This window comes from Methanospirillum lacunae (assembly GCF_003173355.1).
GTDB lineage: Archaea > Halobacteriota > Methanomicrobia > Methanomicrobiales > Methanospirillaceae > Methanospirillum > Methanospirillum lacunae.
Genome location: NZ_QGMY01000008.1, coordinates 346,030 through 402,870 on the forward strand (window position 1 = coordinate 346,030; position 56,841 = coordinate 402,870).

At 43.6% G+C, this 56,841-nt stretch carries 61 protein-coding genes and 2 tRNA genes (2 of these 63 cut by a window edge); 35 read left to right on the forward strand and 28 right to left on the reverse strand.

Annotated elements, in window-relative coordinates:
* From DK846_RS11735 to DK846_RS11755, 5 genes are all read left to right on the forward strand, one after another.
* Positions 1-3: the 3' portion of a 30S ribosomal protein S28e gene (locus tag DK846_RS11735; RefSeq protein ID WP_109969143.1), read on the forward strand. 204 nt of this gene lie to the left of the window's left edge; only the last 3 of its 207 coding nucleotides appear in the window; the start codon falls outside the window, past its left edge; its stop codon occupies positions 1-3.
* Positions 4-11: 8 nt separating this feature from the next.
* Positions 12-200 (forward strand): 50S ribosomal protein L24e, encoded by a 189-nt coding sequence (locus DK846_RS11740; protein ID WP_394339597.1) that lies wholly within the window; start codon positions 12-14, stop codon positions 198-200.
* Between the two features lie 3 nt (positions 201-203).
* Positions 204-653: a nucleoside-diphosphate kinase gene (ndk, locus tag DK846_RS11745; protein ID WP_109969144.1), complete on the forward strand. Its 450-nt coding sequence runs from the start codon at positions 204-206 to the stop codon at positions 651-653.
* Between the two features lie 76 nt (positions 654-729).
* A complete protein-coding gene (locus DK846_RS11750; protein ID WP_109969145.1) occupies positions 730-1,491 on the forward strand; it encodes a tetratricopeptide repeat protein in 762 nt (253 codons plus the stop codon).
* A gap of 96 nt (positions 1,492-1,587) precedes the next feature.
* A complete protein-coding gene (locus tag DK846_RS11755; protein ID WP_109969146.1) occupies positions 1,588-2,313 on the forward strand; it encodes a tetratricopeptide repeat protein in 726 nt (241 codons plus the stop codon).
* 192 nt (positions 2,314-2,505) lie between these two features.
* Here the strand turns inward: DK846_RS11755 and DK846_RS11760 are convergent, their stop codons facing one another.
* The 4 genes from DK846_RS11760 to DK846_RS11770 all read right to left on the reverse strand — a co-directional run bounded on the left by DK846_RS11760 (position 2,506) and on the right by DK846_RS11770 (position 6,125).
* The gene (locus tag DK846_RS11760) at positions 2,506-3,291 is read right to left on the reverse strand and encodes an energy-coupling factor transporter transmembrane component T family protein (RefSeq protein WP_109969147.1); all 786 of its coding nucleotides are present in this window, start codon (positions 3,289-3,291) and stop codon (positions 2,506-2,508) included.
* Complete coding sequence (locus DK846_RS11765) at positions 3,288-4,721, reverse strand: ABC transporter ATP-binding protein (RefSeq protein ID WP_181391749.1); 1,434 nt, start codon at positions 4,719-4,721, stop codon at positions 3,288-3,290. Before DK846_RS11765 ends, DK846_RS11760 begins: the two co-directional genes overlap by 4 nt.
* Positions 4,718-5,263 (reverse strand): tryptophan transporter, encoded by a 546-nt coding sequence (locus DK846_RS17685; RefSeq protein WP_181391750.1) that lies wholly within the window; start codon positions 5,261-5,263, stop codon positions 4,718-4,720. The genes DK846_RS11765 and DK846_RS17685 overlap by 4 nt, the downstream gene beginning before the upstream one ends.
* 145 nt (positions 5,264-5,408) lie before the next feature.
* Entirely contained in the window at positions 5,409-6,125 is a 717-nt protein-coding gene (locus tag DK846_RS11770) for a YkgJ family cysteine cluster protein (RefSeq protein ID WP_109969148.1), read from the reverse strand.
* A gap of 104 nt (positions 6,126-6,229) precedes the next feature.
* On the opposite strand from DK846_RS11770, the gene pap reads away from it, so the two are divergent.
* Complete coding sequence (gene pap, locus DK846_RS11775; RefSeq protein WP_109969149.1) at positions 6,230-7,735, forward strand: polyphosphate:AMP phosphotransferase; 1,506 nt, start codon at positions 6,230-6,232, stop codon at positions 7,733-7,735.
* A gap of 14 nt (positions 7,736-7,749) precedes the next feature.
* Here pap and DK846_RS11780 read toward each other — a convergent pair whose 3' ends face one another.
* The 5 genes from DK846_RS11780 to DK846_RS11800 form a co-directional block, all read right to left on the reverse strand.
* Positions 7,750-8,379, reverse strand: a complete 630-nt coding sequence (locus DK846_RS11780; protein ID WP_109969150.1) for a response regulator — start codon at positions 8,377-8,379, stop codon at positions 7,750-7,752.
* Positions 8,380-8,446: 67 nt separating this feature from the next.
* Positions 8,447-9,538 (reverse strand): SPFH domain-containing protein, encoded by a 1,092-nt coding sequence (locus DK846_RS11785; RefSeq protein WP_109969151.1) that lies wholly within the window; start codon positions 9,536-9,538, stop codon positions 8,447-8,449.
* Positions 9,538-9,996 carry an NfeD family protein gene (locus tag DK846_RS11790; RefSeq protein WP_109969152.1) on the reverse strand — a complete coding sequence of 153 codons (459 nt, stop codon included), beginning with the start codon at positions 9,994-9,996 and terminating at the stop codon, positions 9,538-9,540. Before DK846_RS11790 ends, DK846_RS11785 begins: the two co-directional genes overlap by 1 nt.
* Positions 9,997-10,034: 38 nt before the next feature.
* Positions 10,035-10,892, reverse strand: a complete 858-nt coding sequence (locus DK846_RS11795; protein WP_109969153.1) for a damage-control phosphatase ARMT1 family protein — start codon at positions 10,890-10,892, stop codon at positions 10,035-10,037.
* A gap of 22 nt (positions 10,893-10,914) precedes the next feature.
* Positions 10,915-10,987 (reverse strand) — tRNA-Pro (locus DK846_RS11800).
* Positions 10,988-11,258: 271 nt separating this feature from the next.
* Between DK846_RS11800 and DK846_RS11805 the strand changes: the two genes are divergently transcribed.
* From DK846_RS11805 to speD, 5 genes are all read left to right on the forward strand, one after another.
* The gene (locus DK846_RS11805) at positions 11,259-11,618 is read left to right on the forward strand and encodes a roadblock/LC7 domain-containing protein (RefSeq protein WP_109969154.1); all 360 of its coding nucleotides are present in this window, start codon (positions 11,259-11,261) and stop codon (positions 11,616-11,618) included.
* Positions 11,618-12,247 carry a response regulator gene (locus DK846_RS11810; protein WP_109969155.1) on the forward strand — a complete coding sequence of 210 codons (630 nt, stop codon included), beginning with the start codon at positions 11,618-11,620 and terminating at the stop codon, positions 12,245-12,247. Before DK846_RS11805 ends, DK846_RS11810 begins: the two co-directional genes overlap by 1 nt.
* Before the next feature lie 93 nt (positions 12,248-12,340).
* Positions 12,341-13,549 (forward strand): threonine synthase, encoded by a 1,209-nt coding sequence (gene thrC / locus DK846_RS11815; RefSeq protein WP_109969156.1) that lies wholly within the window; start codon positions 12,341-12,343, stop codon positions 13,547-13,549.
* Positions 13,504-14,106: a DUF5803 family protein gene (locus tag DK846_RS11820; protein ID WP_109969157.1), complete on the forward strand. Its 603-nt coding sequence runs from the start codon at positions 13,504-13,506 to the stop codon at positions 14,104-14,106. Before thrC ends, DK846_RS11820 begins: the two co-directional genes overlap by 46 nt.
* Before the next feature lie 502 nt (positions 14,107-14,608).
* A complete protein-coding gene (gene speD / locus DK846_RS11825) occupies positions 14,609-15,049 on the forward strand; it encodes an S-adenosylmethionine decarboxylase (protein WP_109969158.1) in 441 nt (146 codons plus the stop codon).
* Positions 15,050-15,122: 73 nt separating this feature from the next.
* Here speD and DK846_RS11830 read toward each other — a convergent pair whose 3' ends face one another.
* The 5 genes from DK846_RS11830 to DK846_RS11850 all read right to left on the reverse strand — a co-directional run bounded on the left by DK846_RS11830 (position 15,123) and on the right by DK846_RS11850 (position 20,718).
* Positions 15,123-15,662, reverse strand: coding sequence for a DJ-1/PfpI family protein (locus tag DK846_RS11830; RefSeq protein ID WP_109969159.1), 540 nt, complete (start codon positions 15,660-15,662; stop codon positions 15,123-15,125).
* Between the two features lie 101 nt (positions 15,663-15,763).
* Positions 15,764-16,198: an ACT domain-containing protein gene (locus DK846_RS11835; protein WP_109969160.1), complete on the reverse strand. Its 435-nt coding sequence runs from the start codon at positions 16,196-16,198 to the stop codon at positions 15,764-15,766.
* The gene (locus DK846_RS11840; protein WP_109969161.1) at positions 16,199-17,500 is read right to left on the reverse strand and encodes a phenylacetate--CoA ligase family protein; all 1,302 of its coding nucleotides are present in this window, start codon (positions 17,498-17,500) and stop codon (positions 16,199-16,201) included. It abuts the gene before it with no gap.
* Complete coding sequence (locus DK846_RS11845; protein WP_109969346.1) at positions 17,500-18,789, reverse strand: phenylacetate--CoA ligase family protein; 1,290 nt, start codon at positions 18,787-18,789, stop codon at positions 17,500-17,502. The genes DK846_RS11840 and DK846_RS11845 overlap by 1 nt, the downstream gene beginning before the upstream one ends.
* A gap of 213 nt (positions 18,790-19,002) precedes the next feature.
* Positions 19,003-20,718, reverse strand: coding sequence for an AMP-binding protein (locus tag DK846_RS11850; RefSeq protein ID WP_109969162.1), 1,716 nt, complete (start codon positions 20,716-20,718; stop codon positions 19,003-19,005).
* 105 nt (positions 20,719-20,823) lie between these two features.
* Here DK846_RS11850 and DK846_RS17690 point away from each other — a divergent pair.
* The 8 genes from DK846_RS17690 (at position 20,824) to DK846_RS11885 (ending at position 27,998) form a co-directional block, all read left to right on the forward strand.
* A tRNA-Trp gene (locus tag DK846_RS17690) sits at positions 20,824-20,989 on the forward strand.
* A gap of 126 nt (positions 20,990-21,115) precedes the next feature.
* Positions 21,116-22,297 (forward strand): bifunctional 5,6,7,8-tetrahydromethanopterin hydro-lyase/3-hexulose-6-phosphate synthase, encoded by a 1,182-nt coding sequence (locus tag DK846_RS11855; RefSeq protein ID WP_109969163.1) that lies wholly within the window; start codon positions 21,116-21,118, stop codon positions 22,295-22,297.
* Between the two features lie 860 nt (positions 22,298-23,157).
* Complete coding sequence (locus DK846_RS11860) at positions 23,158-23,355, forward strand: hypothetical protein (RefSeq protein ID WP_109969164.1); 198 nt, start codon at positions 23,158-23,160, stop codon at positions 23,353-23,355.
* 68 nt (positions 23,356-23,423) lie between these two features.
* A complete protein-coding gene (locus DK846_RS11865) occupies positions 23,424-24,029 on the forward strand; it encodes a 3'-5' exonuclease (RefSeq protein ID WP_109969165.1) in 606 nt (201 codons plus the stop codon).
* Positions 24,030-24,705: 676 nt separating this feature from the next.
* Positions 24,706-25,083: a reverse transcriptase N-terminal domain-containing protein gene (locus DK846_RS11870; RefSeq protein WP_109969166.1), complete on the forward strand. Its 378-nt coding sequence runs from the start codon at positions 24,706-24,708 to the stop codon at positions 25,081-25,083.
* A 107-nt stretch (positions 25,084-25,190) separates the two neighbouring features.
* On the forward strand, positions 25,191-26,381 hold the full coding sequence (locus tag DK846_RS11875; RefSeq protein ID WP_109969167.1) for a M29 family metallopeptidase: 1,191 nt from the start codon (positions 25,191-25,193) through the stop codon (positions 26,379-26,381).
* The gene (locus DK846_RS11880; RefSeq protein ID WP_109969168.1) at positions 26,363-26,677 is read left to right on the forward strand and encodes a hypothetical protein; all 315 of its coding nucleotides are present in this window, start codon (positions 26,363-26,365) and stop codon (positions 26,675-26,677) included. Before DK846_RS11875 ends, DK846_RS11880 begins: the two co-directional genes overlap by 19 nt.
* 10 nt (positions 26,678-26,687) lie before the next feature.
* Positions 26,688-27,998: an NAD(P)-dependent malic enzyme gene (locus DK846_RS11885; protein ID WP_109969169.1), complete on the forward strand. Its 1,311-nt coding sequence runs from the start codon at positions 26,688-26,690 to the stop codon at positions 27,996-27,998.
* 38 nt (positions 27,999-28,036) lie between these two features.
* Here the strand turns inward: DK846_RS11885 and DK846_RS11890 are convergent, their stop codons facing one another.
* On the reverse strand, positions 28,037-28,423 hold the full coding sequence (locus DK846_RS11890; RefSeq protein ID WP_146201212.1) for a hypothetical protein: 387 nt from the start codon (positions 28,421-28,423) through the stop codon (positions 28,037-28,039).
* Between the two features lie 736 nt (positions 28,424-29,159).
* Between DK846_RS11890 and DK846_RS11895 the strand changes: the two genes are divergently transcribed.
* From DK846_RS11895 to DK846_RS11905, 3 genes are all read left to right on the forward strand, one after another.
* Positions 29,160-29,390 (forward strand): type II toxin-antitoxin system HicB family antitoxin, encoded by a 231-nt coding sequence (locus DK846_RS11895; protein WP_109969171.1) that lies wholly within the window; start codon positions 29,160-29,162, stop codon positions 29,388-29,390.
* A 100-nt stretch (positions 29,391-29,490) separates the two neighbouring features.
* The gene (locus DK846_RS18165) at positions 29,491-29,625 is read left to right on the forward strand and encodes a hypothetical protein (RefSeq protein WP_281269829.1); all 135 of its coding nucleotides are present in this window, start codon (positions 29,491-29,493) and stop codon (positions 29,623-29,625) included.
* Between the two features lie 12 nt (positions 29,626-29,637).
* On the forward strand, positions 29,638-30,009 hold the full coding sequence (locus DK846_RS11905) for a type II toxin-antitoxin system death-on-curing family toxin (RefSeq protein WP_109969172.1): 372 nt from the start codon (positions 29,638-29,640) through the stop codon (positions 30,007-30,009).
* Here DK846_RS11905 and DK846_RS17695 read toward each other — a convergent pair.
* The 3 genes from DK846_RS17695 to DK846_RS11915 all read right to left on the reverse strand — a co-directional run bounded on the left by DK846_RS17695 (position 30,003) and on the right by DK846_RS11915 (position 31,630).
* Positions 30,003-30,155, reverse strand: a complete 153-nt coding sequence (locus tag DK846_RS17695) for a hypothetical protein (protein ID WP_181391751.1) — start codon at positions 30,153-30,155, stop codon at positions 30,003-30,005. The two genes, DK846_RS11905 and DK846_RS17695, sit on opposite strands and share 7 nt — an antisense overlap.
* Before the next feature lie 200 nt (positions 30,156-30,355).
* A complete protein-coding gene (locus DK846_RS11910) occupies positions 30,356-31,012 on the reverse strand; it encodes a metal-dependent hydrolase (protein ID WP_109969173.1) in 657 nt (218 codons plus the stop codon).
* 6 nt (positions 31,013-31,018) lie between these two features.
* On the reverse strand, positions 31,019-31,630 hold the full coding sequence (locus DK846_RS11915) for a helix-turn-helix domain-containing protein (protein WP_109969174.1): 612 nt from the start codon (positions 31,628-31,630) through the stop codon (positions 31,019-31,021).
* Between the two features lie 263 nt (positions 31,631-31,893).
* Between DK846_RS11915 and glyS the strand changes: the two genes are divergently transcribed.
* Both glyS and DK846_RS11925 read left to right on the forward strand, forming a co-directional pair.
* Positions 31,894-33,663: a glycine--tRNA ligase gene (gene glyS / locus DK846_RS11920; RefSeq protein ID WP_245926538.1), complete on the forward strand. Its 1,770-nt coding sequence runs from the start codon at positions 31,894-31,896 to the stop codon at positions 33,661-33,663.
* Positions 33,663-35,912: a DEAD/DEAH box helicase gene (locus tag DK846_RS11925; protein WP_109969175.1), complete on the forward strand. Its 2,250-nt coding sequence runs from the start codon at positions 33,663-33,665 to the stop codon at positions 35,910-35,912. Before glyS ends, DK846_RS11925 begins: the two co-directional genes overlap by 1 nt.
* Here DK846_RS11925 and DK846_RS11930 read toward each other — a convergent pair.
* Positions 35,882-36,283, reverse strand: a complete 402-nt coding sequence (locus DK846_RS11930) for an Sjogren's syndrome/scleroderma autoantigen 1 family protein (protein WP_109969176.1) — start codon at positions 36,281-36,283, stop codon at positions 35,882-35,884. The genes DK846_RS11925 and DK846_RS11930 overlap by 31 nt on opposite strands.
* A gap of 66 nt (positions 36,284-36,349) precedes the next feature.
* Here DK846_RS11930 and DK846_RS11935 point away from each other — a divergent pair, with 66 nt between their 5' ends.
* Positions 36,350-36,613 carry a UPF0147 family protein gene (locus tag DK846_RS11935; RefSeq protein ID WP_109969177.1) on the forward strand — a complete coding sequence of 88 codons (264 nt, stop codon included), beginning with the start codon at positions 36,350-36,352 and terminating at the stop codon, positions 36,611-36,613.
* A 220-nt stretch (positions 36,614-36,833) separates the two neighbouring features.
* On the opposite strand, the gene thiC is transcribed toward DK846_RS11935, so the two are convergent.
* The gene (thiC, locus tag DK846_RS11940) at positions 36,834-38,114 is read right to left on the reverse strand and encodes a phosphomethylpyrimidine synthase ThiC (protein WP_109969178.1); all 1,281 of its coding nucleotides are present in this window, start codon (positions 38,112-38,114) and stop codon (positions 36,834-36,836) included.
* Between the two features lie 148 nt (positions 38,115-38,262).
* On the opposite strand from thiC, the gene DK846_RS11945 reads away from it, so the two are divergent.
* From DK846_RS11945 to DK846_RS11980, 8 genes are all read left to right on the forward strand, one after another.
* A complete protein-coding gene (locus DK846_RS11945) occupies positions 38,263-39,039 on the forward strand; it encodes an anaerobic ribonucleoside-triphosphate reductase activating protein (RefSeq protein ID WP_109969348.1) in 777 nt (258 codons plus the stop codon).
* On the forward strand, positions 38,993-39,541 hold the full coding sequence (locus DK846_RS11950; RefSeq protein WP_109969179.1) for a dephospho-CoA kinase: 549 nt from the start codon (positions 38,993-38,995) through the stop codon (positions 39,539-39,541). The genes DK846_RS11945 and DK846_RS11950 overlap by 47 nt, the downstream gene beginning before the upstream one ends.
* The gene (locus DK846_RS11955; RefSeq protein ID WP_109969180.1) at positions 39,538-40,311 is read left to right on the forward strand and encodes a sugar phosphate isomerase/epimerase family protein; all 774 of its coding nucleotides are present in this window, start codon (positions 39,538-39,540) and stop codon (positions 40,309-40,311) included. Before DK846_RS11950 ends, DK846_RS11955 begins: the two co-directional genes overlap by 4 nt.
* The gene (gene rnz / locus DK846_RS11960; RefSeq protein ID WP_109969181.1) at positions 40,299-41,273 is read left to right on the forward strand and encodes a ribonuclease Z; all 975 of its coding nucleotides are present in this window, start codon (positions 40,299-40,301) and stop codon (positions 41,271-41,273) included. The genes DK846_RS11955 and rnz overlap by 13 nt, the downstream gene beginning before the upstream one ends.
* A 197-nt stretch (positions 41,274-41,470) precedes the next feature.
* On the forward strand, positions 41,471-43,312 hold the full coding sequence (locus DK846_RS11965; RefSeq protein WP_109969182.1) for a DHH family phosphoesterase: 1,842 nt from the start codon (positions 41,471-41,473) through the stop codon (positions 43,310-43,312).
* 102 nt (positions 43,313-43,414) lie between these two features.
* Positions 43,415-43,666 carry a DUF7123 family protein gene (locus DK846_RS18045; RefSeq protein ID WP_109969183.1) on the forward strand — a complete coding sequence of 84 codons (252 nt, stop codon included), beginning with the start codon at positions 43,415-43,417 and terminating at the stop codon, positions 43,664-43,666.
* A 28-nt stretch (positions 43,667-43,694) separates the two neighbouring features.
* On the forward strand, positions 43,695-43,883 hold the full coding sequence (locus DK846_RS11975; RefSeq protein WP_109969184.1) for a hypothetical protein: 189 nt from the start codon (positions 43,695-43,697) through the stop codon (positions 43,881-43,883).
* 59 nt (positions 43,884-43,942) lie between these two features.
* Entirely contained in the window at positions 43,943-45,604 is a 1,662-nt protein-coding gene (locus DK846_RS11980) for a hypothetical protein (protein WP_109969185.1), read from the forward strand.
* Here DK846_RS11980 and DK846_RS11985 read toward each other — a convergent pair.
* Together DK846_RS11985 and DK846_RS11990 are read right to left on the reverse strand one after the other, a co-directional pair.
* Entirely contained in the window at positions 45,591-46,016 is a 426-nt protein-coding gene (locus tag DK846_RS11985; RefSeq protein WP_109969186.1) for a phosphate-starvation-inducible PsiE family protein, read from the reverse strand. The two genes, DK846_RS11980 and DK846_RS11985, sit on opposite strands and share 14 nt — an antisense overlap.
* Positions 46,017-46,145: 129 nt before the next feature.
* Entirely contained in the window at positions 46,146-47,342 is a 1,197-nt protein-coding gene (locus DK846_RS11990) for an ammonium transporter (RefSeq protein ID WP_109969187.1), read from the reverse strand.
* Positions 47,343-47,634: 292 nt separating this feature from the next.
* On the opposite strand from DK846_RS11990, the gene DK846_RS11995 reads away from it, so the two are divergent.
* Positions 47,635-48,204, forward strand: coding sequence for a hypothetical protein (locus DK846_RS11995; RefSeq protein ID WP_146201213.1), 570 nt, complete (start codon positions 47,635-47,637; stop codon positions 48,202-48,204).
* 775 nt (positions 48,205-48,979) lie between these two features.
* Here DK846_RS11995 and DK846_RS12005 read toward each other — a convergent pair.
* From DK846_RS12005 to thiD, 3 genes are all read right to left on the reverse strand, one after another.
* Positions 48,980-50,914 carry a hypothetical protein gene (locus DK846_RS12005; RefSeq protein WP_109969190.1) on the reverse strand — a complete coding sequence of 645 codons (1,935 nt, stop codon included), beginning with the start codon at positions 50,912-50,914 and terminating at the stop codon, positions 48,980-48,982.
* Positions 50,915-51,206: 292 nt separating this feature from the next.
* Entirely contained in the window at positions 51,207-51,593 is a 387-nt protein-coding gene (locus DK846_RS12010) for a type IV pilin N-terminal domain-containing protein (RefSeq protein WP_109969191.1), read from the reverse strand.
* Between the two features lie 665 nt (positions 51,594-52,258).
* Positions 52,259-53,044 carry a bifunctional hydroxymethylpyrimidine kinase/phosphomethylpyrimidine kinase gene (thiD, locus tag DK846_RS12015; protein ID WP_109969192.1) on the reverse strand — a complete coding sequence of 262 codons (786 nt, stop codon included), beginning with the start codon at positions 53,042-53,044 and terminating at the stop codon, positions 52,259-52,261.
* 113 nt (positions 53,045-53,157) lie between these two features.
* On the opposite strand from thiD, the gene DK846_RS12020 reads away from it, so the two are divergent.
* Positions 53,158-54,222 carry a PEGA domain-containing protein gene (locus DK846_RS12020; RefSeq protein ID WP_109969193.1) on the forward strand — a complete coding sequence of 355 codons (1,065 nt, stop codon included), beginning with the start codon at positions 53,158-53,160 and terminating at the stop codon, positions 54,220-54,222.
* Positions 54,223-54,272: 50 nt separating this feature from the next.
* On the opposite strand, the gene proS is transcribed toward DK846_RS12020, so the two are convergent.
* The 3 genes in view from proS to DK846_RS12035 are tightly spaced (at most 10 nt apart) and all read right to left on the reverse strand, a layout consistent with a single transcriptional unit that may run on beyond the window.
* The gene (gene proS / locus DK846_RS12025; RefSeq protein WP_109969194.1) at positions 54,273-55,709 is read right to left on the reverse strand and encodes a proline--tRNA ligase; all 1,437 of its coding nucleotides are present in this window, start codon (positions 55,707-55,709) and stop codon (positions 54,273-54,275) included.
* Positions 55,710-55,719: 10 nt separating this feature from the next.
* On the reverse strand, positions 55,720-56,364 hold the full coding sequence (locus tag DK846_RS12030) for a stage II sporulation protein M (RefSeq protein WP_109969195.1): 645 nt from the start codon (positions 56,362-56,364) through the stop codon (positions 55,720-55,722).
* Positions 56,357-56,841, reverse strand: the 3' portion of a protein-coding gene (locus DK846_RS12035) for a DUF63 family protein (protein ID WP_109969196.1). It continues 361 nt past the right edge of the window; 485 of the gene's 846 nt are visible here — the last part of the coding sequence; the start codon falls outside the window, past its right edge; it ends in the stop codon at positions 56,357-56,359. The genes DK846_RS12030 and DK846_RS12035 overlap by 8 nt, the downstream gene beginning before the upstream one ends.

The following is a 56,841-nucleotide window of genomic DNA, read 5'->3' on the forward strand; positions in this document are numbered from 1 at the left end:
TGAAAGCGGTGATGCAATCACACGTTTGTTCGTTTTGTGGTGAGGGTATGGAGCCAGGAACCGGAAAGATGTTTGTCCGTAAGGATGGATCTATCTTCTACTTCTGCAGCACAAAGTGCCAGAAGAATTACAAACTCGGACGTATTCCACGTCGGGTTACCTGGACTGCAGCCGGCCGCAAGGCATTGGGTAAGGAGTAATCAATGGAACAGACCTTCCTGATGGTCAAACCAGACGGGGTACAACGTGGCCTCGTCGGTGAGATCATCTCCCGTTTTGAACGTCGCGGATTTAAACTCGTGGCAGCAAAGTTCGAACGGCTTCCTGATGCCCGTGTAATGGAGCACTATGCAGAGCATGTGCAGAAACCATTCTTCCCAGGTCTGAAAGCTTACATCACGAGCGGACCATGTTTCCTGATGGTGTTTGCAGGGAAGAATATTGTAAAGATCAGCAGAGACATGATCGGTGCCACGAACCCGGCCGGGGCTGCTCCCGGTACAATTCGTGGAGATCTGGCTCTTGAGATTGGGATGAATGTCATCCATGGATCAGACTCAGTAGAGACTGCAGCCCGTGAGATTGGAATTCATTTTAAACCTGAAGAACTTGCATCCTACACTCGTATAGACGAGCAGTATCTTTACGAATAACTACCTTTTTTGTCAGGCTTTCTGAGTCATGCTCATATGCGCCGCAGATCTAAATGAGTGAGAGTACCTGGTATCTATGATCCCTTCCTGTTTATCACTTCGAATCTTCCATGCTGCTGCTTTGGTCTGGCTGATCCTGCTTTTGCTGGTTCTGCTTACCGGATGTATGAGTACTGGTGAGTGGAAAGAGAAAGGACAGAAGGATTTTCAGAATGGCAAATACCCTGATGCAATATCTGCATATGATCGGGCAATAGCAATCACTCCCAATGACAGTGAACTCTACTATCTCAAAGGACTGTCGCTATATGAGATGGTGCGGTATAAAGATGCCATCGACGCTTTTACTGATGCCATACGGCAGAATGGAAACTATTCACTGGCCTGGTTCTGGAAAGGTCGAACCAGTTATATGATGGGTGATTATGATGAAGCAGTTCGATCATTCTTTAAAGCAATTGAGATAGAACCTGCAAACACTGAATACTGGTATTATCGCGGGATGGCTCTCTCCAGTCGCGGTCAGTATGACATGGCGATTCAACACTTTGACAAGGCTTTGCTTATCGACAAGAATAATGAGAAGGTCTGGAGTGCCCGTGGATTTGCATATAACATGAAGAAGCAATTTGAACCTGCGCTGTATTCCTATGAACAGGCGATCGTTGTCAATCCACAGAATGCCGAAAATTGGATCAATAAAGCGTCTGTTCTTAAGGCCATGGGAAAAGAAGCAGAGGCTAATGTGGCGATTGATAAAGCAAACCTTCTCTATAAAGAACAGGAGAAGGATATCAGTAAGAAGATCCCAAAAACTCCTCTTCAATTTTCATCCTGAAAATCTTTTTTTGGGTAATGTAGAGGAAGACATTTCCCCGTTCTTATCAAATCTGTTCTTCACTCGTGCCCTCTGGCATGTCACAGGTGATATCAGGTGTCTTCTCAGGAAATATTTCGGACTTTCATCCCTCTGGGTATTCTTATCCTTTGTATCTCTGTGTTCATTTCGGGTTGTGTTGGAACACAATGGACTGCTGCTGACTGGCTTGAAAAAGGGAATCAGTATGCAAATGAAGGTATGTACAAAAGTGCCGTTGATGCATATAACCAGTCATTGCAACTTGATTCCAGAAACTCTAAAGTCTATACCTATCGTGGGGTTGCTCTGGAACACATGGGCAGTTACGATGCTGCGATGAATGATTTTGAACAGGCACTCAGTATCAATCCAAATGAGAGTGGGGCATGGCAGGGTAAGGCAGCAACCTATATTGACACCAACGAATATCGTCAGGCAGTGAAAGCTGCCGATCGTGCTATTGAATTAGCCAAAAACCCCGCTGATAAAGCTGAAAATGCCTACCTTCTTCGTGGGTTTGCATTAAATCGGCTTGAGGATTATGATACTGCCCTTCAGGCGTTTGACAAAGCTATTGAGATTGATCCAAAGCGGTTGGATCTCTGGCAGAATAAGGCATACTCGCTGACAAAACTGGGACGGTTTGTTGAAGTACTCAAATGTTATGAAGTAATGACTGGTATCGAGCCTAATAATGCTGAAATCTGGAGTAAGAAAGGAGAGATCCATCTGGCTCTCGGACAAATTAACGAAGCAAATGAGGCTTTTTCGATAGCGAAAAATCTCATAAAATCGAATTAATGATTGGTGACCTGTTCGGATTCATCAGGATTTTCTCTTTTTACAGACTCTGATGGGGTAACAATCATTCATAAGCTTCAATACATTGACAAAAAAATTCAAGATATTATTCACGTTCCCATTGGTTCTCATGTTTCATAGTATGGGTGATGGCCCTGTGAAAAAAAGGGTTATGTTTGCCAAGGTTTCGGTCTATCCGAAGTGATAAATAAAGTAAACGATGACTACGACACCTATGAAAATCAATGAGAAACTGTCAATCCTGTGGAATTCAAGTTCATGAAATGGAAGGGTCTTTTTGCTTCGGTATCCTCTCAAATCAAGGGTCAGTCCAAGGACCTGTGTTTTGGCAAGTGAATTTGCGACAAGTGGAATAATAATCGGCCTAAGACTCTTTACTTTCCCTATCGCACCTGTTCCCGGATTATATCCACGGGAAAGTTGCGCTTCATGAATTCTGGTCGCTTCGAGCTGAAGACTTGGGATAAACCTGAGTGCTATGAGAAACATCAGGATGTAATCCACAGGCATATGGAATGCGAGAAGTGCTGTAACCAGTTCACTTGGTTTTGTTGTGACGATGAAGAGATGGAATGAGAGGATCATCACGATAAATCGGAATGTGAAGAGGAGACCAAGTCCGAACCCACCTTCTGTAATGGGTAACATCCCTCCTATCAATGGAACTGATGCAGGAATTAGAGTAAAGTATGTCACTCCTTGTTGAACGGTAAGGGTGGTTACAAGCAGAAGAAATACTCCTAGCATAATAAGAAAGGGGATCTGTTTGCTGATCTCGCGGTACATCCCTGACACAGATGCACCAATGGCGATGACCAGAATCAACCCCGCAAGAAAGATTGCACTTGGAGTAAGCACACTCATGCCTACGATTAACACGACGATGATCAGTTTTGTTACTGGATTGAGTCTGTGGAGTATCCCCTTTCCTGGAATGTATTGGAGGATCTCTGTCATGCCTTTACCCTCTGGTTTGAGTAATCACCACTAACAGCCCCGTTCTTCATCACAATAATCCGTTCTGCATTCTCTTCTGCAATCCTCATATTGTGGGTGACCATAATGATAGTGTGCCCCTGATTCTGGAGTGACTTCATCAGTGTCATCATCCTGTCTGACTCAACCTCGTCAAGTCCGGTTGTCGGTTCATCAAGGATAATGATCTCTGGCTCCATAGCAAGGATACAGGATACTGCAAGCCGTTGTCTCTCACCACGAGAAAGGTGGCGAGGGTAAGTTTTTTCCTGTTCCTCTAACCTCACCATCGTCAGAACGTTCTTTATACGGTCATCGGGATCAGAAGCCTGTATGTTATTCAATCCAAACCGGATCTCTTCGTCAACAGTATCTGCAAATAGCATGGTGTCAGGGTTCTGAAACACTAGTCCAGTATGACGAACCAGAGTCATTACCGGCTCTGCGGTTGCATCTAGATCAAGTACCTTAATAATACCAGTGTCAGGCCTGAGAAGACCGTTCAGGTGCTTGACAAGTGTCGTCTTTCCTGATCCATTCTCTCCAAGTAGAGCGACGAATTCACCTGGGAAGATTGAGATGCTAACACTGTTGAGAGCCGCAATGTTACCGTACTTATGGTATACGTTTTCAATCCTGATGATTGGATCTAATTTAGGTGGCAGGAATGGGGAAAGATCCGGATCTTCATACAGTGCTGTTAGTGTTCCCTGGGTATGGGGGAAGAGCTCATCAAAGGTTCCCTGTCTGGAGATTTTTCCATGGTTAAGTTCAATAACACGATCTGCCACCCCTCGGTACCCTTCAAGGGAATGATCTACAACAATGACCGTTTTTCCTTCAGCCTTGAGTCCTTTTAGAACCTCGATTATTTTTCCAGTGGCCCGGACATCCAGTTCTGATGTTGGTTCATCAAGAATCAGGACCTGTGTGTCCATGGCTAAAGCGGCTGCTATCGCGACACGTTGTTTCTGCCCTCCGGATAAAGCATATGGTGGTCGCTCACGGAGATGGGCTATCTCGCATAGGTCCATCACATGGTTGATTCTTTCCCGTCGCTCTGTAGTTGTTGCCAACCGGGTCTCAAGGCCTGATGCAATCTCCTCTTCAACACTGGTAAAAATAAGCTGGGCATCAGCGTCATCAAAAACCATGCTGATATACTGGTTGAGCTGGCTCATTCCCTCGTAATCTGCAATGGGACGACCCAGAAAAGAGAGGTGACCAGCTAGTGTCCCACCAAACTCATGTTGCAGAATTCCTGCAAGGGCAAGGCAGAGGGTTGTTTTCCCAGCTGCCGTAGGACCTGTGATGAGGATTAATTCTCCAGGGCCTATAGAGAGTGTGACATCTTTAAGTGCCGGTTTTGTGCTTAAGGGGTAGGTGTAACTCAAATTTGTTGCTAGAATCATGCCCTGCCCCGGGAAAGGACGCGTGCTGCTGGAATATAAAGAATCTGGGCAACCACCGTGTTGAGAATGGCTGTCGGAAGAACGATTGTTACCATCATCAGCGAGAAGAATGCATACAGGCTTGTTGCAGTAAAGGCCTTGTACAACATTCCCGGAGCAATCATTACCAGAATCATAACGATTGCGACAAATACCAGACCACTTACAACCGTTGCAACGAGAGTTGAAAGTGCTGGTGCAAATTTGATACGTTCTTTTGTGGCTAGGAACACGGCGAGACAGACAATGGCTCCGAGTGGTTCACTGATTAGGTTTGCTGGAGGGAAGAGTGAATGACTGATTAACGCACTAATGATTCCTCCGACAATTCCTATCCCAAGTGCCTCTTTAAATCTGGGAGCGATGAGCATGATCGCCAGACAGTAAAAAATGATCACAAAGTTTGGGACGATGGGTGAGGGTACAAGGGCGGTTGCAATCAGACGGGCAATGGCTCCCACAGCAAGGAGGATTCCAACAATAGCGATATCCTGTGACTTCATATTTTTCACTCAATGATTTCTTAGTCAAACTTGTTAGATGTGTGAGCAATGAACACTATCTCATGATAGTAAATTCATATGACAACATAATGCATCTATGTACTTAATTGTTCAATTTGCCATATATAGATTCTTACTTCCTGATCTAGATGATTCCTCCATAATCTTGTAAACATACAGTATGCCGAATGAATTCTCCCTCATAGAAAACAAAAACATTCACCGTTTCACCTTTTGCAAATTCCCTCATTTTTTGATCATAGATCTTCCTTACATGTCGTTCGCCTGATTTTGCGAAGAGATCTATCAACGCCCGGTAAAATCCGATCATCTGGCTGAGCCAATCCATTTCGTATACCTTGGTTTCTTGTGCCAGGGTAATGCTCTCATTATCACTGATTTGAGTATTATATTCACCATGTTCGTTCAGACCGCTGATCTGTCTGAATGTCAGGATCCCTTTTTCATCTGGTTCGCGGTGGAGCATGTAAGGATATACCCGGCATATGGAGAATCGTTCATTGTAAATTCTGCATTTTCCATCAATAAGATGAACACACAATCCTTCCATAGTTGTTCGAAGGGCATATCCTGAAACATAAAAATTCCCCTTTCTGTCGCAGATCTCAAAAAAAGGGGCTGGGATAATTGCCTCGGGGCAGATTTCCATCGCTCTCCGGGTATCCTGGTCCAGCAAGAATACATGCCCATTCTGAGCGGTCATACAACAGTTCCCGCATCTTGTACAGGAAAACCCGACTTCCCTGATAATTACAGCAAGGTCTTTTACCGGAAAATTTTGCAGGAGTTCACGTTCTTCTGAAAATCGTGTTAGTTCCCTGTTCAGGAAAGGATCTGTCATTCCTCAATAAGATGTGAGGCATACAGGCTTATCTTTGGCGGAGGTTTGAACTATTGATTCAGGTTCCCCAATGTATAACCGTAATAACTGCAGAAAGGAGGTACATGCTTGAGACATTTGATCTCTCAATAAAGATACCCAAGGACGATTACGCCTCAATTGCTGATCCCCTGAGCATTGGAACTGGAGAACTGCAGCGGGAGGTTCGAAAGCGTGGAAAATCAGTAATTATTGTTTTTGAAGGATGGCGAGGATCCGGTATTTCTCAGGTTATCAATAAATTGCTCCATGCATTTGATCCACGTGGTGTACGGGTGTATGCGACAGACGAACCAGATGATATAGAGCGGGATCACTCTCTGATGTGGCGTTTCTGGACAAAAGTTCCACCATATGGGCAGATAGCCATTTTTGACAGGAGTTGGTATACCTCAATGCTTGTTGAAAGGGTAGAGAGAATGCATGAGGACGAAATACCATCGCACTGTATTTCGGATATCATAGGGTTTGAAGAACAGATAACAGGTGATGGTAATCTCATCATCAAGTTTTTCCTACACATCAGCAAGCAGGAACAGAAGAAACGGTTGTCAGACCTGGAGGATGATCCATTCACATACCAGGCGAGATACCTCAGGCGAAAAGAAGGCATGTATCAATATAATCTGTTCCTTCCTGTCATTGAGAAGATGCTCATGAAAACTGATCTGCCTACAAGTCCCTGGATAATCGTAGAAGCAGAGCAACTTAAGTACGCCCATGTAAAAATCCTCCGGACCGTCAATTCGATGATCGAAGGCTGGCTGGCAAATCGTGATGAAGATTCATCTGATAATTCCCAGTTTTTTGCAGTACAGGGAGTCATGAAAAACATCGGAGAAACTAGTATCCTGGATACTGTTGATCTATCAAAGTCATATACAAAAGATGAGTATAAGCCGCTTCTTGAGCAATACCAGGAAGACCTAAAACGGATTCAGTTTATTACTTATCGCCAGGGTATCCCTGTGGTAATAGTTTTCGAGGGTTGGGATGCAGCAGGAAAAGGTGGTTGCATTATAAGGCTTACTAACCCGCTAAATCCGAGAGGGTATGTTGTGGAGCCGATAGGTTCACCTAATGATTACGAGAAACTTCATCATTATCTCTGGAGATTTTATCCGAAATTTCCACGTAAAGGTCATATCACGATTTTTGACCGCTCATGGTATGGCAGGGTTCTTGTGGAACGCGTGGAAAAATTCTGTCGCGAGGATGAATGGCAGAGAGCATATCATGAGATCAATGCCATGGAAGAACAACTGGCGAGGAATGGTGTAGTAATTGTCAAGTTCTGGCTTCATATCGATCAGGATGAGCAATTGAAACGGTTTAATGAACGTGAAAACAGTGAGTACAAGCGGTATAAGATTACTGATGAGGACTGGCGAAATCGAAAAAGGTGGGATGAGTATGAACTTGCGGTCAATGCCATGATTCGCAGGACAAGCACACCCGAGGCTCCATGGACAATCATTCCCGCGAATAATAAATATTATGCCCGGATTATGACAATAAAAACTGTAATCGAAGCAATAGAAAAGAAGATTGGAGAGAAGGGTTTACTCTAATTCACGTTCCCTTTTTATTCCAACAGGATTTTATGCAGTTCCCGGCATCGTTTCCGCTCTTCTTCAAATCGGTTGATGATATCATGTAACTCTGGCATGTCAAAATCCGTTTCTATGGTGCCATCAGTTCTGATTGGATAAATTCGCCCTAATATTGTAATTAAACGCTTTCCAATGAGTGTCCTGTGTCGGACATTTGAATACTCAACAATGAGATTAGAATCTCCTCCTTTTGCAGTTGCCTGATCCATCTCTCTGCTGATCATCTCCTTTCGTTCCCTGACACCTTCTACTGATTTCACAAGGTCTGGCAGACGAACCGGTTTAATCAGATAGTCTTCTATCTGGTCTCCGTATTTCATTACATCCTTTATGGTGAGGCTTTTACCGGTCTGCATGATGATAGGAACGTGCCGGGTTTCTTCATTATTTTTAATATGCGACAGTGTTTCCCAACCATCCATTGGTTTCATCATTACATCAAGGATAATAATGTCTGGAATTTCTGCATCTATTAGTTCAAGAGCTTCCTTTCCTGATATCGCTCCCCGTGCATCGTACCCCTGCTGTTTAAGCGTCTCAACAAACGCCATCTTTAGCAGCGCCTCATCATCAATGTACAGGACTTTCAAACCGGTAGTCATTACCCTCTCCCTTATAACCGGATATTATCCCTCTGTATCCGGTCCAAATGGTATGATGTAGTGTGAGTCATTCTAATATCAGTTTTTTCTCGACTACTACATCTTTCTCGTTGATCTCCATCCCTGAAGCCTGGCCTTCTTTAATTATGGCCTTTGTTTCGTCCTCTATTGACTTTACAACCTCTGCGATATGCTCTGCGGATGGAATATCGCCAAGAAGGCTGTCATCCAGATTTACTGAAGAGGATTCACTTTCATCAAGTTCTTCAGTAGCTCCGAGGAACTTTGCACCCTGACGAATCAGACTTGAAATTTCGAATGGGAAAATAATCTTGGTCGCCTGTCCAGCTGACATTGTTTTCAATGCATCAAGTGAAAGGACAGTGATAGCCCGTTTATCCAGAGCACGGGCACCAAGTGATAGAACCCTGAGCCCCTGTGCCTCACCCTGGGATCGAAGGATCTGGGACATTCTCTCACCATCAGCCTTGAGGATTTTACTCTGCCTCTCTCCTTCTGCTTCAAGGATCATACTCTTTTTAAGTCCTTCAGCCTTCAGGATTGCAGATCTTTTCTCTCCATCAGCCCTCAGAATGGCAGCCCGACGTTCTCGTTCTGCAGCAGTCTGTTCGGTCATTGCCTGCTTTACAGCACCTACAGGATCTACTTCTTTGATCTCCACCCGCTCAACTTTCACACCCCACTGATCAGTCTCACGATCAAGGATATCCCTGAGCCGGGTGTTGATGGACTCGCGGTTATAGAGCACCTCATCAAGTTCCATATCACCGATGATCCCTCGAAGTGAGGTCTGGGCAAGTGCGACTGTTGCCATCCGGTAGTTAGCAACCTCGAAAAAGGCCTTTTCCGGATCGATAACTCTGATGTAAACGATTGCATCCACATTGGTTGGTGAATTATCTTTGGTTATGACTTCCTGTGATGGGATGTCAATGACCAGTGTCCTGAGATCCAGTTTTACAACCTGGGTTATGAATGGAACCACCCAACGGAACCCCTGGTTCATTCTTCCAATATATTGTCCGAGTCTGATCTGGAGACCCTGTTCGTACGGCTGGATAATGACTACCCCCCGTGCAAAGATGATCAGGATGATAATGATCAGAATAATTGTAATAAAAGTCTCAATAAATGCCATTACAAAACCTCCTCAACAACAATATGCACACCCTTTGAAGAGATAACTCTTATCCTTGCCCCTGCCTGAATAGTACCACTGCTTGATTTTGCACTCCAGACCTGTCCTTCGATGGTTGCTTTTCCATCCAGCGACTGTTCATCAGCCGCTGTTGTGAGAACTCCTTCTCTTCCGATCAGTGAGTCCATGCTTATAGTATAGGGTTTCTGGTCAGGCGGGGTCATTCTACTGTAGACAAAAACAGTTCCAAGGGCTGCCACTATCGCAATGCCAACTCCTGCAAGAATACCTATGTTTGTACTGAAGATATCAATCCCAAGCAGAAGTAACATCCCGATGATGATGAGAACCGTTCCGGGAACAAGCAGGAAAAATCCTGGGGAGAATACTTCAAGAGCTATAAGAAATGTCCCCGCAAGAATTACAAGCCACCCATATGAAAATCCCTCAACGGCCATATGGAGTAATCTGACGTATGAGATCAAAAAGATGATGACTAACTAATTCTGAGTGCTGCCAATTTGGCCCCGCGGGGAACACCTAATTCTTCAGCGATTGGTTCGCACTTAGCTGCCAACAGGTATGCAATTGGAGGAAGTCCTGTCTCTTCTCTGAGGCTCTCATAGTTTGCCATTCCTTTTGATATGATGAGAGTACAGGAGTCAAGTTCATGCTGTACATAAGAAGGAAGCAGATCAAAACGAATTCCAATCTCAGCTCCTGCCCCGTTAGTGTAAACATTATCAGCTATTGTATCCAGCCCCATCTCATTTGCATCAGTCAATGTTGCATCATTGAGGATAGGCGCATCTCGCACCACAACGGTGACATAGGATCCCTGGTTTTTAAGAAACTCAATAAGTTGTTTGTCAAATACGAGTTCTCCACAGTTATCTGTGAGATACACCACGTGTTTTGTCATCGGGAGGATCTTGTCTGTATCGTCAATATACAACCCTGAAGCAAATTCTTTACTGAAGAACGTGGCAAAGTCATCACTGATGGTGTGTCCCTTTACACCATAATCAAAGATATTTCCGATAACTGCAGCGGTAACCAGACTTCTGAAATCGGTTAGGTGTTCTCTGACAAGAGCCAGTGCTTTTGCAGCTTCCCTGTTTGACTGCTTTTTGAGCTTAAGAAAGGGATCTGTTGTCCCAAGTTGAAAGTAAACTGATCGATGGAGAAGACTTGCTACCACCGGATGAGTGTACGGTGTAGCCTGAAGAAATGTTAGTAGTTTGGTAGCGTGCTCTATAATTGGTTCAAACTTTTCAGATTGCACCCCTACGAGTTCTGTTTCAAGTCGTACACGTGATAACAGACAGTCAAAACAGCGATCATCATGATGCATAAAAACACCTTAAAAAAGGGTATGGGGCCATCGAGATTCGAACTCGAGTCAGAAGACCCCCAGTCTCCTAGGATGCCAGGCTACCCTATGGCCCCGAGTCCATACTATTTTCTCACATCTGACATATGTACTTACCCGTTTTATTCTATCCTGACTGATATGCGTTTCTGAAGGTAGTAATGATAATCTTTCTGTATTCAGTTCACTACGTAACAGGTTCATATAAACAGATTATTTATGAGGATGGTCATTCAGAATCTGAACTATAAATCAAGCAGTACCTCCTGATGAGAAAAAAAAGGACAAAATATTATATATCTACGTCGGAGATTATACCGTAGTTACTGCATAATACGGGTCCCAGACATGCTCAAGGAGAAGATAGCCGGTATCATTGAGGATATCACAAAGGTAGGTGGGGTACGGCTCTGTGCTCTCGTTTCACGGGACGGGATAATGCTTGGGAAGCATGCCGCGGGAGATTTTAATGAGGCGTGGTTTGCAGCGATGTGTGCAACTCTTCTCGCCTCGGCGGAGTCTGCGGCAGTTATCATCAAGATCCAGTCACCGGAGATGGTGACAATTCAGACGTCTGATGGTGTACTGATCATCATGGGAGCGGGCGATAAAATCCTCCTCACTACTTTGATAGATCCCTCTGCAGACATGGAGGCAGTCACTACATCCCTGCGAGATATAGCAGAGGAAGTTGGGGGGAGTTTCTGATGGCCACCATAATGGTAATCGATGATAGTCCATTCATCGTGGATATCTTTGTGACAATGCTTGAACGAGGAGGTTATACTGTTTATTCTGCAAACAGTGGGCCTGAAGGAATTGAACTTCTCAAGAGCGTCACACCTGATCTCATTCTTCTTGATATCATGATGGAGCCGATGGACGGGTGGGAGACACTCGTTGCTGTCAAGCAGAATTTAGCAACCAAAGATATTCCTGTCATGATGCTCACGGCCAAGCAACTTACACCCCAGGAGGCGCAGGAGTATGGGATGTATATCGAGGATTACATCCTTAAACCGGTCACCCATTCTGAACTTTATTCTGCGATTGAAGGTGTCATCAAAAGGAGGCAGCGGATTCAGGATGACATGAAGAAAGCAAAGGAGGGCGGGTTTGATGAGTTGCTTATCAATGAATATGGCCGCCTGGTTAAAAGTGTTGAGATAACCAAGCGACTCCTCAAACTTCTATCTGCTACATATGATCTTTCTGATCCTTCAATGAAATTATCAGATGATATCAACATCGCTATCAGGAGTATGGAGACAAATCTGAAGTTTCAGGAGATACGTGTCTCTGAAATCAGGGAAGAGTTCTCTGGTAAACCTGCCTGACTCTTTTTTCTACATCTCAGTCAGAGCTCATCATGTGGTCAGGGAGTTTTCTCCCTACAATATGAAGTAGATCAAGCACTAACCTCATGAACCATGTTTGATCTCGTATGTGTCAAATGCGGAGAAACATATCCGGCTGACACAGTTCTTTATTCCTGCAGGAAATGTGGTCATCTTCTTGAAGTCAGGTATGATCTCGCATCTATCAATATCACACGTAGAGATTGGCTCTCCCGTCCCCTATCCGTGTGGCGGTACCGTGAACTCCTGCCTGTAAAACGCGAACCGGTTTCTCTTTGTGAAGGGGGAACTCCCCTGTATCATCTGAAACGTATCGGTGAAGAGCTTGGGATGAAGGAACTTTATGCCAAACATGAAGGAATGAACCCGTCAGGCTCTTTTAAAGACAGGGGCATGACAGTTGGTGTCTCCATGGCTCTTCAACTTGGGATGAGTTCGGTTGCCTGTGCAAGTACTGGTAACACATCAGCCTCTCTTGCAGTTTACGGAGCAAAAGCAGGTATTCCTACCATTGTGCTATTACCAGCCGGGAAAGTTGCCCTAGGAAAGGTGGCTCAGGCCCTGATGCATGGGGCGCGGGTTATCTCAATTAACGGGAACTTTGACCGGGCACTCGAGATGGTTCGTGACCTCTGTGAAAGCAAGGGGATCTACCTGCTCAATTCAATTAATCCGTACCGCCTTGAAGGCCAGAAGACAATTGGGTTTGAGGTGATTGATCAGCTGGATGGGAAGGTACCTGACCGGATGGTACTGCCAGTAGGCAATGCCGGAAATATCTCTGCGGTCTATAAAGGGATTCTGGAGCTGAAGGCTTTAGGTTTTGTTGATAAGATGCCGATGATGACCGGTATTCAGGCAGCCGGCTCCCAGCCAGTCGTCCGGGCCATTAATGAAGGACTTGCTGAAGTAATACCTGATGAAAACCCTGAGACGGTTGCAACTGCTATCAGGATTGGAGCTCCTGTGAATGCAGAGAAAGTCCTCACAGCCATCAGGGGAAGTGGCGGGACTGCTGCCTCAGTTACGGATGAAGAGATCCTTTCCATGCAATGTGACCTTGCCCGCAAGGAAGGAATTGGTGTTGAGCCTGCATCTGCTGCCTCGGTAGCAGGTGTCAAGAAACTCGTAGAGTCCGGGGTTATTGATCGAGATGAGCAGGTAGTTTGTGTGGTTACCGGTCATCTCCTCAAAGACCCAGAAACGGTGATTAAACAGTGTGCCCCTCCAATCGAATGCGAAGCAACACTAGAGTCATTACTGGCTGCATTACAGCTCTGATTCTGGTTATTCTTGCAATTCCAGTGACAGCTCTGAATGTAACATACCAGATCGCTGATGACGGGACAGGATACCATGCAGTGGCCGCCGTAAATGCCACGGATAGATATGAATTCATGCAGAGCGGAGCGCTTGGTGAGCAGGTTCCACTTAAGGTAACCAATATCACCCTCCTTGAGAATGGTGTGAATAAAACATATACAGAGGAAAGGGGTGGTATCCGATTTGCATCAGGAAATTATTCGATCACCTTTGATGGTGCAATATCAGGAAATACATTCCAGAGTCAGTTGCCGGAGCCAGGTTCTGTCTCTATTATCCTCCCTGAACATTACAAGGTGGACAATCCGCTCCTGACATCCATTCAGCCGGGTGGGTCACGAGTGAATAAAAGTATGAATCAGACTGTTGTTACCTGGGATAAAACCAGGTATTTTGATATCAGATTTTATGATGCCAACCAGGAGAATCTACTCGGAATATTTACTCAGTTCTGGCTTATCATCGCGGTTATGCTTCTTCTTCCGTTTCTGTTTTCAAGAGGACGTCAGGGATAACCCCCTGAGTTCTATTCTTGTGTGGTGCCGCAATAACGTCTTGAGTCGTTGATGGTATGTGCGGCACCTCTGGTGCATCAACATCAGATAGACTCTTGATCTTCTTCTGATATGTTGTGCAGGTGACCATTCTGAAAAAAAGGCAGAATTCGGGTTTTTTCTTTCCTGGTAAAATTCTCGTAAAATCGCCAATTTAGACTAAATATGAATTATATGTGATATTTCTTCACTCCGGCAACGCAAAATTGCCTCTAGTGCCGCGCCTCTGTCAAAAACGGCATGATTTTGATTCTCTCGATTTTGCATAGAAATCAAAAAACCAGATCTTCCGTTTTTTCTTATTTTGAGGCAAAATCGAGATTTTCTGTTTGTTTCGTTCAAAATCGGCTTAAATTCAAAATCAAAGACCAAAAACGTCCTATTCATGATTTGGCATGTTTTGTACTGCATAAATCTTAAATGCTGAGGGATACACGTGATACAGTATACAGGAGACACAATCATGATAGACGTACTTGTTCCGACTAGAGAAGGAATGGCAACTGTCCCGCCAAAGTCAGATCAGGAGACTATGGAAGAGTTTAAGGCCCGTAATGCATGGGGCCTTTACATGAGTGTGGATCTAAGAAACTGCAACCCAGAAAGTATCCGCGATGCAGGTAAGATCCGCGAATTCGTAGTTGACCTCTGTGACTTGATCAAGATGAATCGGTTTGGTGAGCCTCAGATCATCAACTTTGGCCCTTGTGAGCGCGTAGCAGGATACTCAATGACTCAATTAATAGAGACCTCATGTATCACTGCTCACTTTGCAAACGAGACGAACACTGCATATATCGATATATTCTCCTGCAAAGAGTATGCACCACAGCTCACTGCAGATTTCTGCCGTGAATTTTTCGGTGCAGACTCAATGGATGTTCACATCTCGTTCCGCAACTAAAATCAACTCCTCTCTTTTTTTAGTCACAAAAAGATGCCATGATAATGGCAATTGTCAAGATTAAACGCTGTGTTTACAGGTTTTTCACTGATACTGCAACTTTTTCTCCAAATGCTGCGGCAGCAGTTGGTCCGTTGGCAGTTATTATCTTCCCATCAACAACAACCGGGCTACTGGTGAAGATTCCTCCTCCTTTACGAATTTCTTCAATAGCCTGATCATCATTCCATACTGTCGCCTTTTTACCTTTCAGGACTCCAGCCTGTCCCAGGACTGCGGGAGCAAGGCAGATGGCACTTACAATACTATTCTGTTTATCAAACTTTTGTATCAATTCAAGAAGTGGCCGGTAGTTCCAGAGATACTCAGGTGCGCCATTGCCGCCGACGATCAGAATTGCATTGTACTGGGCGATATCTCCTTCATTGAGATCACTAATCGTATGTTCGACCGGCATCTCTCCACCCATCATCCCAATTGCCAATCCACACGTGGTCGAGATTACATCATAGGAGATCCCGGCCTGCATCAGGTAATTGATCGGTTCAGTAAGTTCTTCGTCCCTAAAGTTACGAGGAGCGATGACTATCAGGACCTTTTTTTCATCTGCCATATATCTCTGATCTGCAATAGGGGATGAATGGTAATAAGATATCTGTATAAGAAATCGGTTCTATTTCTGGCCGCCGGAAGATTATAAAAAAGAGTAAAAAATTAGTGGATTGTTGAAGACGCGATAATATTGAAATGATTACCAAGGAGCAGACGGACCGCTTCTTCCACCTGATCAACACGGAGTATTAACACTGCCCGGTCTTTTCCAGAGTATGCATATGAATACTCAATGTTGATCTTTGCATCTGCGAGTTTTGATGCGATCTCATACAGACCTCCGGGTTCATCTTTCATCTCAACCCCAATCACATGAGTGAATGCAACATTGAATCCGAGTTCTGTTAGTTTCTTGTGAGCAAGATCTGGTTTATCCACAAGTGCCCTGATGACACCAAACCCGTCTGCTTCAGCAATCGAAAATGCGAGGATATTAATTCCCTCTTCCTGGCATGCCTTAGCCATGGAAGCTAGTCTGCCCGGTTTGTTCTCAGAGAAGAGCGAGATCTGTCTGATGATGTACTTTTCACAGTTCATTCACAACTTCCTCCTGTCAATTACCCGTTTTGCCTTACCTTCAAATCTGGGCAGTGAACCTGCCTCTACCAGTTCCACCTTCACTGCCACGTTTAGAGCATTATGAAGGGCCCGCTCGACTTTAGTTCTGACCTTCATTAGATCGGTGATCTTGTCTGAGAATGAATCTCCTGCGATCTCCACTTTGACGAGCATATCATCCAGAGCACCGGTTCGATCTACCTCGATCATAAAGTGCTTACCGATCTCCGGGATTCCAAGCAGGGTATGTTCTATCTGGGAGGGGAAGACATTAATCCCTCTGATGATGAGCATATCATCAACCCGCCCGGTAAGCCGCTCAAGCCTTGGAGATGTTCTCCCACATGTACAGAGATCATAGTTCAGGGCAGCGATATCCCCTGTCCGATATCTGATGATGGGAAGCCCTTCTTTCTGAAGCATGGTCACCACGAGTTCACCTTTCTCTCCTGGAGGAAGTGGCTCGTGTGTATCTGGGTCGAGGATTTCAGGGTAAATCAGATCTCCCCAGAGATGTGCTCCCTGCTGCTGTTCGCATTCAGTAAACAGAGGGCCTGATAGTTCACTTGTCCCGTAAATATCGTATGCTTCAACACCAAGCCAGTCCCTGATTCTGATTCGCATCTGCTCTGTCCAGGGTTCAGCACCAACGACTGCCTTTCTGAGCAGGGTGTCATTCTTAATTGAGATACCCATCTTCTCTGCTACTTCGCCTATGTGTATCAGATAGGATGGAGTACAAGCAATAGATGTGACCTGTAAATCACGCATCAGTTCAACCTGGCGTTCAGTGTTGCCTACTGATGTAGGAAGAACAGTTGCACCAACACGTTCTGCCCCGTAATGGGCCCCAAGTCCTCCGGTAAAAAGGCCGTATCCATAACTGATCTGCATCACATCGCCGCGACCTATTCCAGCTGAAGCAAGGCCACGGGCGACTGATTCGGCCCAGTTATTGATATCTTTCTGGGTATATCCCACAACAGTTGGTTTGCCTGTTGTGCCTGAAGAGACGTGATACCTGACGAGTTCTTCCCTGTCACTAACAATCAAACCGTCAGGGTAATTGTCCCTGAGGTTTTTCTTCTCCATGAATGGAAGTTTTCTGATATCTTCGAGTGATGAGATGTCATCAGGATGAACACCTGCGGCGTTGAGCAGATTTTTGTAAAACGGGGAAAAACTATACACTCTGTATATGAGCATCTTGAGAAGTTTGTATTGCAGTTTCCTCAAATCCTCAAGTGGCATCTCCTCGATTCTTGGATCTCTGCAATGCATCAGAATACCTCCCTCTGATCAACTACCCGTTTTGCCTTACCTTCAAACCTGGGAAGAGTCCCTGGCTCTACAAGCCTGACAGTTGTTCTGAGCTCGAGAACATCCCTTAAGGTTTTCACGACCCGGTTCTGCAGATTCTTGAGATCAGCAAGTTCACCCTTGAAGTATCCGGGTGCTACTTCCACATCGATCGTCATCTCATCCATATGGTTTACCCGGTTCACATATACCATATAGTGATTACCAACCTCGGGGATCTCCAGAAGCACATGTTCTATCTGACTTGGGAAGACGTTGATACCCCTGATAACAAGCATGTCATCACTTCTTCCGGTAAATCTTGCGAGTTTCGGGCCACGTCCACACGGGCACTCATCATCTAGAAGCATGGTGATGTCACCGGTCCGGTACCTGACAAGTGGCATGGCTTCTTTTACCAGGGGCGTTACTACCAGTTCTCCTCTCTCACCCGGACCCAGTTGTTCACCTGTCTTTGGATCGATGATTTCTACCAGATAACTGTCGTGCCATATATGCAGGCCGTTGTGTTCCTGACACTCAAAGGCAACACCCGGACCATACAACTCGCTCATCCCATAGCTGTCAAATGCTTCAACACCAAGTTTAGCCTCTAGATCATGGCGCATTGCATCTGACCAGGGCTCAGCTCCGAACATTCCTACCTTCAGCGCTGACAGATCTGCATTCATCTCTTCTGCTGCTTCAGCGAGATGAAGGGCATAACTTGGGGTACAGTGTATGGCAGTAACACCGAAGTCCTGGATCATCTCAATCTGTCGTCTTGTGTTCCCGGTTGCACTGGGTATGGTGGTCATTCCGATCTTCTCAGAACCGTAATGAAACCCGAGACCTCCGGTGAACATTCCATAATTGACCATGTTCTGAAAGACATCATCAGAGGTCAGTCCAACCATGGTCAGGTTGCGTGCAATAAGACTCGACCACTTGTCTAGATCTCCTCTGGTGTATCCAACCACGGTTGGTTTTCCAGTAGTTCCCGATGTGGTATGAATCCTGACAACCTCACGTCTGGGAACGGCAAAAAATCCGAATGGATAACCCGCCCTGAGATCTGTCTTTCTGGTAAAGGGAAGTTTCTGAAGATCTTCCAGACTCTTGATACTATCAGGTCCAACCCCCGTTTCCCTGAATTTATCTTTAAAAAAACCGATCTGCCCGCACCGTTCTACTGTCTCCCGTAGTCGTTTTAACTGCAGGGTCTGTAGGTCGGCCTGACTGATCGTCTCCATTGCTTTATCCCAGAACATATCAGGCACCATATTTTATACCCGCCCACCAGCAGGTGTCCGGAGTATCTGGCCTATTATTATGTCCTAAAACTCATAACCCTTGTTATTCTGTAACATGGGTCGGTTTCTCTATCATCATTTCTATGAAATCAACCAGGTGTGTAACCTTGGTGGTGTAGAACTGGTGAATGGGTATATTTACACTCGTTTTCTTAAAAAAAAGAGAATTTATTATGCGGTTTTGATATGTGCCACTGATTCCAGCCCGAGCATCTCGATTGCCATCTCTTTCATTTTGAACTTTTGAATCTTCCCTGTCACACTCATCGGAACAGATTCAACAAAGGAAATATACCTGGGTATTTTATATCTGGCAATCTTTCCAGTGCAGTGATCCCTGACGTCCTGTTCAGTAAGGGTAGCGTCTTTTTCAAGTACGATCCATGCCATTAGTTCCTCACCATATTTCTCATCAGGAACACCGATAACATATACATCGGCAATCTTTGGATGTTGGTGCAGGAACTCCTCAATCTCACGTGGGTAAATATTCTCACCGCCACGGATAACCATGTCCTTGAGTCTTCCTTCAATGTGGACAAATTCTTCCTGGTCGAATGAGCCCAGATCACCTGTATGTATCCACCCGTTTTCGTCCTTGGTTTGCCTGGTTGCAGTCGGATTATTGTAGTAACACCGCATTGCCATGTATCCCCTGGCGCAGATCTCCCCAATCTCTCCTTTTGGTACAATCTTTTTGGTCTCTGGATCGACGATCTTAAGTTCTGTATGAGGAAAAACACGACCAACAGTTGTCACCCGTTTTTCAAGGGGGTCTTTTGTTGTGGTCATGGTTACACCTGGGGAGGTCTCAGTCTGCCCGTAGACGATGACCACTTCTGACATGTGCATCTTGGTTGCTACCTCTTTCATGACCTCGATGGGACATGGCGATCCTGCCATGATCCCGGTTCTGAGTGATCTGAGATCATACTTGGCAAAGTCAGGGTGCCGCAGTTCGGCGATGAACATGGTGGGCACTCCATGGACTGCTGTGCACCGTTCTGCTTCAATGGTCTTGAGAACCTCTTCAGGATCAAATGTCGGGGCAGGAATGACCATTGTTGCTCCGTTTGTGGCACATGCCATATTTGAGAGCACCATTCCGAAGCAGTGATAAAAGGGAACCGGGATACAGAGTCGGTCTTTTTCAGTAAAGCCCATACCCTTCCCGATCATGTACCCGTTATTCATCACTCCATGATGGGTGAGAACAACTCCCTTGGGGTATCCTGTTGTTCCTGATGTATACTGGATATTGATTGGGTCATCAAAGGTAAGGGATGCGGCACGCTCCTCAAGTTCCTCAGGGCTTATCGATTCTCCGCGTCTGAGCAGTTCACTCCAGCTGTACATGCCGTTGTAGGGAATTTCTCCCATAAATATTATTGTCTTGAGGAATGGGAACTTCTCAGATAAAAGCCGTCCAGGCCGTGATTCGTATGCTTCCGGGCAGGCTTCATAAAACATTCCGACATAATCTGATGTTTTGAACCGTCCCTGGAGTATGAGTAATTTAACCTCAGACTGTTTCAGGCAGTAATCAAGTTCAAATGTCCGGTATGCCGGATTAATGTTCACCATGATCGCTCCGATCTTCGCGGTTGCGAACTGGACCATGGTCCATTCGGCATAGTTCATCGCCCAGATGCCGACCCGGTCACCTTTATTGATATCCATTGCCATGAGGCCACGGGCGATCCGGTCAACCTCATTCCTGAACTGACGATATGTAAGACGAACGTTCTGGAATGGCGCCACCAGTGCCTCAACATCAGGTTGTCTGGCACAGACCTGATCCAGCATCTCTCCGATAGTTGCTCCCATCAACGGGAAGTCAGCTGTTCCGCATGAGTAACTTAGCTCAGGCGCTTTTTGCTCAGCCATTGCATAGTACTAAACAGTGCGGAGATTTATCCCTCGCGCCAGAGGGTATGACAAGAGATGATCATAAGTCTTAAGTGAGTTGATGAATTACCTATACGAGCACACGGGGTCGTGGCCTAGTCCGGCATGGCGACAGGCTCCAGCGGTCTTTGTATTCCGGCAGATGATGACAAATGGGTCTTCTGATTCAGTGATGATCCGTTGGAGCACTGATGCTCGGGAGCATAACGGAGAGACCTGTCGATCGTGAGTTCAAATCTCACCGACCCCACGTTTTTGAATCAATTCGGTTGTTTTTTCTGAAATTTTTAGATTTATCTGAATATTATTATCTGGTTTTTTCCGGCGACAGGTGTCTTATAGATCATTCGCTGATATATACGCGGAAGGAATACAGATGTATCTCATAGGCGAAGCACTCATAGGTGACGGTGCTGAACTGGCTCATATCGACCTCCTTATCGGGGATAAGAACGGCCCAGTCGGTACAGCGTTTGCCAACTCACTCTCACAGTTATCAGCAGGACACACCCCTCTCCTCGCGGTTGTCAGGCCGAACCTGCTCACGAAGCCCGCAACACTGGTTATCCCGAAGGTGACCCTGAAGTCCGGTGCCCAGGTTACCCAGATGTTTGGTCCTGTTCAGGCTGCAGTCGCCAAGGCGGTTGCAGACTGTGTCGAAGAAGGTGTCTTTGCCGGGCAGGATCTCAATGATCTCGTCATCCTGGCAAGTGCGTTTCTGAGTCCAGAAGCAAAAGACTACAACAGGATCTACCGGTTTAATTATGGGGCAGTCAAACTTGCATTGAACCGTGCATTTGAGCAGTTCCCTGATGAAAAGACTCTCATTCATGAGAAGGACCGTGCAGCTCATGCAGTCATGGGATTCAAGGTTCCAAGGCTTTGGGATCCACCATACCTTCAGGTTGCCCTTGATATTGTCGATCTTGGCAAGCTGAAATCTGTTCTCTCGGCACTGCCTGAAAATGATCACCTGATCATTGAGGCTGGAACGCCACTCATCAAGAAGTTCGGCCTCAATGTGCTCAATGAGATTCGGGCCGTCAAGCCGAATTCATTCATTGTTGCAGATATGAAGATTCTTGATACCGGGAACCTTGAGGCAAGGATGGCAGCAGATGCCTCTGCAGATGCAGTGGTGATGTCAGGACTTGCTCCTAAAAGCACTATTGAGAAAGCAATTGAGGAAGCCCGTAAGACTGGTATCTACTCAGTCATTGATATGCTCAATGTTTCAGATCCGGTTGGTCTCATTAAGAGCCTGGCTGTTAAGCCCGATATTGTGGAACTTCACAGGGCAATTGATGCTGAGTCCTCAGCACATGCATGGGGTAACATCAAGGATATGAAAGCAGCAGCCGGTGGGAAACTTCTGGTAGCAACTGCCGGAGGTATCCGAGTACCGGTTGTTAAGGAAGCACTGAAGTCAGGTGCAGATATTCTTGTCGTTGGTCGGGCAATTACTGCAAGCAAGGATGTTCACCATGCAGCTGAAGAATTCCTTGAGCAGCTGAACAAGGAAGAGATTGATCAGTTCAGAATTATGACCGATTTCTAAACAAAAAGTTTAGAAATCTAACACCTTTTTCTTTAGTTGAGGAAACGATCTCTTCTCTCTCCCCATATAACTGATAGCAAGAGACTTCATGGAAATCCGAGTAAAAAGCCGGATTCATTATCTCTTGCTTTATCCTCTGGGACAGTAAATTAACGCGATAAATTATGGTATAACCTCTTCATCTCTTGGGCGGCGGGGCGGGAGAGATCTCCCTAATCCTTCCTTTGGGCGGAAACCCGCCGCCCACTTTTAAGCCCATCTCTCTCGTAATAATTAAAAATATTATTAATCTATTATTATTACCAATTCAGGGCGGCGAAATATGGGTGCACAGAAACCTCTTTCATCTCCTCATCCCCCATTCCGTGTGTCTGTGTTTTCCGCTTTGCCGCCCAGATTAGAAACCAAGCTTATAAATCACCACTTATGGCAATCCGGTCAAATATCTCCTGAGAAATTCTCCCGCCCAATGTTGATTTCTGCCGCTCTGCCGCCCAACGATCGAACACTTATGATCCATATGTCATTGGTTACGGTAAGGTGTAACACTAATAATACCATCAAATAGTGATCGAATATCCCATTAGGGGAAGAGAATTAGTGGTTTTGACAATTTTGTGACCTGCACATCAGGTTTCGGTCATGATAATCCTTACAACGTAAAACGCTGATGAACAAAACCTATTTAAAACCCCAATGGCGACCAGGGATGACTAGTGAAAAGGACTTGTTCATACAAAAGACAGATAACAGGGTGTCATGGTATGTTCGAAATCAGTTTGTATCAGATAACCCATACGTGATGCAGTGTACTTTCGGGAAATTAATTCCGTAATTGAAAAGTTTCAGGTGGAGCAGAAATGAGTATCATCAGTGACTGGATTAGTGAAGAGGAGATTGTACAGCATCCTGAAACATATCTCCTTTTGGGACAACTGTGTGTAATTTCTCTACGTATGATACTCTCTGAAATTGCAGATCATAGACCTGATGCTCATATCTCGGGGGAAATGCCTGGGAGGCTTGTGTATGAACCATGCGATCCGGTTGGTGCTTGATCTTCGCTCTGGCACCTCCCCTTCCATATTTCATTGATGATCGTTAGGATGATTTTGATTGAGGAATTATGAAACCTGATTTACTGTTATTTTTCGATACAGAGACGACCGGGACTGATCCACGTCTCGCCAGGGCTGTTGAGATTGCCTGGATTGTCTGCACCAGTGACGGGCAGATTGTGAAAGAGGAGACCCATCTTGTCAAACCGAAGGGGTTCACGATCCCGGATCAGGCGGCTGCGATCCATGGTATCACGACCGAGATAGCAGAAACGGAGGGTCTTGATCTGTCTGTGATTCTGAAGGAACTTCTCGCTGATGTATCTCGCACCGGTCTTCTTGTCGGTCACAATGTGGCGTATGACCTGGATATTATCGCTCATGAATGCAGTCGTGAGAAGATTGACTCTCTAAAGTTCAGGGAGAAGCCGAGTTTCTGTACGATGAAGAGTCTGACGAGTTTTTGTAAGATTCCCTTCCCATCCGGTACAGAATTCAAGTATCCTAAACTCGGTGAGGCATATGAGAAACTGTTAGGTGAGTCTCTGCTTGATGCTCATGATGCATTGATTGATACGGATGCGTGCAAGATGATTTTTTTCAAGGCGATTGAAATGGATATTTTCCGGTTTAACGAGTCACCACGTCCGGATGTTGAGGTCCGGATTTGTTAGAATAATTAAAGATCGGGGTTGTGATGGGGGGCCCGATCTGGTGAAAAAGATGAACGCTGGGGATAGTTCTGTGTTTTGTGTTAGGTTAGATGTGCAGGGGATTTACCCATACTAAAACGTGTCCTAGGTGATTGTAGGACAACAGTTCATTAGTGTTTTGTAATTTAAGTGTGTCGAAATGTTTCTGTTAATTAGGTTTGTTAATTTGCGCATAATTTAAGAATAATTTTTTATTGAAAAGATATTTAGAGACTTCACAGGGTTAAATATGATCTGGGAGAGACGACTATTGTGAATGTGATCGGGCTCTATTTCATGTACAGGCAGTACATGAAACTGGCCGGCAAAAGGCGAAAGAGACTAAATGACGCCTTCACCAAAAGGTAAGAAGTCAGGTTTTGGTGGTTTCATTGACATCAAAATGAATAGACATCGAACTTCCGGTCCATGAGCAGCTCCTAAAGCATCATAATTATCCTGATTACGGAACTTGGAAACCCCAATACGCTCCCTAATGGGTAAGAACTGCGTGAGCAGAACTATAAGTGTAGTGGGAATAGGAAACTGCAAGAAGCGAATAGGCCGCCTATAATGGGTGTGGATAAAGGCTCGTTCCCCAACCCGAAAGGGTGCAGACGTGCAGTTGGCCAATCACGACGAAATTTGAGGTAACTCTATGAATGTGAGAAGTTCAAATACGCATATTAGCGAGGACCTTACTAACAGGGAGTTAGCCAAACAATGGAAAAATCTTCCATTAGATGAAGCACGATCCCATGTGAATAGACTCCAGAAAAGAATCCCGAAAGCTGTTAAAGAAGGAAAGTATCGACTAGCGAAAAGATTACAGTATTTAGTTACTCACTCTTTTTATGCTAAAACTCTTGCAGTCAAAAAAGTAGTTGAGAACACTGGACAAAGGACCACCGGTGTTGATGGAGTTAAATGGACTCTTCCCCATGAGAAGATGAAAGCAGCCCTCTCACTGACGAACAAAGGGTACAAAGCACAGCCACTCAAGTGTATCGTAATACTTGACTACTTGTTGTTCTGAATATTATCGCCAAAAAATATGAACGTAAAAAATTAAAATTGGATTTTGAGTGAATCCATTTTTTTGATATCCGAATTAATATAACTAATAGAAAAAAATATAGATCAATGGATTATCTGGATGAAATTAAAGACGGAGTAGAAAATTTTTTAGTGAAGTGCCTCCAAATCGTAAAAGGAGAAAGTATATTAGTAATATATACCCCCTCCTCAAATTATAAAGATACGATAGCATATTCAGGTTCAAAAGGTATTCATCGTTTTTGGAGAGATTGGCAATCTGTTTTTGAAGATAAAGAATATGATGAACAAATAAAAATATCAATTAGAGAGCATCGAGAAATAATTCACGCTATTTCTGATGTTTCAGATTCATTAAATTGTTCTATTTGTCTGTTTCCATTAAATATTAGCAATAAAAATAAGCTCGAAATTTTGAACACTGATGTTGTTGGATTAAAAAATAAACTAAAAACTGCGGATATTATAATTGATTTAACATTAATTGGTTTGGATAGTTATTTTATCCCTAATAAATTTAAAATTGGAACACATAACCTCAAATCAATATTTTATAAATCGAATTTAAGAGGAGCGGATTTACATAATTTAACAACAGATTCTCTAATTGACGGTGCCATGTGTGAAAATTTCAAAGAAATGGATACAAGGATTAAGCAATATTATGAACTAATTAAGGGAGTAAAATCTGTAAGAATTACTGACAATCGACAAGAAACTAATCTAACTCTTCCGATAATGCACGGAGATATGCCAACTATGGGAACGGGAATAATTGGAATGAAAGAATGGCATTTCTTACCTAATGGGATTATTTCATTATGTGTTGATCATGAACAAGTAGAAGGTTCAGTCGTTTTAAATGGACCTATTTGGGGAGGTGATTCTTTGAATCATGACCCTGTTAAACTAAGAGTATGTAATGGAGTTGTATCAATAAATTCTGGTGATAATACTCTAGTCAATACGATATTAAATCAAGATGGTGGCAAATATTTTGGTGAAATTGTATTTGGGTTTAATAAAAGGGCAGATAAATTAAATGAAAGTCCATATGAATTTTATGTTGCTGATGGAAGTGTATCCCTAGCCTTTGGAAGAAATGATCATATAGGAGGCAACTGCGGAAAAAATTGTGGTATTGGACATCAATATAATAATAACCACCAAGTTATTCATTCACACGCTGCAGTTAAAGTAGACAATATAGTTTTAGATATGCAGGATGACAGAAAACTAGAACTAATGAAGGATGGTAAATGGATGGAGGTAGAATGAGTATGAGGTTGAGTAGTTATCTCGCTGAATCAACTTCCTTGCCTGGAAAAATATTTGAAATATCATTTTTAAACTCATATACATATTATTGGTTACATCCGTCTGAAATTATGAAAGGATTACTATACGGTATAATACCTCCTTATCTATTTACAGTTTTCATGGATAGTAGACCATTATTTGAAAAATTAGATGTAATAATATATGGACTTTTAGCGATAATTATATTTTATCATGGAATTTTATTTATTTTAGTATATCGGGATACTAAACAGGGAACAAAAAAGAATCAATGAGATGTAAAAAATGAATTCCAATATTGGCCAATCTAAAGCAATATTATTACATGAAAAATATTGTGGGAAAATAGGTATCCATTCTAAAATAAGGATGGATGGCAATTTACCGTATGTATATACTCCAGGTATAGCAGATGTAGCACAAAAAATAAATGAAAATCCTGAATATGCATTTAAAAGTACAATTAAGAAAAATTCAGTGGCTATTGTAAGTGATTGTTCACGTGTGTTGGGGTTAGGACCGATAAAACCAGCAGCAGGACTAGCAGTCATGGAAGGAAAAGCAGTTTTATTTAAAAAAATTGCAGACATTGATGCATTCCCTATTTGTTTAGATACTACTGATGAAGATGAAATTGTCAGAACGGTCTGCAATATAGCTCCTGCATTTGGTGGTATAAATTTAGAGGATATAGCATCAGTAGGTGGGAAAAGTTTTAATGTTGAAGATAAATGTAAAAAATTGATCAAAACCAAAGAAAATCCAATACCAATATGTCATGATGATCAACATGGGACTGCAGTGGTTGTTCTAGCAGCGATGAAAAATGCTCTTCGTATAGCGAATAAAGATATTCGAAGCGCTAAATTTGTTTTTATTGGATGTGGTAGTGCTGGCTATGCGTGTTATGATCTCTTTAAAAAAGCAAAAATGAATCCCAATAATGCAGATGTCTTCCACAAGATTATGGATAAAAATAATCACGCCGAATTAGTAACTAATATTTATAAAAATCGTGATGATTTTGATCTTTTAAATTGTAAAGAAAAAATTGTCGCTGAAGATTCAGCGAGAAAGGAAAAAATGACATTGTTAGAGGCTATGAATGACGCCGACGCGGTCATTGGTTTGTCTGAATCTAAGAAGGACGGTAATGTTATATCTGAAGAAATGATTCAAGTAATGAATCCGGAAACTCCTATCGTTTTTGCCCTAGCAAACCCGTACCCTGAAATTAGTTATCAAAAAGCAAAAAAGGCTGGCGCAGAAATAGTTGCAACAGCGCTTTCTGGAACGCCTAATCAAGTCAATGATATTATCAGCATGCCTGCTATTTTTCGAGGAGCTCTAGATGTGGGAGCGACTGAAATTTCAACAAATATGTTATTAGCAGCTACAGAAGCATTAAGATCTTCAGTTCCACAAGTAAATGATGTAAATCATATTATCTCATTACCTGGAAGAGTTGAAGCAGTAGCTGAAATGGCGTATCAAGTTGCAATAGTTGCAAAAAGAGATAACCTAATAAGAAATCATGAATGGGATAAAGATAGGTACAAGGATGAAGTTACAAAACGAATAGAACCATTTTGGTAAAAATCTATAGGTTATATATTCGGATTAAAATCTTTAATTTATCCTAAAGGAATATATCGTAATCCATATTTTAGGTATGGATTAGTTGAATCCATATTTTCTAATTTAAATTTACAATAATCTTCTAATGTAGAACGTTTTTCTGATTTAGTAGCAGAAAAACTCATTTTCTCTCTATTCGATAAATTTTGATAATCTATCATTTGGTATAGATATTCATCAGTTGTTGAGTTATACCCCTTTATTAAATATATTTGATTTAGATCAATTTTGGCATTGGTATATAATGTGTTATTTCTCAATGTTGGCATGGTTTGAATTTTTTCTAAAAAAGATAAATTAATTTTAGATTTGATTATTGCTAGTTGATTATAAAAAATGTTATTATCCTTATGAATAGAAGAATCTGTGTATAGAAGTGCCATTATAATACCTATTATAATAATGGGCAATATAATTCGATATAAATATTTTGACATACTATAATTTTCCTTATCGTAATAATAGATTAAATAGAATTTTAATCCACAAAAAAATATGCATTATTTCTATTATATTATTGGAAATATCTTTGAATAATGTTATTACAATATATTTTATCCCATCTAAATCGGAGTTTTATTCTTCTTCAACTCTGTTCAATGAGCAATTCCTTTGATTTTATCTAATCCTAAAAACCTCTTTGGGCTTTATCGCCTAATTGTATTGTAAACACTGGGAGTTGTCTTAATATAAAAAATGAACTCTTTACGATTTTGTTTAAATGGTGATCGAATTAAAAAAAATAATTCGAAATCTTTTACCCTGTTCATTTAATTTGAAGGAAAAATGGCCGATTTTATATCAAAGACAATCCCTAAGTCGGCTGAGCGATATTTCATGACCGATTGATACCATTGCGAACTTCATGGCTCTTGTCCAGTATATCCTTGACGATCACCACTGGGGGTGTTCTTCAGACACCTCAAAAAATGATAGATGTCTGAACTACTCAAAAATCATGGTTCAATCTCAAAATTTAGTCGAAAATTGATCTATTACTCCAAGGAAACAGATCTGGCATCTCGATACAGTCTCTCTATGTTCATCAGTCCCGGAAAAAAACATCTTAAGCAGATAGATGTACTTATACATACTGAGAATCCCCAATAGGACATCAGAATGATAATCCCTGAAAAACACCGGGAAACTGAAATATTCTTTGTTGTGGAAGAGGCCGATGAGGGCGGTTATATTGCCCGATCACATGCATTTCCCATATACACTCAGGCAGATACCCTCGATGAACTCCGGGAGATGGTTCGTGATGCCGTCCTCTGTCACTTTGGAGACAAACCAGCCCCGACCCTAATCAGACTTCATATCGTTAGGGATGAAGTTCTCGCCGTATGAAAGTTCCCGGGATATTTCTGGATCTGATTTGATATCCTATCTTATTTCGATAGGATTTTAAAAAATAAGGCAGACGGGAAATCATATTTGGCTCGAATGGGTGATCGATGGGGAACTGTATGGAATAACTGTTCCATTACATGATCCTCTCAAAACCGGAACTCTTACTCACATAGTGAAAGAAATCGCACAAAAGACCGGAAGAGACTGGATATCGATTATGGAAGAACAGTAATCAGACGATTTTATGGCGATAGTGACGGTGGATGTCCTTCTAAAGTTGCATCAAGTGGCCATTTTGATATATGGAGGAACTGATGGAATTCTTAATGAAGGGACACTCTACTATCTCACAGAAAAGACATCTCACTGTTCTGATCCAATTATTAAGGCCACATTTTTGCTTCACGGGATAGCAACCATGCACCCATTCTTTGATGGCATTAAGAGGACTGCTCTTATGGCAGCAAACACGGTATTGGGTCTTCATGGTCTCATGATTACAGCTTCTAATGAAGTAACTGTATCATTTGTTCTGTCTGTTGCACGTGGAGAGAAGACAGAAAATCAAGTGGGGATATGGATTGGGAAAAATAGTGATATGTATCGTAGTTATTGACCTAATATCTCAAGAGCTTTATTATATCGGACCAGGGTATTCTTGACTATATCCCGCATCTCTGGAGAGAAATCTGTCTGATCTAAAACACGCTCGATTTTATCGATATCTGGAGGAGTGTTTTTGTGCTGAAGCATAATGTTCATTTATCATTGTTCTGCAACATTATCAAATCTCTTATGGACTTTTGAAACAGGGAATAGAATATAAAATGTTTTACTTTGAACGTTTTAATTCCTCATTGCAACAGCCGGGTTTATGCAACTGGACATGTATTGCGTTCTATAGAGGGAATGAATCGCTACTTATTCACTCTACTTCGTTCCTAGCAAAAACCCGGATTTTTTCAGGCGGATTCGAATGTCTCACCCGGATTCAATACTACAACCTTCAGGTCTGTTGTCCGTTCAATAACCCGTTTAAATTCCCCAGCATCCTGAGCAATTTTTGGAGAGGTATTGTAGTGTATCGGAATGACAACCGGAGCACCAACAAAGTCTGCTGCAATCATCGCCTCACGCGGACTCATGGTATATCGCCCTCCAATAGGAAGCAAGGCGATATCCGGATTATATATCCGTCCGATGAGTTTCATATCACCAAAGAGGGCGGTGTCCCCGGCATGGTAAACAGTAACTCCGTCCATGGTGATCAGGAAACCGGCAGCAGCTCCACCATATACTCCGATCCCTGCATCCTCAATCCATGAAGAATGAACAGCAGTTGTCATTGTGAACTCGACTCCGTCTACGGTAATTGTGCCCCCGATATTCATCGGTTCAGCCTCAAGTCCCTTTTTCTCAAGATAGTGAGCGAGTTCATTCATGGCTACTGTCTTGACGCCGAGATCGAGAGCACACCCAAGATGATCAGCATGAGCATGGGTTACAGCTACAATATCTGGTGTGCAGGAAATCTTTCCGTCAGGTACAAAAGGATCGATGAGCACTGTACGTGACCCCTCAAGGAGTACACATGAGTGCCCGAGCCAGGTTAGTTTCATAAAAAATCAGGTGATGTCGATCAGTTCTGCTTCAGTGATATCGATCGATTCACCGAAAGCATCCTTGGTCGCACTGGTTGTCATCTGTTCAGTCAGATCACGATCTTCCATAACATCCTTGATCCGCTCGATGTACCTGTCCATATCCCGGTCAATCATAGCCTCAAGCACATGGCGGTATTCACGCAGGGTTGAAGGACTGATCCCGAGTTCCTCGCTGATCTCCTTCATGGTCTTTCCTGAGGTCATGAGTTCTTCCATCTTGAACCGGTCAAATGGCATCTTGAAATCAAGTTCACGGAAGAGTTTCATTCTGACACGAGCACGTGCCACGGTCTTAGACAATTTTTCGTCACCCAGATCACGGGCTATCTCAGTATCATTCTTTCCTGCATGATATGCGCAGATGAGCTTTGCAAGCTGGATGGGACGCAGTTTTGTCTTGAAGATACCCTGATCGAGCAGTTCACGCATAATAAGTGCGATCTCCCGCTCAACTGCGTCACTATCACGAAGAGTGCCGTGGATCTTCTTCATCGGCTCCACAATCTGTGTGTTGCCGGTCATATTGGTAAACAACTGTAAAAGTTGCTCTTTTTTCTGGATCTCTTCAGGCATGGGATATCACACTGGTAGGGATACCGATATAGATGCCGTTTAAATTATTTAAGTTTGTTGGAATTTTTCGGAAAATTGACCGATATTCCTTTTAACTAACTTATAATGACGCTGAATTTCTCCCTAATGCGACTCCTCTGATCCCTCCTATCGGGATATGCCTGATGGAGCTGGCGGCATTGCCCCAATCCCCGGGATGAAGAATACTCCGGAATCTATATGCTCTGAATTTACTAATATGTCTAGATATTTCTGATATTGAGGTGTCATTCGCGGTGGTTTCAAAGGCAGATAAAAAGTCGCAGGTTCCGGAGAACGATATCTATGATCAGGTCATTGATCTTGCCAGGCGACGTGGTTTTGTCTGGCCGTCATCTGAGTGTTATGGATCGGTTGCGGGTTTCATCGATTATGGCCCGCTCGGAACCCTTCTTAAACGACGGATTGAAAACCTGTGGCGCCAGTTCTACGTAGTATCAGAAGGATACTATGAAATTGAGTGCCCGACCATCGGTCAGGAAGCCATCTATATTGCATCAGGTCATGTGGGTGGGTTTGCTGACAAAATGTGTCAGTGCCCGGCTTGTGAAGAATATCTTCGTGCAGACCATGTTGCCGAGGCTCACAATGTTCCTGATGCTTCGGTCCTGAATGCAGCCGAACTCCAGAAGGCGATCTGTGGGCTCCCTTGCCCTGCCTGCGGAGAAAAACTTGAAAACATCGAGGTGTTTGCCTTCAACCTCATGTTCCAGACCTCCATCGGGCCCGGTTCACAGCGGAAAGGCTATCTCCGGCCCGAGACCGCCCAGGGAATTTTCGTAGACTTTGGTCGTCTGCTCCGGTTTTATCGTGATCGCCTTCCCTTTGGAACTGTCCAGATCGGCAAATCATACCGGAATGAGATCTCACCACGCCAGGGTATGATCAGGCTTCGTGAGTTCACCCAGGCAGAGGCCGAGATCTTTGTCCATCCTGAAGAAAAGAACCACCCGAACTTTTCCCGGTATGCTGACTACTCATTCCCTCTCTTCTCATACCAGCAGCAACAGGCAGGTGGAGAAGCCAGGGTTTACACCATGAAAGACGCGGTTGCCCAGGGAGTTATTGCCAATGAGTATGTTGCATACTACCTAGCGCTTACTCATGACCTGCTTACCACCATCGGGGTAAAACCTGAAAAGCTCAGGTTCAGACAACATCTCCCCGACGAACGTGCACATTATGCCGAGGATTGCTGGGATGCTGAAATCCGTTCAGAACGGTTTGGATGGGTTGAGACGGTTGGTATTGCTGACCGTACCGATTATGATCTCAACGCCCATGCCGAAGAGAGTGGCGATTCTTTTACAGTCTATATCCAGTTTGCAGAACCAAAGCGTGAACGTCGCAAAGTCATCTCTGCGAATATGGGTGTGCTTGGTCCTCAGTACAGGGGTAAGGCAAAAGCGATAGCAGATGCCCTTGCAACTGTAACCCCCGGCCCTGACGGTGCAACGGTTACCGTTGACGGGGAAGAATATTTTGTTCCATCTCATCTCTTTGAGATTTCTGAGCAGGATGTGGATGTTCGCGGGACAGATGTCAGACCGCATGTGATTGAACCAAGTTACGGGATTGATAGGATGATCTATGCAGTCCTTGAACACTCCTTTGATGAAGAGGACGTAGATGGAGAAGTCAGAAAGGTGATGCGGTTCCCGTTCAGAATCGCTCCGGTTCAGGTAGCGGTTCTCCCCCTCATGGCTCGTGACGGGCTTGACACAATAGCACGTGAGATCACCCACACATTGCATGGTCATGAGATATTGGCAGAGTATGATGACTCCGGTGCAATCGGCAGACGATACCGCAGACAGGATGAAGTGGGAACTCCTCTGGCAATCACCGTTGATTATGATACCAAAGAGGATCAGACTGTGACCCTTCGTGAGCGTGACAGTATGAAACAGGTACGGGTAAAGATTACTGATCTCCCACTGCTCATATCCGGTCTCATCAAGGGTCAGAAGACCTTTTTAGATATTTCATCCTGATGGAATACATCAATCATCCTCTTATTCACCCTGACCGGCTCGAAAAGCGTACCTACCAGTTTTCAATTGCGATGCGGGCATTAGATGGTAACACTCTGGTGGTCATCCCCACCGGTCTTGGCAAGACTGCCGTTGCCCTCATTGTTGCTGCTTCAAGGCTCTATAGCATGGGTGGCAAGGTTCTGATGCTTGCCCCAACAAAACCACTTGTAGAGCAACATCTCCGGTATTTTCAGAGTCATCTTAATCTCCCTGAAGCCACAGAAAAAAGTTGTGTGATCTTCACCGGGGAAGCAGCTCCAGCAGTGAGAACTGCTGAGTGGGATGCAGCAACAGTGATCCTGGCTACCCCCCAGGTAGTGAAGAATGATCTGATTGCCGGTCGGTATTCACTTCACGATGTCTCTTTGCTTGTGGTAGATGAAGCACATCGTGCAGTGGGCAATTATGCATACGTGTTCCTGGTTGAACGGTACATGGAGAGTGCCATCCAGCCGCTTGTCCTTGCGATGACTGCGTCACCTGGGGGAAATCAGGAGAAGGTAGCAGACATTGTTGAAAACCTGCATATTGTTCATGTAGAGACCAGGTCAGAAGCTGACCCTGATGTCAGGCCCTATGTGCATGAAAAAGAAGTTGAGATCATCAATGTCAGCCTTCCTGATGAGCTAAAACAATGTCTTACATATCTCTATGATCTGATAGAGAGCCGTCTCTCCCAGCTCCGGGAGATGGGCCTGCCTGCTCCGGACAGGAAAAATCTCTCGATGAAGGCATTGCAGGAACTCAACGCTCTCATTCAGCAGCGAATAGCCGAACGTGACGCAACCGGGTATGTTGCAGCAAGCATTCATGCCGAGTGTATGAAGCTTCGCCATGCGGTGGGGCTGGCAGAGTCACAGGGATGTCTGGTGCTCAAAGGGTATCTGCAAAAACTTTCTGCAGAAGGAAAGACACCCGGTGGATCAAAAGCAAGCAAACGCATTGCAGAAGATCCCAGTTTTGGTGAACTTTTAAGCCGTGCAGAAGGATGGGAGGAAGAATGCCATCCAAAACTTCTTGCACTTCCATCGCTTGTTGAGCAGATACTTGAGGAGCATCCTGAAAGCCGGGTTATTGTCTTTGCCACATACCGGGACACGGTTAGAATGATTGTTGAGATGCTTTCTGCCCGTGGAATAACTGCAGAGCGATTTGTTGGTCAGGCAACCAAGGATAGTGAAAAGGGTCTGTCGCAGAAAAAACAGATAGCTGCTCTTAAACGATTCAGGGAGGGTGAGTTCAGGGTTCTCGTTGCAACTTCTGTTGGAGAAGAGGGGCTTGACATTCCCTCAACAGATGTTGTCATCTTTTACGAACCGGTTCCCTCAGAGATACGAAGCATTCAGCGGAAAGGGAGAACCGGCCGGCATGGCACTGGCCGGATCATTGTGATGGTTACCCGGGGGACAAGTGATGAGATCTCACGGTTCACATCGGTGCGAAAAGAACGGGCTATGGCAAAACAGATGTCCGGTCTTGGGAAGCGGATGAAGAATGAATTTCAGTCAGCACTATCACTGAGTCCTGAAGAGATTGCCAGGGATCGCGCTGAACAGGAGCAGCATTTCGGTCCTCAAATTGTGGTAGATGATCGGGAACTCGTCTCTAAAGTGACTGAACATCTCTCTGCTGCCGATGCGAGGATCAGTGTTGAACGCCTTCCCGTGGGTGACTACCGTATCGGTGAACGTATCCTTGTTGAGCGTAAGACTGCCCGGGATTTTGTGGATACCCTGATAGAGCGTGATCTGCTCGGACAGATCAGACAGATGGCAGCGAATTGTACAAAGCCGGTATTGATCATTGAGGGTGGTGATCTCTACTGTCAGCGAGATATTCATCCAAATGCTATTCGGGGAGCGCTTGCTGCAATCGGGATAAACTTTGGTGTGACAATTTTCTCTGTTTCTGATCCCGGGGAGACCGCCGAACTCCTTCTGGTTCTTGCGCGCCGTGAATCAGAAGATGGAACAGCCGAGCGTACCCTACCATTGAAACATACATATCAAGGTAATCATGAGGCACAGGAAGCGATTATTACCGCATTTCCTGAAATCGGACTCAAACATGCCCGGTCTTTATTGTCTGCGTTCGGTTCAGTTCAGGCTATAATGCAGGCTGAACGAGATGATCTTCTTAAAGTCCCGGGGATCGGCATAAAAAAAGCAGAGAGGATTTACGAGTTGTCCCGGTTACCATACCTCTGATTCAGTATTGAGTACGCTTCTGCAACTTCTTTCAATGCATGGGTTAGTTCAGCAATATTGCGTGAATTTGTTTCCTCTTCAATGCTAATGAGCAGATATTTGAAAGTTTGTTCAAATAGTTCATCGAGATTAATGTCCATTTCTGATATCTGGGTCTCTGAATTTTTAAACCTGGGTTCCGTATTATGACTTCTGGATACTGAATCTCCTTTGTTTTCACCCATTGCTTCGAGATCTGACTCCTTACATACTACGCACGATGTTTCACCTTTATATTCAAAGAGCGGGGAGCCGCAATTCTGACATGTCTTTGCAAGCATCTTTCCTCCCTTGAGAAGATACTCTGCCATGATCTCATCTGGTTTTCTCATAACTTCACTATAGTTTTATGAGGGGCCGTAAGTAATAATAAGAGAAGCTCTCTCACGGGTGATAGCATGCCAAATCCGGAACAGACGGTAGATAACTGTATACAGATGCTTTCCGCCATTATTGATGACGGAACGATTCCGCGCAATATCAGGCGGGTCGCTGACGAGACACGTACCCTTTTACAAAATAAAGATAAGCAGGTTGGCCTCAGGGCAGCCGAAGCGATATCCAAGATTGACGAGATCAGTAATGATTCTAATATGCCGATGCACGCAAGAACCCGTGTATGGGAATTGGTCTCTAACCTTGAGACAGTCCCTCTAGATTAATCGTTGTGCTTAGGCTTTCCGCCTACTGAATAATCAGTATCTTTGCAAAACGCGTATGCCGGTAACTCCGGCATCGATTTTTTTTGATCCTTAGTTTCGGTATTTTACCTTCAATGTTGTAGGTAGTAGGTCTTTTAGCAAATTTGCCTATAGGAGCCAAAAGAAAAAAAATGTGTTTCTTATGGTGATGGATAGAATCACCATCCGGGAAAATAGGGGGTTAGTTGAGTTTTTTGATAACTTTGTTTGCTATCTTAAGGGCACAGTAATCCCCACACATTGTGCAGGCTTCCCTGTCAGCAGGCATCCGTTCAGATCTGATTTTGCGTGCCCGCTCCGGGTTGATAGCAAGATTGTACTGAGCATCCCAGTCAAGGTCCCGCCGTGCATGACCCATAGCCAGGTCCTGATCCCGCTTCTTCAGTTTGATCATGTCACCAACATGAGCTGCAATTCTACTGCTCATCACACCTTCATACACATCTTCCACATTTGGCAGGGCAAGGTGTTCTGCTGGAGTGACGTAGCAGATAAAGTCAGCACCATATGAGGATGACATGGCGGCTCCGATGGCTGCTACCCGGTCATCATACCCTGGAGCAATATCGGTTACTATGGGTCCGAGCATGTAGAAGGGTTTGTTTCCAGACATCCGCTTCATCAGTTTCACATTGGTCTCAATCTCATCGACAGGGACATGACCGGGTCCTTCTACAATTACCTGAATTCCCTGCTCGTGAGCCTTGTCTCCGAGCTCGGCATTGATGATTAACTCCTGGATCTGAGCACGGTCAGTCGCATCATGCACAGCACCTGCTCGCATACCGTTTCCGGTTGAGAGCGTGACTTCATGCTCTTTAAGGATTTCACACAGGTAATCAAACTCTGCAAAGAGTGGGTTTTCTTTGTCGTTGTGGAGCATCCATGCGGTAAGAAATGCACCGCCCCGTGAACAGAGGCCGCCGTGCCTTCCCTGGCGCTGCAGTCGTTCAAGAGTGATTTTGTTGATACCTGTGTGGATAGCCATGAAGTTGGTACCAAGTTTTGCCTGTTCGGCAGTGATCCTGAAGAGATCATCTTCACGCATATGGATTACTGCACCGTCCTTGCGTGCTGCCTCGATAAATGCCTGGTACAAGGGTACTGATCCTACTGAAAGGCTTGTTGCTTCAACAACACGCCTACGGATATCGAAAAAGTCACCGCCGGTTGAGAGTTCCATTAAGGTATCAGCGCCTGCCCTCTCACCTGCTTTTGCTTTTTCTACCTCCATATCCACATCAACAATATCTGAGGAAGTCCCTATAGAGCAGTTAACTTTGGTACGAAGTCCTTCTCCGATACCACAGACTTTCACTTTACGGTAAGGAGACACCGGGATGACAATATGTCCTGCAGCGATTCCACGGCGGATATAATCTTCAGTTACACCTTCCTGGGCTGCAACGACCTTCATCTCTTCGGTGATGATGCCTCTCCTGGCATCCTCAACTATTGACATACCTCATATGTACTATAATAAGATACATAAAGGCTCGGTTTTTGAAAAGGGGACTCCAATTTGGTTTCTCGCAACGCAAGTAAAATTGCTTTGTGGTTTTATGTTTTCACCATCATGATCCTACAGGCCATCACCAATGAAAACAGTGATGAAAACCGGGAACCAATCTGTTACCGCAGTGACAGATCCAGTCTGTATAAACTTTGCCGGCTTTGTCCCTCTCAGTACCGTTGACTGGCGGGGAAGATCCGTTTGTGTCATCTTCTTCAGGGGATGTCCGGTCAGGTGCTGGTACTGCCAGAACCCTGGTATTCAGAGTGGAACTGATATTAAGGACTGTATGGAGATTCTCTCCATGATTAGGTCTGCCGAACTTCTGATAAGTGGGGTGGTCTTTTCAGGTGGCGAGGCGACGATGCAGCCCGATGCACTTCGGTTCCTGGCAGAGCATGTAAAACGGATGGGGCTCGTTACAGGTTTACATACAAACGGGGTGTTTCCTGAAGTTCTGGCAGATTTGATCTCTAAAAGGTTGATCGACCTCGTCGCCCTCGATATCAAACCGGACTGGAATCTTAACACCGTAAAAGGGAAAGAACGGGCACTCGGGGATGAAGTAAAACGTTCACTAGCACTATGTTCATCCGGGTATCGTGAAGGGTCTCTGCCAAAATTCGAGGTGGTATTGACACTTTTTCCGGGAAGCAGTGAACAGGTAGCATCAGTTGTTCCAGATGTTGCTTTAGATGTAGACCTGGTGCTTCAACAGGGAGAGTATACCGGGATCCGGGCCCTCCAGTTTGAAGACCTTACCGCAATAGCAGATGAGCTTCATCGTCCTGTGCGAATACGGACCAGAGAGCAAGGGGAGATATGGTATGAAGGTAATAGGAATTGTAGGAATGCCGGGATCCGGGAAGGGTGAGTTTTCTGCTGTGTCTGCCGAACTTGGTATCCCGGTAGTGGTAATGGGTGATGTCATCAGGGAAGAAGTAAAAAAAGAAGGGCTTCCTCCAGTTGATGCCAGCATGGGAATTGTGGCAAGACGACTGAGGGAACAGTATGGCATGGCTGCCATCGCTCATGTCTGCATCCCGGTCATCGAGTCACAGAACTCGCAGGTGGTTTTGATCGATGGTATCAGAGGAGATGCCGAGGTGAAGGTGTTTGCTGAACATTTTCCTGACTTCATCCTTATTGCGATTGATTCACCTCTGGAAACCCGGTATGACAGGCTCAAAGTGCGTGGACGATCTGATGACCTGAAAAATATTTCAGAATTACATACCCGGGATGAACGGGAGTCATCGTTTGGTCTTCGAGAGGCGATGGGCCTTGCTACGATGCGGGTTCAAAATACAGGCACCCTGGACGAGTACCGCTGTACTGTCCGTTCTACCCTTGAGCAGATAGCAGGAGCATCATGAGTATTTCCCCCTATTTTGGATCCTCAGCAAAAGTATGGGATGAGATAGACTGGATATTTGGTATTGAAGAGGCAGGGTTTTCTGGCTGGGAGGTATGTGCTGATGGAAATTATCATTTCAGCAGGCCTGACTCTTATCACTCTGTAATTGAAACTCTGGCAAGTACGTCCCTTAAGGTCACAGTTCATGCACCGTATGGTGATCTGAATCCGGCTGCTATTAACGAGCCGATCTGGATGGAAACAGTTCAGCAGATATCTGAGTGTATCAGGAAAGCAGCAGCAATCACCGATCGGGTAACCATTCATCCAGGATATCTCTCATGTACAGGAAAACTCGTACCAGATAAGGTCTGGCTTCTCCAAAAAGAAGCTCTTCGCGAGTTTGGAAAAGTGGCACAAGAATATGGAGTAACTGCCTGTATTGAGAATATGCCTAACATTCCCGATTTTCTTTGTCATTATCCTGAGGAAATCCTTGGTCTCATCGAGGATATTGAAGGGATAGGGCTTACCATAGACTTTGGTCATGCAAACACCCTTGGAAAGGTGGATGGATTCAGAAAATACCTGAGCCAAGCATCCCATGTCCATATTCATGACAACAATGGCAAATCTGATGAGCATCTACCTATTGGTGCCGGAACCATCAACTGGAAACGTCTCTCAAAAGATCTTCTTGAACATTATTCCGGTGTAGTGGTGGTAGAAGGTCGCTCAATTGAGGAAGCAAAGGTGTCATTTGATCAGATTCGGAGGTGGGGATCATAGCTGGCGAGACACTACAGGTTTTTTTCCTGGGAACGTCCGGGGCCCTTCCGACGATTTCACGGAATCTACCCTGTATTTTGCTTAAATGGGGTTCTCATGATCTCCTGTTTGATTGTGGGGAAGGCGCCCAGCGTCAGATGATGAAAGCCAGGACTGGTTTTTCATTTGAATCTGTGTTTATCACTCACTGGCATGCTGATCACTTCCTTGGCATCATCGGTCTCCTTCAGACGATGTCATTTTCTGGTAGGGAAGAACCCCTCGTGATATACGGTCCTGACACGGTTCATGAGATGGTTGATGATATCAAGCAGATCTGCAGGAGTAGGATTAAGTTTCAGGTTGAGTCAAGGCGTGTCAGGCCTGGTGATTCACTCGGATTTGATGGGTATACTATTCATGCGGTGGCAACTGATCACGGAATTCCCGGACTTTCCTATATCTTTGAAGAAGACAAGCGCCCGGGAAGGTTCAACCGTGAGCTTGCTGTAAGTCTGGGTGTTCGGCCCGGTCCTCTCTTTGGTAGGCTTCAACGGGGAGAGAGTGTGCAGATTGTCGTTGACGGGCAGGAACGTTTGATAACTCCTGAAATGATTATGGGAGAGCGGCGTCTAGGCAGGAAGATCATCTATACCGGAGATACAAGACCGAACCTGTCTGAACTTGCACCAATGGGAGAGGAAGCGGACCTCCTGATTCATGACGCCACTTTTGATGATACTGAACTTGACCGTGCACGAGAATTTATGCACTCAACAGCCGGTGAAGCAGGTCGGGTTGCAGCAGCACTGAAAGCCGGACGCCTGGCTCTTTTCCATATCAGCACCAGGTATACATCTGCCGATCAGCACCTTGTTGATGCACGAAAAAAATATTATGGTGAACTTCTCGCACCTGATGATCTGGTCATGCTAGATATTCCGTTTTCTGACCGGACTTCCCAACCCTTTGAAGTAACATAACCGCACTTATAGCAAGGGGAACAAATTCTCCGGTTTCAACCGGCTATTCTCCTGTTGCATGGTTGAATTTAAGTTCCTCAAGTTACCACTATACTACCATCGGTTGTTTGCTTTGCCCTGCACTCCTCCCGTAACCGGGGTTTTTTCAGCTTCTTGTCTGATCGCAGAGGCCGGCCGAATATCGGTGGATAGTTCGTATGCCAAAAGGAACAGAGACAATTGTATACAGCCTTGGAGATGGGTGCAGTCTTGCTGATGTGGTTGTCGGCAAGACCTATGCAGGCACTGTCCAGGGGTTTGCCGCGTTCGGAACCTTTGTGTTCCTGAATAGTTCAACCAAAGGACTCGTTCATAAAAGCAATATGCTTACCAGTCATCAGGAAGGGGATTCTATTCTGGTACGGGTAGGCAATGTCAGGGATAACGGAAATATTGACCTCGAAGAGGTCATCATCACCTCATATCAGGTTCAGCCAGTGATCTGCAAAAAGCGTGCGATTCAACTTGGCGAACTGAAAGGTAAGGTTGGTCGCAGGGTGATGGTTGAGTGCGTGGTCGCCCAGATCAAACAAACATCAGGTCCTACCATCTTCACACTTGTGGATGCCAGCGGTTCTGAAAATGCTGCTGGGTTTGTAGAGGCCGGTAAAAGAGCATTTCCTGATGCAAGCCAGGGAAGTGTAGTCCGGGCAACCGGGGAAATCATGCAGCGTGGAGGTCAGATCCAGATCGAACTGGAAAATCTGACAGTACTTCGCGGACCTGAAGCAGATGAAGTCCTTGCAGGTATTGAACAGGCTATAGATGCACGGGCTGAACCACCTGAAGTTCCACTTCTTGTTGAAAGTGAAGTGCTTGAGAAACTCAGGCCTGCAATGCGAAAGATCGCAAAGATCATCAGGCGTGCTGTCTTCACCGCACAGCCGATTCTTCTTCGGCACCATGCTGATGCAGACGGGATATGTTCAGCTGTATCAATTGAACAGGCTGTTATCTCCCTGATCAATGAATCCGGAGGAGATTATGACTCTGATTATTATCTCTTCAAGCGGGCACCTTCCAAGGCTCCTTTCTATGAGATAGAGGACATAGTCAGGGATCTCGATTATGCCACCAGGGATAATGTCAGGTTTGGCCAGAAAATGCCACTCGTCCTCCTGACTGATAATGGATCAACGGAAGAGGATTTGCCTGCCATGAAGATGGCAAAGGTGTACGGTATTCCAATGATCGTCTTTGATCACCACCATCCTGATGAGATCGTCGATCAGTACCTCGAGGCGCATGTAAACCCATATCATGTCGGTGGAGATTATGGGATCACTGCCGGTATGCTTGGTACCGAGATTGCCCGTTTGATCTGCCCATCTGTTGATCGTCAGATCCGTCATGTCGCCGCAGTAGCGGGTGTAGCAGACCGTAGTGAAGCACCAGAGCGAAGCAGGTACCTGGAACTGAATGCAGACCGGTTTTCAGAGGAAGAATGTAAGAGAATCGCTCTGGCTCTTGACTACATTCAGTTTTATCTCCGGTTTAACGATGGAAAGGAACTGATAAAAGATATTCTGGACCTGAATGACAATCATGAGCGTCATCTTGAGATGGTGAAACTCCTTGAGGATGAAGCCAACATTGCGATTACCGATCAGGTTAAGACCTGCATGCCGCACGTCGGGCATACGGTCCTTAGCAATGGTGCTCACCTCTTTACAATCGATGTAGAGATTCATGCTCATAAATTCACATTCCCTCCACCAGGCAAGACCTGTGGAGAAGTTCATGATCGACTCTGCCAGCAATATGCCGGTGAACCAGTTGTAACCCTTGGATTTGGGCCTGATTTTGTTGTTCTCAGATCCCGGGGTGTGTTCATGAACATACCAAGGATGGTCAGAGAACTACGTGATGATCTTCCAGGAGCCGGAGTAAATGGCGGTGGACATCTTGTGGTCGGCAGTATAAAATTCGTTGAAGGAATGCGTTCAGAAGTTACAGAAAAACTATCTGAAAAGATTGCTCAGTTTTCTACAGTAGAATAATTTCCATTTTTCTATTGTATTCTTACATGATCAATCATTATTATTCAAGCATCTTTATATGTCTGAACTCTGATTTCTTACTACGCTGATGGAGGCTGTATAATGCCATCACACACATGTTTGAGAGAGAAGTACAATGAGACGCAGACGCGACTCATAACTTATCTCCGGAATGGTCTTGGTTCTGGCAGACATTACTTTAAGTCCAAATACATAGCAAAAGATTTGGGTCTGTCGTCCAAGGAGGTAGGCACCAACATGGCGATCCTGGCAGAAATCTGTCATGAAATCTCCATAGTCAGGTGGAGCTATTCAAACAGCACCACCTGGATGGTCAGTCCTGCAAAGAATTAAACTCTTTTTGCGCCAATAACTGGGTCTGATGAAGACCATTGTCAGCTTTGAATCATCTCTGGAGTTTGTTGGTGATATCAACGACCAGAAAGATTGTCTTATGTCTCAGGATAATACTCAAGATGATCCTGGTACGCTCTGGTTCAATATTGATGTGCCCAAAGGTCATGGCCTCGTTCCTGGTGACCGGGTGCGAGTGACCGTCGAAAAATTATAATTCCATTTTATTGTAATGCTCCTGTATTCTGTGTATAATTAATACTTCTGGATTTTCATATGAACAGATCCCTATATGGCTGGTTTAAATGTCTGATTGAGATTGGTCTTCTCCTTCTGACTAATGGTATTGCAAATTATCTTTTTATCAGGCATTACACGTACTATAGCGATGACTGGTCGGATGTGATAACCTCCCCTGATTCTTCCAGGACATATTTGTCCGTGTTATCAGATTGTCAGCGTCCGATTCAGTTTGCATTAAAAAAACTGGCATTTTCATTTCACGGGGCAGATGCACTTTCATTGCAACTTGCAGGCCTCGTTCTCTCTTCAATTTTTCTCATCCTGCTATACCTGATAATCAGAAAAATTGCTACCGATTTTGGATATCTGTCATATCTTCCTTTTGTAAGTTGCCTATTGTATGTAGTGATGTGGAATAAGGATGAGGCATATCCCTGGATTATTGTTTCAATCTGTAATGAAGTGGGATTCCTCTTCTTTGCTGGTTCAATTCTCTGTTATTTATACCGGGATAAACGATTTTTTCTCCCGGTATCATTACTCTTCTATTTCCTTGGTCTTTTAACATATGAAACCGGAATTGCAATTCCTGTATTATTTCTGGTATATGATCTCCTCAAAGGCCGGAAGATTAGGGACTCTCTTTATTACCTGTTCCCACTAGGTCTGGTGATGCTGATCCGGACTACTCAGTGGTTTGGGTTTGGGTATGTACGATATGGTCATGATGTTTCCAGTTTTGATCCAACTGTTATTCTTCTCCATACTGGTCTCTTCATTTTTACATCACTTCTGATACTTTCCAATCAGGTACAATTTTCTGTAATGGGATGGATGCAGGTCACTCCATTACAGGGATTCGGTATTCTTGCCTGTAATATTCTTCTGATACTTATCATTTCATTCTACCTCCGTCTGTACCGGTTTGTTGAGCGGGGCTCTTTCAGATATCTGCTAATTCTTATTACCGGGCTTGTAGTAACTTCAGTTCCAATTATCCTGACAACCGGCGGTACTCCGACCCGTGGGTATATTCTGATAGATATTTTTGTAGCTACCTTGGTAGCGTATCTTGGCATCCGGGCATGTGGTGCAAAATATGCCCGAGTTGTACTCATGGCTCTCATCTTCTGTTCTCTTTTAATCTGCCAGGGGTTGTATGTAAACTGGGTAGAATCTGGTGAAATTTCAGATAATGTGGCTGGTTATATCTGTTCGCATTCTGGTGAGATCGGTAAATATCCATATCTCTATGTCAATTCAACTGATTTTGTTAAAAATGCCCCAAATAGTCTGGGAACTGCTTATCATCCGACACGGGAGGATTTGTTCAGGTTGAAAAGAGATGTTCTTGGCAATCAGTTTGATGATCTGATCACAAAACTTGGGAATGAAGATGTGATAACCCGGATTGATTCAGGGTATGTTCAATATTATAATGCCAAATGTCTAGACCAATGGGCTTTTGATGGAATGCTGAAAAAGTGCGGGTTACGGAATGTAACGTTGATATATGGTGGAAACTGGTATGGAAATTTCCCTACATATGCCGGGAATAATCAGATCAGATACCAGCAGTATGATAATTACCACCCAACTGGACCTGAAGTGACTATCCCACGATCAAAGGTATATGAGATTACATGGGATCGTATAACCAGTTCAGATTTAAAACCGACACTTACCCTTTTTTAAGTGGATAGAGTCCGTTACTGCGTTTTACCAGGTAGTATGCCGCTCCAAGACTTAACATGAGAAGACTCAGCCCGATGAGGTGGGAATTCGTTGCTTCTGAAGTGTCAAGAACAATCACTTTTCTGGCAACTGCGATGACGGCCACCATGATGATCACCTCGACATGTATGACATTTTCCCGGAGGTATGCAAGGATGGTTTCAAAGAATTCAATCCCTATCAATACCAGAAGAAACAGGCTGAAGATTGAGAGTACTTCCTTATTTTCAAGTAAGGGAAAGACCTGTTGATCGAAGATGTATGTAAAAATTATGTATGCAAGATCCATTACCGAGGCTATTAGAACAATTCCAAGGAGGAATAGCAATATTCCATAGAGTGTTTTTTCAAATCCTGTGATGAGTTTGATCATTATCTTGAAAGTACGTAGTTTCCCGCAGAGAAGAATATTACGTGAAAGGAATAAGGATGATGAGGGGTAACCTCATCCGTGATCCAAAGGCATCTTTCTTATGCCTTGTGGTGAGAAAAGAGATTGAAGTTAATTTCTGTGCGTCTCCCCATGCTGGGAGATATCAAGACCCACATATTCTTCTTCCTCGCTTACACGCAGTCCAATCAGTTTGTCAACAATGATGGCGAGGATCCAGGTTCCAATAAACGAGTATGCGAGTATGATAAAAGCACCGCCGAGCTGTAGAATGAGCTGATGACCGTTTCCTGCAATGAGCCCGTTTACCCCTCCTACTGCTGCAGAGGCAAAAATTCCTACAGATATCGTTCCCCAGAGTCCACCGGTTCCGTGGATTGCCCAGGCATCCAGACTTTCATCCCACTTTTGTTCAAGTCTGAATACTAAGGCAAAATAACAGAGAAATCCTGAAACCGCTCCGATAACAACTGCTTCCATCGGGCCGACAAACCCTGCTGCCGGAGTTATTGCCCCGAGTCCTGCGATGGTGCCCGATATCATGGAAAGTGAGCTTGGCTTGCCTTTGTACCACGATACAAACATGTACGAGAATGTCCCCGCTGCTGCAGCAATGTTGGTCACTATGAATGCGTTAACTGCAATGTTGTTCACTGCTAAGGCGCTTCCTGCATTAAAACCAAACCAGCCAAACCAGAGGATAGCACCACCGATGAGTGTCATCGGGATATTGCTGGGTTGAAGAGAGTACTCTCCAAAACCTCTGCGTTTGCCGATAACGAATGCCAGTGCAAGGGCTGAAAATCCAGCACAAATATGAACGCCTATACCTCCGGCAAAATCGAGCACTCCTATCTGCTGGGCCCATCCTCCTCCCCAGATCCAGTGTGCCACAGGATCATAGATCAACGTTGTCCAGATGAGGCCGAGCAGAAGGAAAGAAGAAAGTTTGATCCTTTCTGCCACGGCTGAAGTTACAATGGCAAGGGTGATGGCTGCAAATGCCATCTGAAACATCATAAAAACCAGTTTTGGGATATTGTCTCCTTCCATGGTAACGCCTGCAAGACCAATATGTTCCAAGCTGCCTATCAGACCCCCAAAGTCAGATCCAAATGCAAGTGAATACCCGAAAAATATCCACTGGAGAGAGACCAATGCAAATGAGATGAAAGAAAGGGTTAGCATTGATATGATATTCTTTCGGTGCACAAGTCCGGCATAAAATAACCCGACTCCAAAGGTCATAAAGATGACAAGTGTTGTGCAAATTAGCACAAATCCCGTGTCGACATAGTTTATCGGCATTTACCACCTGCGTTAACGCTAAATATTCAGAGTTTATCATGAAACCGGCGAATGAATATCCGGTGATTGATTTATTTCTGAATAATATCTGCGATGAGAGAAAGAAGTTTATTTCCTCCTAATATAATCTTTTGTATGTGGTGATCAATATTGCATCCTGTTATGCTCATCAGGTTCGTTAAGGTAGTAATGAGTTCAACTCATGATTTTTATTTTAATTTGAAATTGTCAACGGGAAAAATTGATACCTGATAATTATGAATATATAGATACTATGAATCGCCGATATCTGATGATCGTCATAGTTTTCAGTACAATAATTCTTCTTCTGATAGCTAGCCAAGTTGCGGCAAAAACCGTCTGGAGTATTGCTGATCCAAGTGATCCAAAAAATTCGGCTCTGATTTCTGAAGCAGAATCTAAAGGATATTGGAATTTTGCCTATGATGATGCCGCCCCTTTCGTTACTGCAGGTTTGTACTGTTGCTGGTGGGAACGGTGGTACAAGTGGAATAAATTTAGTGAGTGGAAAGATGCCCAGGCTAATACTCTGAACTTAGGAAAATCGGTGGATACCAAGAGTTTCACTCCTGGATCAGTTGGTTCCTCTGAAGTCAAGGCTTCTCCAACATTGACTCAAATTCAGCCTGAAGACGGATACTGTCCAAGCTGTTGTTCTATCTGCGACGATGATACTGCGATGGATCTTCAGGCGAGATCTGACGCTATCATGGCGAAGAAGCCCTGGCTGACTGAAGGGAAAAACACAGGGACGACCTCAACTGGCACAACTGAAATGGCTAAATCGATGGTAACTGCATCACCAACAGTGGCACAAATGACTTTTTCAGATGCAATATAATCTTTAAGGTAGTTTCATTTTTTTGGGATAATAATAACTAAAATAAAAATGATGTTTCCTTATGTTTTTTTTTATTTTTTCATTATTCAATTATTATTAAAATCTGATTTTCGTTGTAAAAAGAGATATTTTTTAAGTTCTATAGAGAGGTATCTGAATAATTAAAAAGCAACTTTAAATCATAAAATAGGTAACCTAAAATAAATCGAACTTGAAACTTTCATTGCCATCCATTGATGACTTAACAAACGTCTTACGGTTTAGAATGATAAGAATAACAAAAAATTGCTGTCGAATATCAGAATGTGATGTATAAAAAAGAATTTGTAATTTTTTGCTTTCTATATTTTTTATGTCCTCTTCATTTTTTTATTATTGGTGAAGGGAATGGATATGGTATTCAAGGTTTTTTATTCCGGTATCAGATAACACCCCAAGGAAACAGTTTTATATCGATTATAAATGAGATTCGATATGTGTTTTCAGGCCTAATTGATGGAAAAAGTGGATTTTCAATCATATTTTGGGTCTTTGGTTCATTTCTTTTCTCATTAGCTTTTTTTTTGTTTTTATATAATTATAATCTATTCACACGAAAAAAATTTTTTTTAATCTTTAGTTTGATGGTTATTTCCGGTATTTGTTTATTATTATCTTGTGTTATTCAATATGGAATTTTCTTTAATGGTCCAGCAGGTGTCTCAATCTTGATTGGTCTACCCTTCCTCATGTATTTTGCATGGATATTTTTTATAGGCAATAATCAATGTTCTGCTTAACAAGTATTGGATAAAATATACTCAAAAAATGCTTTTATAGCAGGAAGTAGACAAGGATATTGATCAAAGAGATTGCTTGAATAGTTTATTATTATTAACTGTGAGAATTGCCATAATAATGGAAGAACAATAAGAATTGGAAGTAAGAGATAAATTATTTTATTCGTTTTAAGAATAATAATTTCGAAATAGAATAATATTGTTAATATTCCTAAAATCGAAAAAATCAATGAACCAATAATAACATTGATCCAAAGAAAAAAATCAGAATAATCAAAGTACGGATATGATCTTGCTGTTATTCCTATAATGATAAATATTCCTATCAAGGTAAAAATCGCGATTCTCTTTACCATTTTTTGGAGACAAAATGAAGAAATCTTGAATTTCAGAAGAATAATAAGACCAATCAAAGATAATGGTAAATATAGTGGACTTAAATATCTGACATCTGGATAAATACCGACACTATTTCCTAAATTTCCAATTGATGTTAAATAAGCTAGAATTGTCGTTACTGATAAACTTCCCAAAATGAAAATTATTTGAATTTCTATTAGTTGTATTTTTGGTTTTATATATATGATTAGAATGGGTAAAACTAACATTGATAGAAAGAAAATTGGCGTCAAAGCAAAGATAGGTAGTTTCAAAGATTCTGGAAATAATAAAACTGAAAAAATACCACTAAACAAGTTTTCTCCAGGTGTCATTCGTTGAATGAAGACGAATGTTATATTTATTAGGGTATGAAGACCAGTTTCAATTATATTTTGATCTGAAATTCCATAGTAATTTAATGAAGCATTACTTTCGGTAATAATCTCATATCCACTAATGGTTTGCCATGGCATTTTAAGGACGTTTCCCATAACAATGTAGTTATTAATAAATAGTGGTATTAAACCGATAAGATAGGAGAATGGTGATAGTAAGATGATTAATATTGATTTTAAATTTTTATGAATTTCTAATTGTATTCCTATTAATGGGAGATACGTTGTACATAATCCCAAAAAAATAAAAGAACCATATTCAGGTCTGATCCATGTAAGCAATCCAGATATTATAAATGTGGTAATTCCAAACCAGGGATCCTTTGTTTTCATGTGGAGGAGAATGCTGTATATTAGAAGGGCGAAAAAAAACATGATGTCAAGGTGGTCTTTTACAGTGTTCGTCCAAAAAATAGAAGAGGAGCAACATATGCAAGTCACTGAACTAAATATGACTCTGTTTGGTTGGATGAATAACAATTTATTAATTGAGAAAATGAGTTGAAAGTATGCTGCTAGTATAAGGATATGGTAAAGAATAACAGCTAGGATCTCTACTGAATCTGTATTGTTTGTAGTTGCTATTTGGCTGTAATATAATATGTTCAAAAATAAAAAAATAAATATTGATGATAATACTAAAAGTTTTTTTCTGGTAGTGACCTTGAATGTTACTGAAGATAAAAATTCTCTAAATTTTTCTCTGGAAATGTTCTTTTGATTGAAATTATTAAAGCAGTTCTTTCCAACTAATGAAAATTCTTCTTCAGTCATCAAGCAGGGCTGTATGGATTTTTTAACTTCGTGGTTATTTTCATTCCATTTTAGAAATACGAGAAAAGCCAATGAAAACCAAATAATAATAAAAAAATAGGGTATATTTCCATCACTAAATTTTACTATCCAAAGCATTGGCGTCGAAAAAAGTGGCAAATATGATGTGTAAGGTAATATATTTTTTCGAATTTCAAAGTATTTATAGGGAGTCCCATTTGAAAAAGTACCATATTTACCTTCATTGAAAAGTATTTGAGATCCGTGTGATAATTGATTGAGTTGGTTTACGGTAATCCATTCATCATTAAGGAACATTATTGGATGAATAAATATTAAGGCTATTAAGAAAATGATGGGTAACAGTATTTTCAAGTTCATTGTATCAGGTTATAATAATTACGTTAATATGTGATCTTCCATCATTGTTTAATTATTATTATCAGAATATTATGAAATTAAGTAGAATTTTTGAAATCATTAGTTTTTTATACTGACTAAAAACCGATTAGAATATCTGGTACAATATGGAAGTTCTTTAAGTTTTTAATCAATGGTATTTCAAGAATAAAAAACTCCTTTGAATAACAACTTGGACGATATAATAATTTTAATATTATTATAATAATTAAATTACATCTATCTAATAAAAAAAGAAAAAAATTAATTATTGTTATACTGATGTATCAACAACAACTTGCTTACTTCCATCTTTAAAGGTTGCAGTAACCACTACCTTTGATTTGGCAGTTTGGGAAGCACCCCCTATCGTTTTATATGATCCTATTGTTGTTGGCCCAGCTGTTCCCGTAGATCCATCAATTGACACAAGCGTTGAACTTATATCTGCGCTATCCTTCCCTCCCTGAGAGGTAACAATAACTTGTGTAGTTGATGAAGATGATCTTTCAACGGTGAAAGCTACATTTTTTGTTTTTTGGACATTCCCTGTCATACCAAAAACAAATGCTGCAATCACTGCTGCCAGAATAACTGTGATTGCCACCATCAGAATAACACCAATAACCGGAGATACTGCTTCTTCTTTTTTCGTATACATGTCGCACCTCCTGAGTGCGTATCAACTCTAAGATTTTAATATATTTGAATATTCCTTATTACTCTTATCATTATGCAATTTTAATACTGGGTTTATATACTTTATTTAAATAAAACTCTCTTAAAAGCCATCCAATTTTTACTGTTAAGAAAAGGTAATTATCTTCTTTGGAATATAATATTTTAGTTCGACTAGGGAGGTTTATTTAGGCCTTATAATAGCAATACCCGTTTACTCTTCATTATTGCCTCTCTAAATTCCTGTGTTATCTTTCGTGAGTCAATAACATCCGTGAAAATTGGTAGATCTGAATCAAACAATTTCTCTTTTAATTAAGGTGAGATCGGTTTATTACCTTCAATGTAATGATCCGAATCAGACCCACGATGGTTAGTCCCCTCTCCAATGGATCTAAATGTATATACGCTTAAAGACACTCATGAAAAATATCAAGAAGACTCAATAGTCTCCATCACTCATAACAAACATTACCAACTACCACTTCCCGATAGAAATCTTTGCTTCGATGACTTCTTTGATATTACAGGTATACACTTTATTTCCCTCTTCATCCTGTAACACTAAAACATCATTATCCAAAGAAGTGAGGTTAAGTATATAATATCATATTCTTTGAAAAAAAGGCACATCAGTTTGTTCTTTTATTATTGCACCCCTCCCGGATTGATCATTCTCATTCCACCTGAACCTGCTATTGCCTCTTTGATAGCCTTTGTTACAATATCCTTACCTAATCTGCAGGATTCTGCAACTCCATATCCTTGTGCCATAAACCCGGTAACCGCAGCCGAGAAACAACACCCTGATCCATGTACCTGGTATGGCATCCGGGGAGAGGTGAGCCTGGTTACTCCATTCCTATCAATCAGGAGATCCACTGACTCATCACCGGTTCCATGACCGCCTTTCACAACCACGGCCTCTGTTCCAAGATCCAGGATTTTCATCCCTGCTTCAATCATGGATCCATCATCTATAATTCTCATTCCGGCTAAAACCTCCGCCTCTGGTATATTCGGAGTTACTGCGGTAGCTCGTGGAAGAAGTACCTCTTTCATGCACCTAATTGCTGATTCATCCAACAACCGGTGCCCTGATGTGGAGATCATCACCGGATCTACAATCAGTGGAATGGTTTCGGGCAGGGTCTGTACCACTGTGTGGATGATTTCAGCTGTAGAAAGCATCCCGGTCTTTACTGCTCCTGGTGTGATATCCTCAAGCAGGGTTGCGATCTGGTTTCTCACTACATGACATTCCATGGACCAGACACCTGACACCCGAGTGGCGTTCTGTGCAGTAAGGGCTGTTACCACTGCCATTCCCCAGACACCCACTTCAGCAAATGTCTTCAGGTCAACCTGAATACCGGCGCCTCCTGAAGGATCTGAACCGGCAATTGTGAGGGCAGTATGAAATGTGCATGTCATATGGATCAAAAACCAGTAATTGTCGGATTATTTCAGTAGGTATTAGTGGGTATTCTTCACGCTCATGGGATAAATGAGATAGGTTCATCTCCAATAACTAGGGAATAGTGGTTATGTTATTTAGAAAAGATCTCATCCTGGCACTATTATGTATCACAGTTCTCTGTACCTGGTGCGGTGCAGAGTTTCAGGGGGGAAATCATGTGGGTCCTGTCTCTTCTGATCCACCCATCTCACTCACTGACCCTACCGGACCTGTAAATTCTCCATCACCGATCTCTCCAAACCCTCCCTGGCAAAATCCGGTTTCTCATCCTAGTGTTGCAAGCAACATTCAAACTCTGATCCCCATGCCTGGCCCACGGACACCGATTTCAAATCCCTACCCTGCTCCTCTGTCACCGGTTGTTGCAGATGAGCATTTTCTTAGCCCTGACTATCGCCGGCCCGTGAGTAACCCATACCCGGTCTGTAATAATCCTTCTGGATACAGGTATGTGTCGCATTCATACTCGGATTACTATTATCCTAATTACCCATATTATTCAAATTATCCGTATTACTCTTCTAACTATTATTATCGCTCAGGTTCACTTCAGATACTGAGTTCTCCTTATGGTGCTTCAGTGTATCTGAACAATAAATATAGAGGACGGACTCCCCGTACCGGATATCTTGACATCTCCTCACTCCAGCCAGGAACCTACGATCTGTTAATACAGTACGATAATTATCTTCCGTATACAAGCACGGTCTTTGTTGAACGAGGCCAGGTCAGAACTATCAATGTTGTGCTAAACCAGGACACTCAGCAGGGCCCCTCCACTGGTTCGATACAGATACAATCTGAACCCGCTGATGCACAAGTATTCCTAAATAATCAGTTTATGGGTATAACTCCTGTCTACCTTTCCGACCTGGCACCTGGTGATTATACTCTCACTCTTCAGAAAGAGGGTTATGCCTCGTATGTCAGTGTAGTAAAGATCGTTGAAGGACAGACCCTGCCGATATCAGCAGTTTTGAGTGGGGTTCCAACACAACCGCCAACTCCTGTTCCAACATCCACTCCAGTCCCATCACAAACACCTCTGCCAGCTCCGACACGTGCCGGTTTGCCAGTTATGGTGGTGTTGCTGGGGATTGCTGCCGGGATGATCTGTATTTCCCGGCGATAACCGGGGAGAAAGTTCCTTTTTTAAATTAAAAAAAGGCAAAGAAAGTGGGATTAGTAACTCCGGCCGACCAGGGTCATAACAGAATCCGGCTTTCCGCAGATCACACAGGTTCCGGATCCATTACCAATAAGCTCTGACCTAACTTCTGTTCCTAGGATACTGGCATCTGCCGCTTCCTCTATCCGGTCAGCACACTCTTTACATCCACACCAGTGAACGGCTGCAACACCCTTTGTGATAACTTCCTTCAGGCCAGTGATGTCTTCCACCGGGAAGAGATGATCTTTTATGTGCTGCACTGCCCGGGTAGTCATCGCTTCACTCATGGCAGCCATCTTCATCTGGACTCCACTAATGAAATCTTCCCGTGAAATGGTTGACTTCTCACCAAAGCGTGTAACAGCAGTTACTACCCCATTGTCGATATCCCGTGGGCCGATCTCAATCCTGAGTGGGACACCGCGAAGTTCCCAGTAGTAATATTTCGCCCCTGGACGGAGGTCACGGGTATCAACCTTGACCCGGTATCCTGCTGTCACGAGTTCTTTTTTAAGTACTTCAGCTGCTTCAAGGACTTCTTCTTCACGCTTCTTCATGATCACCGGTACAATGACTACCTGCGTTGGGGCTACTTCAGCAGGCAGAGCGAGGCCCCGGTCATCACCGTGCAAACTGATGAGGGCTGCGATGGATCGTTCTGATATCCCATAACAGGTCTGATAGCAATATTGCTGTTCACCTGCGAGATTTTCGTAGCAGATCGAGAAGGTTCTAGAGAAGTGATCACCAAGGTGATGGACTGTTCCAATCTGAAGAGTCCTCCCATCCGGCATGATCGTGTCCACGGCAATTGTATAATCTGCACCAGGGAACTTATCCCAGTCTGGTCGTTTTGAGATCAGGACCGGGATGCACATCCTGTCGTAAAACTCGCGATACAAAGCGATCGCCTCTTCGACAGTCTTTTCTGCATCTTCCCAGGTAGCATGAACGGTGTGTGCTTCTTTAAACGAGGTGATCTCTCTAAGCCGAATCAACGGTCGTGTATGCTTGGTCTCATACCTGAACGTGTTGACGATCTGGTACACTTTTATTGGAAGGTCAGCATGAGATCTGACCCAGAGGGCGTACATCGGATAGATAGCCGTCTCACTTGTTGGACGCAGGGCAAGCTTAACATCAAGAGGACTGGTTCCTCCGTGGGTAACCCAGTATACCTCCTCTTCAAATCCCTTGATGTGTTCTGCCTCTTTCATGAACTCATTTTCAGGAATGAGCAATGGGAAAAGCGCCTCTTCATGGTCACGATCAAGCAGTTCACGCAGAACTCCGTATACTCTCTTGCGGATCCCAAACCCGAATGGGAACCAGACGTAGAGTCCTTTTACGGGGTAGCGTACATCCATGATCTCTGCACGCCATAAAATATCGTTGTACCATTCTGAGAATTCCGCCTTTGGCGGGAGAGTTGCCTCTTGCTCTTCCATTACACAGCTCCTATGCTACCATCCCTAAGACTGCGGGAGTGATAAATGCCTCTATACATGCCGCGATTGCGATGAATGGGACTACATATCGTATAAAGAGTCTTCCCAGCACGTACGCCTGTGCTGAAGCATCTCCCTGTCCGGCCAGTTCAAGCATTACAGCCCGACCAAGCATCAGACCCAGGGTCGATGATACAAGTACAGCAGGGAGTTCAAAGATCCCATGCGGAACAATGGAGGCAAACATCACCACGATATCTGTCTTACCCCTTACAACTTCCAGGATACCTCCGATAACAATCCCGTTAAAGGAGAGGACGAGCAGAGTAACCACACCAAGAATAGCCCCGCCGAGAAAGAGTAATACACACGATTCCAGGTTATTCAGAAACAGTTGTAGCGCTAGGAGCGGGGGAGCATCAGACATGATGTCGTTTGTGATCATCTCTTTAAAGAGTTTCACAAGTGATTCGCCAAATGCGGGATCAGCCTGTGAGGATAAAACCCCCCCAACACACCCAACGATAAATATCAGGACAGAAATTCCGAGATATCTGAGAAATTCCTGCTGAAATGGAGTGTAGCGGGAGGAGGATACCGGTTCGGGTGTTTGCCTTATTATATCCTCTTCATCATTCCAGGGCCGATCAGACATAGAGCACCATCCTGAGCATATCCCGAATTCCTGGTGCCATTCCAACCATTATCATTGCAAGGAGGATTAGATACCAGATACCTGAATTATCAGAGCGACGGTACTGTTCCAGGATCCAGATCCCTGGAATAATGACCAGAAGTTTAAGCGGAAACATCACGAATGCGGTACCGGTCATGGCAATCAGTGCTGATCCGACTACATGCTGCTCTACATACGGGACAGAATGAAGATCTATTCCATAACTTGTTGCACTTGCATCTAGCATATGCCCGAAGATAAGCAGTTGATAGAGCCGGTCAGATACGTACTCCCACTTGAATACATGCCTGAGAAGTCCGTAAACGATACCTGTGGAGACGGCTGCCATGGAGAGGATGGTTGCGGCAACCATCAGATCTACCCGTGTTGTGGTCAATCCATACCAAAGCAGGAATATGAGAGTTCCCAGACTTACTATTGCGCCAACGATCCCAA

Excerpts from the sequence above, each read along its gene's own strand:
- DK846_RS11740 (WP_394339597.1), top strand. The coding sequence starts at position 12 with ATGCAATCACACGTTTGTTCGTTTTGTGGTGAGGGTATGGAGCCAGGA.
- ndk (WP_109969144.1), top strand. The coding sequence starts at position 204 with ATGGAACAGACCTTCCTGATGGTCAAACCAGACGGGGTACAACGTGGC.
- DK846_RS11750 (WP_109969145.1), top strand. The coding sequence starts at position 730 with ATGATCCCTTCCTGTTTATCACTTCGAATCTTCCATGCTGCTGCTTTG.
- DK846_RS11760 (WP_109969147.1), bottom strand. The coding sequence starts at position 3,291 with ATGACAGAGATCCTCCAATACATTCCAGGAAAGGGGATACTCCACAGA.
- DK846_RS11765 (WP_181391749.1), bottom strand. The coding sequence starts at position 4,721 with ATGATTCTAGCAACAAATTTGAGTTACACCTACCCCTTAAGCACAAAA.
- DK846_RS17685 (WP_181391750.1), bottom strand. The coding sequence starts at position 5,263 with ATGAAGTCACAGGATATCGCTATTGTTGGAATCCTCCTTGCTGTGGGA.
- DK846_RS11770 (WP_109969148.1), bottom strand. The coding sequence starts at position 6,125 with ATGACAGATCCTTTCCTGAACAGGGAACTAACACGATTTTCAGAAGAA.
- pap (WP_109969149.1), top strand. The coding sequence starts at position 6,230 with ATGCTTGAGACATTTGATCTCTCAATAAAGATACCCAAGGACGATTAC.
- DK846_RS11780 (WP_109969150.1), bottom strand. The coding sequence starts at position 8,379 with ATGACTACCGGTTTGAAAGTCCTGTACATTGATGATGAGGCGCTGCTA.
- DK846_RS11785 (WP_109969151.1), bottom strand. The coding sequence starts at position 9,538 with ATGGCATTTATTGAGACTTTTATTACAATTATTCTGATCATTATCATC.
- DK846_RS11790 (WP_109969152.1), bottom strand. The coding sequence starts at position 9,996 with ATGGCCGTTGAGGGATTTTCATATGGGTGGCTTGTAATTCTTGCGGGG.
- DK846_RS11795 (WP_109969153.1), bottom strand. The coding sequence starts at position 10,892 with ATGCATCATGATGATCGCTGTTTTGACTGTCTGTTATCACGTGTACGA.
- DK846_RS11805 (WP_109969154.1), top strand. The coding sequence starts at position 11,259 with ATGCTCAAGGAGAAGATAGCCGGTATCATTGAGGATATCACAAAGGTA.
- DK846_RS11810 (WP_109969155.1), top strand. The coding sequence starts at position 11,618 with ATGGCCACCATAATGGTAATCGATGATAGTCCATTCATCGTGGATATC.
- thrC (WP_109969156.1), top strand. The coding sequence starts at position 12,341 with ATGTTTGATCTCGTATGTGTCAAATGCGGAGAAACATATCCGGCTGAC.
- DK846_RS11820 (WP_109969157.1), top strand. The coding sequence starts at position 13,504 with ATGCGAAGCAACACTAGAGTCATTACTGGCTGCATTACAGCTCTGATT.
- speD (WP_109969158.1), top strand. The coding sequence starts at position 14,609 with ATGATAGACGTACTTGTTCCGACTAGAGAAGGAATGGCAACTGTCCCG.
- DK846_RS11830 (WP_109969159.1), bottom strand. The coding sequence starts at position 15,662 with ATGGCAGATGAAAAAAAGGTCCTGATAGTCATCGCTCCTCGTAACTTT.
- DK846_RS11835 (WP_109969160.1), bottom strand. The coding sequence starts at position 16,198 with ATGAACTGTGAAAAGTACATCATCAGACAGATCTCGCTCTTCTCTGAG.
- DK846_RS11840 (WP_109969161.1), bottom strand. The coding sequence starts at position 17,500 with ATGCATTGCAGAGATCCAAGAATCGAGGAGATGCCACTTGAGGATTTG.
- DK846_RS11845 (WP_109969346.1), bottom strand. The coding sequence starts at position 18,789 with ATGTTCTGGGATAAAGCAATGGAGACGATCAGTCAGGCCGACCTACAG.
- DK846_RS11850 (WP_109969162.1), bottom strand. The coding sequence starts at position 20,718 with ATGGCTGAGCAAAAAGCGCCTGAGCTAAGTTACTCATGCGGAACAGCT.
- DK846_RS11855 (WP_109969163.1), top strand. The coding sequence starts at position 21,116 with ATGTATCTCATAGGCGAAGCACTCATAGGTGACGGTGCTGAACTGGCT.
- DK846_RS11860 (WP_109969164.1), top strand. The coding sequence starts at position 23,158 with ATGAGTATCATCAGTGACTGGATTAGTGAAGAGGAGATTGTACAGCAT.
- DK846_RS11865 (WP_109969165.1), top strand. The coding sequence starts at position 23,424 with ATGAAACCTGATTTACTGTTATTTTTCGATACAGAGACGACCGGGACT.
- DK846_RS11870 (WP_109969166.1), top strand. The coding sequence starts at position 24,706 with ATGAATGTGAGAAGTTCAAATACGCATATTAGCGAGGACCTTACTAAC.
- DK846_RS11875 (WP_109969167.1), top strand. The coding sequence starts at position 25,191 with ATGGATTATCTGGATGAAATTAAAGACGGAGTAGAAAATTTTTTAGTG.
- DK846_RS11880 (WP_109969168.1), top strand. The coding sequence starts at position 26,363 with ATGGATGGAGGTAGAATGAGTATGAGGTTGAGTAGTTATCTCGCTGAA.
- DK846_RS11885 (WP_109969169.1), top strand. The coding sequence starts at position 26,688 with ATGAATTCCAATATTGGCCAATCTAAAGCAATATTATTACATGAAAAA.
- DK846_RS11890 (WP_146201212.1), bottom strand. The coding sequence starts at position 28,423 with ATGGCACTTCTATACACAGATTCTTCTATTCATAAGGATAATAACATT.
- DK846_RS11895 (WP_109969171.1), top strand. The coding sequence starts at position 29,160 with ATGATAATCCCTGAAAAACACCGGGAAACTGAAATATTCTTTGTTGTG.
- DK846_RS11905 (WP_109969172.1), top strand. The coding sequence starts at position 29,638 with ATGGCGATAGTGACGGTGGATGTCCTTCTAAAGTTGCATCAAGTGGCC.
- DK846_RS17695 (WP_181391751.1), bottom strand. The coding sequence starts at position 30,155 with ATGAACATTATGCTTCAGCACAAAAACACTCCTCCAGATATCGATAAA.
- DK846_RS11910 (WP_109969173.1), bottom strand. The coding sequence starts at position 31,012 with ATGAAACTAACCTGGCTCGGGCACTCATGTGTACTCCTTGAGGGGTCA.
- DK846_RS11915 (WP_109969174.1), bottom strand. The coding sequence starts at position 31,630 with ATGCCTGAAGAGATCCAGAAAAAAGAGCAACTTTTACAGTTGTTTACC.
- DK846_RS11925 (WP_109969175.1), top strand. The coding sequence starts at position 33,663 with ATGGAATACATCAATCATCCTCTTATTCACCCTGACCGGCTCGAAAAG.
- DK846_RS11930 (WP_109969176.1), bottom strand. The coding sequence starts at position 36,283 with ATGAGAAAACCAGATGAGATCATGGCAGAGTATCTTCTCAAGGGAGGA.
- DK846_RS11935 (WP_109969177.1), top strand. The coding sequence starts at position 36,350 with ATGCCAAATCCGGAACAGACGGTAGATAACTGTATACAGATGCTTTCC.
- thiC (WP_109969178.1), bottom strand. The coding sequence starts at position 38,114 with ATGTCAATAGTTGAGGATGCCAGGAGAGGCATCATCACCGAAGAGATG.
- DK846_RS11945 (WP_109969348.1), top strand. The coding sequence starts at position 38,263 with ATGAAAACCGGGAACCAATCTGTTACCGCAGTGACAGATCCAGTCTGT.
- DK846_RS11950 (WP_109969179.1), top strand. The coding sequence starts at position 38,993 with ATGAAGGTAATAGGAATTGTAGGAATGCCGGGATCCGGGAAGGGTGAG.
- DK846_RS11955 (WP_109969180.1), top strand. The coding sequence starts at position 39,538 with ATGAGTATTTCCCCCTATTTTGGATCCTCAGCAAAAGTATGGGATGAG.
- DK846_RS11965 (WP_109969182.1), top strand. The coding sequence starts at position 41,471 with ATGCCAAAAGGAACAGAGACAATTGTATACAGCCTTGGAGATGGGTGC.
- DK846_RS18045 (WP_109969183.1), top strand. The coding sequence starts at position 43,415 with ATGCCATCACACACATGTTTGAGAGAGAAGTACAATGAGACGCAGACG.
- DK846_RS11975 (WP_109969184.1), top strand. The coding sequence starts at position 43,695 with ATGAAGACCATTGTCAGCTTTGAATCATCTCTGGAGTTTGTTGGTGAT.
- DK846_RS11980 (WP_109969185.1), top strand. The coding sequence starts at position 43,943 with ATGAACAGATCCCTATATGGCTGGTTTAAATGTCTGATTGAGATTGGT.
- DK846_RS11985 (WP_109969186.1), bottom strand. The coding sequence starts at position 46,016 with ATGATCAAACTCATCACAGGATTTGAAAAAACACTCTATGGAATATTG.
- DK846_RS11990 (WP_109969187.1), bottom strand. The coding sequence starts at position 47,342 with ATGCCGATAAACTATGTCGACACGGGATTTGTGCTAATTTGCACAACA.
- DK846_RS11995 (WP_146201213.1), top strand. The coding sequence starts at position 47,635 with ATGATCGTCATAGTTTTCAGTACAATAATTCTTCTTCTGATAGCTAGC.
- DK846_RS12005 (WP_109969190.1), bottom strand. The coding sequence starts at position 50,914 with ATGAACTTGAAAATACTGTTACCCATCATTTTCTTAATAGCCTTAATA.
- DK846_RS12010 (WP_109969191.1), bottom strand. The coding sequence starts at position 51,593 with ATGTATACGAAAAAAGAAGAAGCAGTATCTCCGGTTATTGGTGTTATT.
- thiD (WP_109969192.1), bottom strand. The coding sequence starts at position 53,044 with ATGACATGCACATTTCATACTGCCCTCACAATTGCCGGTTCAGATCCT.
- DK846_RS12020 (WP_109969193.1), top strand. The coding sequence starts at position 53,158 with ATGTTATTTAGAAAAGATCTCATCCTGGCACTATTATGTATCACAGTT.
- proS (WP_109969194.1), bottom strand. The coding sequence starts at position 55,709 with ATGGAAGAGCAAGAGGCAACTCTCCCGCCAAAGGCGGAATTCTCAGAA.
- DK846_RS12030 (WP_109969195.1), bottom strand. The coding sequence starts at position 56,364 with ATGTCTGATCGGCCCTGGAATGATGAAGAGGATATAATAAGGCAAACA.